Below are 56573 nucleotides of genomic sequence, written 5' to 3'. Positions count from 1 at the left end.
ACGCGGCCGACCGGCAGTACCGCGCGCGGTTCGAGGCGGAGGTCGCGGCGGCCAAGCGGGTGCGCGCGTTCTGCACGGCGCCGGTCCTGGACGCCGACCCCGCGGCGGACCCGCCCTACCTGGTGACCGAGTTCGTCAACGGCCCCAGCCTGGACGACGCCGTCGCGAAGGAGGGGGCGCTGCGCGGCGCCGACCTGGAGGCCGTCGCGGTCGGCATCGCGACCGCGCTGACCGCCATCCACGACGCCGGGGTGGTGCACCGCGACCTCAAGCCCGCCAACGTGCTGCTGTCCACGTTCGGGCCGCGCGTCATCGACTTCGGCATCGCCCGCTCGCTGGACGGGACGCGCCTCACCGCGACCGGCGGCATCATCGGCACGCCCGCGTTCATGGCCCCCGAGCAGCTGGACGGGCGCGGCGCGAGCCCGGCGTCCGACGTGTTCGCCTGGGGCGCGACCGTGGCCTTCGCGGCGCGCGGCGGGCCGTGCTTCGGCGGCAACTCGCTGCCGGCGGTCATCCACCAGATCATCAGCGGCGAACCCGAACTGGGCGGGCTGGACGGCACGCTGCTCAAGGCCGTCCAGGCGGCGCTGGCCAAGGACCCGGCGCGGCGGCCGTCCGCCCAGGCGCTGCTGGACGGCCTCATCTCCAGCGGGGTCCGGCAGCCCGCGCCCTCCACGCAGCACACCCAGCACACCCGGGCGCCCGGCCGGCACCGCGCCGAGACGCCGGCCCCATCGCCCACTCCGGGCGGGGACCGCGCCGAGGCGCCCTCCCGGCCGCCGACCGAGACGCCGGGGACGCAGGCGCCGGGGGTCGCCCCGGCCCTCGCCGCGGGGGAGGCCGCGGCGCTCGTCGAGGGGCAGTACCGGCAGGCCGCGCAGGCCGGCGACCCCACCGCGATGCGCAACCTCGCCGTCCTGCTCAGCGGGCAGGGGCGGACCGCCGAGGCGGAGAGCTGGAGCCGCTACGCCGACGCGATCGACGCCCGGCAGGCCGTCTACCAGCAGCCGACCGGGTACCAGCAGCAGACGGGCTACCAGGGGCAGACCGGCTACCAGGGCCACCCTTCCCAGGCGCCCCACCAGTACACGGCCGCGCGTCATGCGCACGGCAAGCCGCCCATGAACAGCCTCGCGATCTACGCGGTGTCCATGGGCGCGGTGGGTCTCATCACCTGCGGGCTGCCGTCCATCCCCGCGATCGTCGCCGGGCACATGGCCTGGGTGCGGCTGCGGCGCTCCGGCGAGCGCGGGCTCGGGCTCGCGGTGACGGGGATCGCGCTCGGCTGGATCATGGTCGCGTTCTGGGCGCTGGTCGCGTTCGGCGCGGCCCTGCCGGACGAGAACTGAGCCGAAAACCCGTTGCGGCCGCCGCGCCGCCGGTGGCACCGTTGACGACGTCAGCCCGTCCGAGACAGGGACGGTGACGCGAGACGCCCGAGAGGAGGACCGGCCATGGCTCTGGAGCAGTATCGACTCCGACTGCCCTCGGCGTCGCACGCCCGCCCCGGCCGGTATCCCGTCTCCTAGAGGCCCCGGCCGAGCCGCCGCGAGCGACGCCCGTCCAGGCGAGTTCCCCGCGGCTCTACTCCAACCGGCAGAGAGACCACTCTCAGGAAGTGGACGTTCCGGGTTCGAATCCCGGGAGCCGCACGCATGCCTCCGTAGTCCAACGGCAGAGACGGCAGCATGAGGTGCTGTGCGCTGGGGGTTCGAATCCCTCCGGAGGTACGGCGCGGGCCCGCGGCCCGCGCGAGGGGCGGCGCCGACGTTCGGAGAGTCGGGCTTGGCTGTAACCCAAGTGTCGCTGACTGAGTGGGTTCGAATCCCACCCGCCTCACCGGGGACGACGCGCCGGGGCGTTGCGCGCGGTCCGGTTCTGAACTAATGTCTGGACACGTGTCCGGAAAACCCGAACCCCTGACCGAGCCCACCCGGCGCCGCCTCACCGAGCGGCAGGCCGACACGGTGCGGCGGCTGACCACCGCCGCCGTGGTGGAGGTCGCCGAGACCGGCTACGAGGGCCTGACCGTCCGCAACGTGGCCCGCCGCGCCGGCGTGGCGCCCGCGACCGCGTACACCTACTTCGCCTCCAAGAACCACCTGATCACCGAGGTGTTCTGGCGGCGGCTCAGCGCCCTGCCCCCCGTTGAGGCGGACGGCACGCTGCGCGAACGGGTGGTGGGGACGCTCCGCGAGATCGCGCTGCTGGTCTCGGACGAGCCGGACCTCGCGGCGGCGTGCACCACCGCGCTGCTCGGCACCGACCCCGACGTCCGCGAACTGCGGACGCGGATCGGCTACGCGATCCGCGAACGGCTCCGCGCGGCGCTGCGCGAGCACGACGACCCCAAGATCCTCGGCGCGCTGGAACTGGCCTACACCGGCGCGCTCCTGTACGCGGGCATGGGCTACACCTCCTACGCCCGCATGGCCGACCGGCTCGCCGAGATGGCGGAGCTCATCCTGCCCGAACCCCCCGAGTGAGGTGACGGCCGTGGACCCTGCCGCGCAGGTCTCCTACAGCCCCTTCGACTACGCCGTCCACGAGGATCCCTACCCCCTCTACGCGCGCCTCCGCGAGGAGGCGCCCCTCTACCGCAACGACGAGATCGGCTTCTGGGCGCTGTCCCGGCACGCCGACGTGTCCGCGGCCTTCCGCGACCACGCGACCTTCTCCAACTCCCACGGCGTCTCGGTGGAGCCGAGCGCCTGGGGCCCCCACGCGCCCCGGACGATGTCGTTCCTCGCGCTCGACCCGCCGCGCCACACCCGCATGCGCGCCCTGGTGTCCAAGGGGTTCACGCCACGGCGGGTCAAGGAGCTGGGGGACGGAATCCTCGCACTGACCAGGCGCCACCTGGAGCCGGCCCTGGAGAAGGGCGAGTTCGACTTCGTCTCCGACTTCGCCGGCCTCCTTCCCATGGACGTCATCTCGGAGATGATGGGCGTCCCCGAGGCCGACCGGGCCGAGGTGCGCCGGCTCGCCGACACGGTCGTCCACCGGGAGGAGGGGCTGAACGACGTCCCGCCCGCGGGGATGGACGCGGCGCTCACCCTCGCCGGCTACTACCAGGACATGGTCGCCGAGCGGCGCCGCGCGCCGGCCGGCGACCTGACCTCCGCGCTCCTGGACGCCGAGATCGACGGCGACCGGCTGGAGGACGAGGAGGTCATCGCCTTCCTGTTCCTGATGGTGGTCGCCGGGAACGAGACCACCACCAAGCTGCTCGCCAACGCCCTGTACTGGGGGGCGCGCAACCCCGACCAGGGCGCCAAGCCGCTCCGCGACCCGGCCCGCGTGGACGACTGGGTGGAGGAGACGCTCCGCTACGACACCTCCAGCCAGATGCTCGCCCGGAAGGTCGTGCGCGACGTCGAGCTGCACGGGCGGCGCGTCCGCGAGGGCGACCGCGTGCTCCTGCTGGTCGGATCGGCCAACCGCGACCCCCGCGCGTTCGACGACGCCGACGCCTACGACCTCGACCGCGACACCTCGCAGCTCGTCAGCTTCGGCGGCGGACGGCACTTCTGCCTCGGCGCGAACCTGGCGCGGCTGGAGGCGCGCATCGCGCTGACCGAGTTCGTGCGCCACGTCTCCTCCTACGAGGTCGACTACGACGGCGCGGAGCGCGTGCACTCGGTGAACGTCCGCGGTTTCGCCGCCCTGCCCCTGCGCGTGGAGGTGCGCTGATGCCCAGGTTCGACCCCCATCCGCGGCGGCGCCCGGCCGTGGTGACCGGCGCCTCCTCCGGGATCGGCGCGGCGACGGCGACGGCGCTGGCGATGGCCGGGCACCCGGTCGCGCTCGGCGCGCGGCGCGTCGACAAGTGCGAGGAGCTGGCCGCGACGGTCCGGGCCGGCGGGGGAGAGGCGTTCGCGCACCCGCTGGACGTCGCCGACTCCGACTCGGTCAAGGCGTTCGCCGCGGCGGCCGCCGACGCGCTCGGCCCCGTCGAGGTCGTCGTCTCCAGCGCCGGCGACCTGTCCGCCGGGCGCCTGCACGAGCTCGACACCGCCGAGTTCCTCGCGCAGGTGCAGGTCCACCTCGTCGGCGCGCACCGGCTCGTGTCGCAGTTCGTCCCGCAGATGGTGGCGCGGCGGCGCGGCGACATCGTGTTCGTCTCCTCCGACACCGTCCCCGCGCCGCGCTCCTGGACGGGCGCCTACGTCGCGGCCAAGAACGGCGTCGAGGGGATGGCCCGCACCATGCAGATGGAGCTGGAGGGGACGGGCGTGCGGGCGTCCGTCGTCCGGCCGGGGCCGACCGCGACCGGCATGGGCATGAGCTGGGACGCGGAGACCACCGGCGCCGTCCTGGAGGACTGGGCCAGGTGGGGCCACGCCCGCCACCCCTACTTCCTGCGCCCGTCCGACGTCGCCGCCGCCGTCGCCGCGATCGTCGCGACCCCGCGCGGCGCCCATCTCCGGCTCGTCGAGGTCCAGCCCGAAGCACCGTTGGAGGAGTCGTGACCGCACTGGTGGAGCCGCGCGTCGTGTCGGGCGGGCCCGACCACCTGGAGGAGCTGCGCTCGGACCCGATCGGGCTGATGCGGCGGGTCCGGGAGGAGTGCGGCGACGTCGGCGAGTTCCGCCTCGCCGGACGCCGCGTCGTGCTGCTGTCGGGCGCGGAGGCCAACGAGTTCTTCTTCCGCGCCCCCGACGAGGAGCTCGACCAGGCCGAGGCCTACCCCTTCATGACGCCGATCTTCGGCGAGGGCGTGGTGTTCGACGCCACGCCGGAGCAGCGCCGCGAGGCCCTGCACAACCAGGCCCTCAAGGGCTCGTTCATGAAGGGGCACGCCGCGACGATCTCCGCCGAGGTCGACCGGATGGTCGCCGGCTGGGGCGAGGAGGGCGAGATCGACCTGCTCGACTTCTTCGCCGAGCTGACGATCTACACCTCGTCCGCGTGCCTGATCGGGCGCAAGTTCCGCGAGCAGCTCGACCGCCGGTTCGCCGACCTGTACCACGACCTCGAACGCGGCACCGACCCGATCGCCTACGTCGACCCCCACGCCGACATCGAGAGCTTCCGGCGGCGGGACGCGGCGCGCGCGGCGCTGGTGGAGCTCGTCCAGCAGATCATGGACTCGCGGCCGCCGAACCCGCCCAGGCAGGACCGCGACCTGCTCGACGTGCTGATGTCGATCCGGGACGCGGACGGCGCGCTCAAGTTCGACGCCGACCAGGTCACCGGCATGTTCATCTCGATGATGTTCGCCGGGCACCACACCACGTCCGGCACCGCCGCCTGGACGCTCATCGAGCTGCTCCGCCACCCCGGCGTCCTGGACGGCGTGGTCCGCGAGCTGGACGAGCTGTACGCCGACGGCCGCGAGGTCTCCTTCCAGGCGCTGCGCGCCATCCCGAACCTGGAGTCGGCGATCAAGGAGGCGCTGCGGCTGCATCCGCCGCTGATCCTGCTGCTGCGGGTCGCGCAGTCCGACCAGGAGGTGGTCGGGCACCGCATCCCGGCGGGCACCATGGTCGGCTGCGGCCTCGCCGTGTCCAACCGGATCGAGGCCGACTTCCCCGACGCCGACGCCTTCCACCCCGAGCGCTACGCCGCGCCCCGCGAGGAGGACGTGCTCCACCGCTGGACGTGGGTGCCGTTCGGCGCGGGCCGGCACCGCTGCGTCGGCGCGAACTTCGCGATGATGCAGCTCAAGGCCATCTTCTCGGTGCTGCTGCGGGACTGGGAGTTCGAGCCCGCCCAGCCGCCGGAGAGCTACCGCGACGACCACTCGAAGATGGTCGTCCAGCTCGCCCAGCCCTGCGCCGTCCGCTACCGCCGGAGGCGCCGGTGAGGATCGAGGCCGACCTGGACCTGTGCCAGGGACACGCCATGTGCGAGCTGGAGGCCCCCGACGTCTTCGAGGTGCCGCCCAAGGGCAAGGTCCGCGTCCTGGACGCGGAGCCGCCCGAGGGCACGCGCGCCGAGGTGGCCTCCGCCGTCCGCTACTGCCCGACCCAGGCCCTCAGACTGCTGGAGACATGATGCCCGCGTTCCCCCGTGAAGAGCTCGACGCGATGGTCGAGCACTGGCTGGAGGCCAACCGCCGCTGCGAGGAGGCCGGCGACTGGCGCCCGCTCGCCGACCTCTACACCGAGGACGCCACCTACGGCTGGAACATCGGCCCCGACCAGGACTTCATGGCCGTCGGCCGGGACGAGATCCGCGACATCGCGCTCGGCTCGGAGATGGGCGGCCTGGACGGCTGGACGTATCCGTACCAGAGCATCCTGATCGACGAGCGCAAGGGCGAGGTCGTCGGGTTCTGGAAGCAGGTCGCCGACGCGAGCCGCCCCGACGGGACCCCCTACGAGGTGCTCGGCATCGGCGGGTCCTGGTTCCGCTACGCGGGGGACCGGCGGTGGTCGTGGCAGCGCGACTGGTTCGACCTCGGCAACGTCACCTCGGTGTTCGTCGAGATGATGAAGGCCGGGGTGCTGTCGGACGGGATGAAGCGGCGGCTGGAGCGGGCGGCGTCCGGCGAGCCGATCCCCGGCTACTACCCGCGGGGGGAGAGCCCCGTCCCGATCTGGTGACCCGGGGGGCCGCCGGTCAGATCTGGCCCTCGGGCTTCGCCGGGATCGTCGCCTTGATCGCCGGCCCGAGCTCGATCAGCACGTCGCCGGCCGGGTTGTACTTCGGCGGCACCGTCACCTCGACGTAGGCCTGCCGCCCCACGGCGGTGAAGGTCACCGGCCGCTCCGAGGGCTGCCCGAACCAGTCGATCCCGTTGATGGTCACCAGCTCCGAGGTCTGGCGGAGCGTGGCGGGCAGGGGGACTCCGCAGCGCAGCGCGATCGCGGGGGAGCCCCATGCGGCGGTCAGCGGCGAGTCAGGGGAGGTGTCGCGGCGCTTCTGCCCGTGCACCTTCTCGGGCAGCCGCAGCCCCTGGCAGAGCCGCCGGGTCGCCGCGTCCGGGTTCGGAACCGGAACCTGCACGGCCCCGTCTCCGCACGCCGCGGCGAACAGCGCCAGGCAGCCGAGGACGGCGAGGGAGCGGTGCGCTGCCGCGGAACGTTCAGATGTGGACGATCGGGCACGTGAGGGTCCGCGTGATGCCCTCGACGCCCTGGATCTGCGCGACGACGAGCTTGCCCAGCTCGTCCACATTCCGCGCCTCCGCTCGGACGATCACGTCATAGGGTCCGGTGACGTCCTCCGCCCGGGTCACGCCGGTGATGCCGGAGATGTGGTCCGCCACCTCGGCGGCCTTGCCGACTTCGGTCTGGATGAGGATGTAGGCCTGCACCATCACGTCCTCCCCAAGCGGAGAATCAACCGTCGGAAGGTTCACCGTATCGTGTTACGCGCCGCCGCGGGCGGTCGGGGTACGGCGTGCCCGGTACGAACCGGGAGAAAACCGGGAAAGCGGGGGAACAGCGCAAATGGGCACGATCGGGGAGCTGGGCGAGTTCGGCCTGATCGGCCGCCTGACCCGGCGGCTGCCCCAGGGCCCGGCGGTCCGGCTCGGCCCCGGCGACGACGCCGCGGTGATCGCCGCGCCGGACGGCCGCGTCGTCGCCACCACCGATCTGCTCGTGGAGGGGCGGCACTTCCGCCTCGACTGGTCCGGCCCCTACGACATCGGGCGCAAGGCCGCCGCGCAGAACCTCGCCGACGTCGTCGCCATGGGCGCGAACCCCACGGCGCTGCTCGTCGGCTTCGCCGCCCCGCCCGCGACCCGCGCCGACTGGGCCGAGCGGCTCTACGACGGCCTCGCCGACGAGTGCCGCGCGGCGGGGGCGTCCGTCGCGGGCGGCGACGTCGTGGCCGCGCCGCGGGTCACGCTCGCGATCACCGCGCTCGGCGACCTCGGCGGGGCGGCGCCCCTCACCCGGTCCGGGGCGCGCCCGGGCGACGTCGTGGCCGTCCGGGGCAGGCTGGGCTTCGCCGCCGCCGGGCTCGCGCTCCTGGAGGCCGGGCGGGACGGGCCCGAGGAGCTGATCGCGGCGCACCGGCGTCCCGAGCCGCCCTACACCGCCGGGGAGGAGGCGCGGACCCACGGCGCCACCGCGCTTCTCGACGTCAGCGACGGGCTCGTCCAGGACCTCGGGCACATCGCCGCCGCGAGCGGCGTCCGGATCGACCTCGACTCCGCCTCCGTGCCCGTCCCGGAGATCCTCGGGCCGGACGGGCTGCGCCGCGCGCTCACCGGCGGTGAGGACCACGCGTTCGCCGGGACGTACCCGGCGGACGCCGTCCTGCCGCCCTCCTGGAGGCGGATCGGGACCGTCGCCGAAGGGGCCGGGGTGCGCGTGGACGGGCGCCCGCCGCCCCCCGGAGCATGGGATCATTTCCCAGGCTGAACACCCCGGCGGAGTCAGCGCGTACAGCCGTGTGCGTTGACACATCCGGTAGGCATGCTTGGGACGGGTTTGGTATACATCCTGTGATCGAAGAGGGATGGGATGGGACGACACTCCAGGTTTGAGCAACCGGACGACGACCCCGTACCGGGCGCGGAAGCGTCGCGAGGGCCGTACTTCGGGGCTCCGGTCGACCCCTCTTACGACCTCTTCTCCGGTCCGACCGACGACCGCGTGTACGTCTCGCCGCACGAACAGGTCAGGGCGGGCACGCCGCCGGTCACCGAGCGTCAGCACGACCCGCCGCCCGACCCGTACCGCTTCGCCCCGCTCCCCGGGGACTACCCCGGCGACTACCCGGGCGCTCCCGCGGCGGCGTTCCCCGAGCAGCCGCGCGAGCTGCCGCCCGAACCCGGCGGCACGCCCGGCGCCCCGGAGTCCGGCGACTCCGCCGCGGACGGCTCCGGCAGGAGCGGCTGGACGAAGATCGTCTCCGTGCTCCCGCTCCCGCTGCTCCCGATCGTCGCGCTCGTCATCGCCGTGGGGATCGTCTCCTACGCGCTGAGCACCCAGCAGATCTCCCTCAACTTCGCGGGCGGCTCCCCGAAGACCTCCCAGACCGACCCCCGCGACAACCAGATCACCCAGCGCGGCCCCGGCGGGCGCGCCAGCCGCGGCGCGGGACGCCCCGACGGCCTCGTCATCGGGTTCCGCGTCGCCTCCCGCACCCCCGGCGGGTTCAAGGCGACCGCCACCATCGCCAACAAGGGGCAGCGGCCCGTCAGCGCGTGGGCGCTGGCCTTCAAGATCCCGAACGTCTCGGTCACGGCCGTGCAGGGCGCCACCGTCGTGCGGACCGGCCGGGTCCCCTTCGTCCGCGGCCGCACCGCGATCGCGCCCGGCGGCTCCGTGCGGATCGTTTTCGCCGCGCTGGGCGCTCCGTCCAGGCCGTCCGCCTGCGTCCTCAACAAGCTGCCCTGCACGCTGGTCTGAGGCGCACTCCGGGAGACGCCCTCCGCCGGATCGCCGCTTCCCACAGATCACCATAAAGTGGGCTGTATGACGCGCACTGCCTCCGCCCCGCCCCTCGTGCTCACCATCGCGGGCTCGGACTCCGGCGGCGGCGCCGGCATCCAGGCGGACCTGAAGACCATGCTCGCGCTCGGCGTCCACGGGATGAGCGTCGTCGCCGCCGTCACCGCGCAGAACTCCCTCGGCGTCCAGGGCTACTGGGAACTGCCCCCCGAGGCCGTGCGCGCCCAGCTCGACTCGGTCCTGTCCGACATCGGCGTCCACGCGATCAAGACCGGCATGCTCGCGTCCACCGCCCTCGTCGAGGTCGTCGCCGAGGCGCTCGCCACGTCCGGCGCCCCCGCCGTCGTCGACCCGGTCGGCGTCTCCAAGCACGGCGACTCCCTGCTCGCGCCGGAGGCCGTGGACGCCGTCCGCTCGGTGCTGCTGCCGGCCGCGACCGTCGTCACGCCCAACCTGTACGAGGTGGAGCAGCTCACCGGCGTCAAGGTCGTGGACGAGTCCGGGCTGCGCGAGGCCGCCGAGGCGGTCAAGGCGCTCGGCCCCGCCTGGGTGCTGATCAAGGGCGGCCACCTGCCGGGCGAGCCCGCCGACCTGCTGTTCGACGGCGAGCGCGAGCACCGCTTCACCGCCCCCAGGCACGACAACCGGCACACCCACGGGACCGGCTGCACGCTCGCGTCCGCCATCGCCTCGCACCTGGCGCTCGGCGACGACGTCCCGGCGGCGGTGGCCAAGGCCAAGGAGTACGTGACGGGCGCGATCGCGGCGGGTTTCCCGCTCGGCGCCGGCATCGGCCCCGTCGACCACGCCTGGCGGTACCGCGACTGAACGGCGCCGCGACCCCCGGGAACGCGAAAGTCGGCTCACCGGGAATCCCGATGAGCCGACCGAAGCCGTGAAGCGGACCGCCCCGCGGGGGCGGCCCGGCCGGGCTCAGACCGTCGGCTTGACGATCTTGCCGGCCTTGATGCAGGACGTGCAGGCGTTGATCCGCTTGGTGCTGCCGTTCACGACGGCGCGCACGCGCTGGATGTTGGGGTTCCAGCGGCGCGGGGTGCGGCGGTGCGAGTGGGAGACGCGCATGCCGAAACCGGGTCCCTTGCCGCAGACGTCGCAGACGGAAGCCACGGGAAACTCCAAGTGGTGTCGATGCTCTGATCGGAGCGCCACCCGGCTGCCGCCTCGGGCGGGCCGGGCATCATGGACGCTCACTGATGAGCGCCACGAACGTGGCGCGTGGACCAGACTAGCCGACAGCGCGACGGGTTAGCGAATCGGCGGCGCCGCGACCCGGCGGCGCGGAAGGGAGCACGGTGGCCCTCGACCATGCGGCGGCGCGGCGGTGGTGCAGGCTCGCGGCGGAGGCCCTCGGGCGGACGAGAGCCGAGATCGACGCCCTCAACGTGTTCCCCGTCCCGGACGGCGACACCGGCACCAACCTGCACCTGACCGTCGTCGCGGCGGCCGACGCCCTCGACGAGCCGCCGGGCGGCGCGGACCCGTGGCGGACCCTGGCGCAGGGCGCGCTGCTCGGCGCCCGGGGCAACTCCGGTGTGATCCTGAGCCAGGTGTTCCGGGGCCTCGCCGACGTCCTCGGCCCGCTGGAGGCGCCCCCGGACGGCGCGTCGCTCGCGGCCGCCCTCGACCACGCGTCCGTCCTGGCCCGCGGCGCCGTCGAGCACCCCGTCGAGGGCACGATCCTGAGCGTCCTCGCCGAAGCCGCCGCGGCCTGCGCGGCGGCACCCGGAACCGCGCTCCCGGAGGCCGCGCGGGCCGCCGCCGCGGGCGCCCGGCAGGCGCTGCGCCGCACCCCCGGCCAGCTGGAGGTGCTGGCCCGCAGCGGCGTCGTGGACGCCGGCGCGGCCGGGCTCTGCGTGGTGCTCGACGCCCTCGCCGCCGTGATCACCGACGAGTACCCCGAGCGGTACGACGTCCCGCCCCGCACCGCCGGGACGCCCGCGCCCGCGGGCCGGACCCGGGCGCCGCAGGGCTTCGGCTACGAGGTGATGTACCTGCTGGACGCGCCCGACGGCGCCGTCCACACCCTGCGCGAACGCCTCGACGTCCTCGGCGACTCCCTCGTCGTCGTCGGCGGCGACGGGCTGTGGAACGTGCACGTCCACGTCGACGACGCCGGGGCCGCCGTCGAGGCGGGCATGGCGGCGGGACGCCCGCACCGGATCCGCGTCACCTACCTGGACGCCGCCGAAGGCGGACCGCACGCGCCGCACACCGGCCGCGCGGTGGTCGCCGTCACCGCCGCCGACGGGCTGGCCGCGCTGTTCGAGGAGAGCGGGGCCCGGGTCGTGCGGCGCGAGCCCGGAGCCGTCCCGCCCCTCGCGGTGCTCGCCGAGGCCATCCTCGCCGCGGGCGACGAGGTGGCCGTGCTGCCGAACGAGCCGGAGGTCCTCGCCCTCGCCGAGGCCGCCGCGGAGCGCGCGAGGGACGGCGGCGCGCGGATCGCGGTGGTCCCGACGAAGGCGTCCGTCCAGGGCATGGCGGCGCTCGCCGTGCACGACCCGCTGCGCCGCTTCGCCGAGGACGTGATCGAGATGACCCGCGCCGCCGGCGCCACCCGCTTCGGCCACCTGGAGGTCGCCGCGCAGGAGGCGGTGACGAGCGCCGGCCTCTGCCAGCCCGGCGACGTCCTCGGCCTGATCGAGGGCGACGTCGCGACGATCGGCGCGGACCTCGCCGCGGTGGCCCGCGATGTCCTCGACCGGATGCTGTCGGGCGGCGGCGAGCTGGTCACGCTGATCCCCGGCCGGCACGCCCCGCCCGGCCTCGCCGCCGGCCTGGAGGACCACTTGCGCCGGCGGCGCCCCGACGCGGAGGTCGGCGTCTACGCCGGCGACCAGGAACGCTACCCCCTCCTCATCGGCGTCGAGTGATTCCCGTCGTCCCCATCGGCTAGAAAAGACCCGTGGCAACTCTCGACGAGCCGTTGCGCAAGGTCCTCGGCGACAAGACGGCCAACGCGCTGAAGAAGGGCCTCGACCTGCACACGGTCGGCGACCTGCTGCACCACTACCCGCGCCGCTACGCCCACCGCGGCGAGCTGACGCAGCTCAGCGGCCTGCAGGACGGCGAGCACGTGACGGTCATGGCCGAGGTCGTGAAGGTGCAGGGCCGCTCCCTCACCCGCAGCCCCGGGTACGTCCTGGAGATCACCGTCACCGACGGGACCGGCGAGCTCAAGCTCAGCTTCTTCGGCCGCAAGGGCTCCTACCGTCCCGAGAAGGAGCTGTCCCCGGGCACCCGCGGCCTGTTCGCCGGGAAGATCAGCACCTACGTGCCCCGCAGCGGCAGGACCGTCCGGCAGCTGACCCACCCGCAGTACAAGGTCGTCCACGAGAAGGGCGCCGAGGAGGCCGCGCAGGAGTGGGCCGACGAGATCATCCCGATCTACCCGTCCGCCAAGTCGCTGCCCATCGAGGCGATCAGCACGTCCGTCGAGACCGTCCTCGGCCAGCTCGACCTGCCGGACGACCCCATGCCCGCCGCGCTCCTGCGCCGCCGCCACCTGATCGGCCTGCGGGAGGCGTACGAGGGCATCCACCGCCCCCGCACCTGGGACGAGCTCGGCCGCGCCAAGGCCCGCCTCAAGTGGGACGAGGCCTTCGTCGTCCAGGTGGCCCTGGCCCAGCGCCGCGTCGCCGCCGCGGCCCTGCCCGCCAAGCCCCGCCCCCCGTCCTTCGAGGGCGTCCAGTCGGAGTTCGACGCGCGCCTGCCCTTCGAACTCACCGAGGGCCAGCGCCAGGTCGGCGACGAGATAGCCGCCGACCTGGCCGAACACCACCCGATGCACCGCCTCCTCCAAGGCGACGTCGGCGCCGGAAAGACGGTGGTCGCGTTGCGGGCGATGTTGCAGGTGGTGGACGGGGGAGGGCAGGCCGCGCTGCTGGCGCCGACCGAGGTGCTCGCGCAGCAGCACTACCGGTCGATCACCGGGATGCTCGGCGACCTGGCGCAGGCCGGGCAGATCGGCGGCGCCGAGCACGCCACCCGGGTGGCGCTGCTGACCGGGTCGCAGGGGGCGAAGGCGCGCAAGGAGGCGCTGCTGGAGGCGGCGTCCGGCGCGGCCGGGATCGTCGTCGGCACCCACGCGCTGCTGCAGGAGACCGTCCAGTTCGCCGACCTCGGGCTCGTCGTGGTCGACGAGCAGCACAGGTTCGGCGTCGAGCAGCGCGACGCCCTGCGCGAGAAGGTCGACGGCGGCCGTCCCCACGTGCTGGTCATGACGGCGACGCCGATCCCGCGCACCGTGGCCATGACCGTCTTCGGCGACCTGGAGACGTCGGTGCTCGGGCAGCTCCCGGCGGGCCGGTCGCAGATCCAGACGCACGTCGTCCCGCCGGAGAAGCCCGCGTTCCTCGCCCGTACCTGGGAGCGCATCAAGGAGGAGGCGGCGAACGGCCGGCAGATCTACATCGTCTGCCCGCGCATCGGCGAGCAGGAGGGCGACGAGGGCGACGCCGTCGTCGCCGAGGAGGGCGAGCGCCGGTCCCCGCTGGGGATCATGGAGGTGCTGCCGAAGTTGGAGGAGCTCCTCGACGGGCTGCGCATCGGCGTCCTGCACGGCAAGCTGCACCCGGACGAGAAGGACGCGGTGATGCGCCGCTTCACCGCGCGGGAGCTCGACGTCCTGCTCGCCACCACGGTCATCGAGGTCGGCGTGGACGTGCCCAACGCCACCGTCATGGTGATCATGGATGCGGACCGGTTCGGCGTCTCCCAGCTCCACCAGCTGCGCGGGCGCGTCGGCCGCGGCTCCCTGCACGGCCTCTGCCTGCTCGTCACCGACGCCGCGCCGGGCAGCAAGGCCCGCGAGCGGCTGGACGCGGTCGCCTCCACCACCGACGGGTTCAAGCTGTCCCGGCTCGACCTGGAGCAGCGCCGCGAGGGCGACGTGCTCGGCGCCGCGCAGGCCGGCCGCTCGTCCAGCCTGCGGCTGCTCACGCTCCAGCGCGACGAGGACGTCATCCGCGACGCCCGCGAGGAGGCCACCGCGCTCGTCGAGGCCGATCCGGACCTGTCGGAGCATCCCGGCCTGGCCACCGTCCTGGCGTCCCTGCTGGACGAGGAGCGCGCGGACTTCCTGGAGAAGACATAACCGGTATTGCCGACCTATTTGGTTGACAACAGCGCCCGGGCGGGACACGATGAACGCGTGAACCCGAGTCGTGCGCTGATCGCCCGCCTCCACGTCGACCTCCGGCGCCAGGCGAGCGCCCTGTGTTCCCGTCGCTGATCCCGAGCCCCCGGCGGGCCCCTGCCCGCCTCCGGATCCGACGGCCGACCAGGAGGCCACCCCCATGACTCGAAGCATCCGGCTCGACCAGGCGGAGGCGTCCCTCCGCGACCCCGACCCCGCGACCCGCGCCGGCGCCCTCACGGCGCTCGCCCGCGCCGCCCGCGCCGGAGAAGCGCCCCGCGGCACCGGCGACACCTTCGCCTGGGCGCTCGCCGACGAACACGAAGACGTCCGCCGCGTCGCCGCAGACGCCCTGCGCGACCTGCCCGAGCTCTACTTCGGCGACGACGGCGTCGACGCCCTGCTCCTCGCCGCGGCCCGCGGCCGCGACACCGCCGTCCGCGACACCGCCGCCGACCTCATCGGCATCCTCGCCAAAGGCGCCGGCGAACTGTACGCCCAAGGCTTCGAGGACGACGAACCGCAGGTCCGCATCCAGGCCGTCCTCGGCCTCATCGCGCTGCGCGAGACCGCCCGCGTCGCCGAGGCCGCCGACGACCCCTCCCGCGAGGTCCGCGTCGCCGTCGCCGAAGGCCTCGGCCGCCTCGCCCACCCCTCCGGCCTCCCCGCGCTCGAACACCTCCTCACCGACCACGACCCCGTCGTCCGCATCGCCGCCCTCACCGCCGCCGCCGAACTCGGCATCCCCGAACCCCTCGAAGGACGCGTCGTCACCGCGATCGCCCACACCAACTGGCAGGTCCGCTGCCACGCCGTCCGCGCCCTCGCCCAGGCCCGCCCCGACGTCGCCGTCCAACCCCTCATCAAGGCCCTGCACGACCGCACGGTCGACGTCCGCAGAGCCGCCGTCCAGGCCCTCGAACAGTGGGCCACCGACAACCCGGAGGTAGTGACCGCCCTGACCGAAACCCTCGCCGACCCCGACCCAGGCGTCCGAACCCAAGCCCGCTGGAGTCTTGCTTAATTGCCTTTTTCTCCTCCTTCGGGCCTGGCGGCCCTCCATCGTCGATAAAGGCGGGCGATCGCTGGCATCGCTTCGTCTCGCCTGGCGGCTCGCTGCGCGATCAGATTCTTGCTTCGCTTGAATCTGCCTTCGGACGCGATCGCAACGGGGAGGTCGTTGCGGGGTTGCTGCGGTGGCTGAGGCCGTCGTAGTAGTGGGTTTCTGTTGTCTTGCACGGCTCGCCTGGCGGCTCGCTAGGCGGTGAGGATCTCGCGTTCGCTCGTTTGAGTAGGGCGCGAAGGTGACGTGGCCGGTCCTTCGGTCCGGAGTTGGTACCGGCCGCGAGCGGGCCGTCAGCGTGGCACGGCGCTGGCGGCCCGCTGTGCTTATTGCTTACGCCCCGTCTTCGATCTCATCCTTCTGCGCAGACCTCAGCCACCGCCGCAACCACGCAACAGCCTCAATGGTTGCGATCGCGTCCGAAGGCAGGTTCGAGCTTGCGAGAACCTGATCGCGCAGCGAGCCGCAAGGCGAGACGGAGCGATGCCAGCGATCGCCCGCGTTTTTCGACGATGGAGGGCCGCCAGGCCCGAAGGAGGAGAAGAACGCAATACTAAGACCGTGAGTCGGGTTATTGCGGGTAGTGCTGGGGGGCGGCGGTTGGCCGTGCCGGCGGGGCGGGAGACCCGGCCGACCAGCGATCGGGCGCGGGAGGGGCTTTTCTCCACGGTTCTGGCGTTGCTCGGGCCGCTGGACGGGCTGCGTGTCGCCGATCTGTACGCGGGGTCGGGGGCGGTGGGGCTTGAAGCGCTGTCGCGGGGGGCCGGGCATGCGCTGCTGGTCGAGTCGCATCCGCGGGCGATGAAGGTGATCCGGCAGAACGCCGAGACGCTCGGGTTGCCGGGTGCCGTCCCCTGCGCCGACAAGGTGGAGCGGCTCGTCCGCAAGGCGCCGGACGAGCCCTACGACCTGATTTTCGCCGACCCGCCTTACGCGCTGGCGGACGTGTCCGTGACCTCTCTGCTGGAGGAGCTGCGCGACAACGGGTGGGCGTCCCCGGATGCGCTGGTCGTGGTGGAACGCGCCGCGCGGGGCCCGGCGCTGGAGTGGCCCGACGGGTATGAGGCGGAGCGGGAGCGGCGTTACGGCGAGGCGGTGTTCTGGTACGGCCGTGCGGTCGCCCGTTGACATTCCGGTGGTTCGGGTAGGGGAACGCCCATGAAGCCCGGGATCGACCGCGCGGTGGCGCGTACCTGGGTCATCACCCTGCTCTTTTTTCTGGCGCTGATGGTGAACGTCACCTACGTACAGGGCTTCCAGGCGCAGAGCCTGCGGGACGACTCGCTCAACGCCCGGCAGTTCGAGGACCGGTTCAAGATCGACCGGGGGCCGATCGTGGCGGGCGGCGAACGGCTCGCGTGGTCCGAGCAGGTCGGCGACGACCGGTTCCAGCGCCGCTACAAGGACGGCGCCGCGTTCGCGCCGGTCACCGGCTACTTCTCGGTGTTCTCCCAGACCGGTCTGGAGGAGGCCGAGAACCATTTCCTGGACGGGACCGACGCCCGTCTCGCCACCTCCAACCTCGTCGACAAACTGATCGGCAAGCACGTCCCCGGCGGGACGGTGGAGTCCACCATCGATCCGGACGCGCAGCGCGCCGCCTACGAGGCGCTGAAGTCCAGCGGCGCGGGCCGGGGCGCGGCGGTCGTCCTCGACGCGCGCACCGGCGCGATCCGGGTGATGGCCTCCACGCCGTCCTACGACCCGAACGAGGTGTCGACGCTCGACCGGAAACGGGCCACCGAGGCGTTCGACCGGCTCGGCGACCAGCCGCGCAAGCCGCTGCTCAACAAGGCCGCCTACGAGCTGTTCCCGCCCGGCTCCACGTTCAAGACCGTGGTCGCCGCGGCGGCGCTGAGGTCGGGCACGAGCGAGGACACGCGGGTCAGGGCCGGGCGCAGCTACAGGCCTCCGGGCGCCGGGCAGGCGATCAACAACGACGCGGGCGACATCGGCGGCTCCTGCGACCTCTCCCGGATCCCTCTCATCGAGGCGTACGCGCAGTCCTGCAACACCACGTTCGCCTATATGGGCGCCCAGAAACCGGGCAACGACGCCGTGAACGCGCAGGCGGGCAGGTTCGGGTTCGGCGACCGGATCGAGTTCGCGCACGGGCTGAAGAGCGCCTCCAGTTCCTTCCCGGCGACCGACCAGCCGTCGCTCAGCGCGCTCGGTTCCATCGGGCAGGGCAGCACGGTCGCCTCGCCGCTGCAGATGGCCATGGTCGCCGCCGCGGTCCTCGACGACGGGGAGGTCATGCGGCCCCGGCTGGTGGACAGGCTGCGCGCCCCGGACGGGTCGACGGTCGACAAGATCTCGTCCCAGCGGATGTCGCGCGCGCTGACCGCGGACCAGGCGAAGCAGATGCGGGACATGATGGAGGCCGTGGTCGAGCGGGGCACCGGCAAGTCACTGCGGGGGACGTCCATCCTCGGCGGCAAGACCGGGACCGCCGACGTCGAGGGCGCCTCCTACAACGACCGTTGGTTCATCGGGTTCGGCCCGCGCAGCGACCCCCGGTACGCCGTCGCGGTGATGACCGAGGCGTCCGGCTACGGCATCGAGTCGGGCCCCGTCGCGGCCAGGATCATCGACGCGCTGCGCGGCTGAGGACGGCCCCGGCGAGCCCGGTGGAAACCCGGCCGAATGCGATTTGGTACGTTCACGCCGCAGGTCAGAAACCGGGACCGAAGGGGTTCGCGCCGTGCGCCGTGTCGTCTGTCCGGGATCGTTCGACCCCGTCACCAACGGGCATCTCGACATCATCAGCCGCGCCTCCCGCCTCTACGACGAGGTGGTCGTCGCCGTGCTGATCAACAAGAGCAAGAAGAGCCTGTTCACCGTGGACGAGCGTGCCGACATGATCTCCGAGGTCACCCGGGAGTACGGCAACGTGTCGGTCGACACCTTCTACGGGCTCACCGTCGACTACTGCAAGGAGCAGGACATCCCGGTGATCGTCCGGGGGCTCCGTGCCGTCAGCGACTACGAGTACGAGCTGCAGATGGCCCAGATGAACCACCGGATCGCCGGCGTGGAGACGCTGTTCATGGCGACCAACCCCGAGTACGCGTTCCTGTCCTCCAGCCTGATGAAGGAGGTCGTGAGATTCGGCGGGGACGTCTCCGGCCTCGTTCCCGACAGCGTCCACGACCGGCTGGTGCAGCGGCTCCAGAAGGACGGCTGACCGGCCTGCTCCTGGTGGACGGGCCGCGAGTTGGGTCAGCGGCCGGTGTTCGGTACCCTGGGACCTCGGCCATCACAGGCGGCCGCCGTTCCACCATGCCTCACGAAAGCAGGATTCCGCTGACACGCAACGATCCCAATGCCCCGTTCAAGCTCGACACCCGAGCTCTGAGCAGGCAACCCGGGTCGTCGCGGGAGGAGCACCTGACCGTGCCGGCACCGGAGAATTTCGGCGTCGAGATGGTGGGCGTCCCCGAGGGCGCCGCGATCGAGCTGGACCTCCGGCTCGAAGCGGTCCTTGAGGGGGTGCTCGTCACCGGCACGGCGACGGTCCCTCTCAAGGGGGAGTGCTCCCGCTGCCTCGACCCGATCGCCTCGACCTTCGAGGCGGACTTCCAGGAGCTGTACGTCTACGACGACACCCGCTCAGGCGGGAACGCCGACGACGACGAGCTCCGCCTCGAGGGCGACCTGATCGACCTCGAACCGGTCCTGCGGGACGCGGTGGTGCTCGCACTGCCGCTCTCCCCGCTGTGCCGGGACGACTGCCCGGGCCTGTGCCCGGACTGCGGTGCGCGGCTCGCCGACGTCGAGCCGGGCCACCGACATGACGTCGCCGACCCCCGGTGGGCGGCGCTGCGGGACCTTGCCGGCGACAACGCGCCGGCAGCCCCCGACCGGGGGAACGGGAGCTCCGGCACCCGTGATTCATCGGATCGAGAAGGAAAGCAGGAGGGCTGACGTGGCCGTCCCGAAGCGGAAGAAGTCGCGCAGCAACACGCGGCACCGGCGCTCGCAGTGGAAGACCGCCGCGCCGAACCTGGTCGAGTGCCCGACGTGCCGCGACCACAAGCTGCCGCACACTGCGTGCGCGACGTGCGGAACCTACGACCGGCGGCAGGTCATCGCCCCGTCGGCCTGAGTCTTCTCGCATCCTGGGGGGCGGATCCGCGCATGCGGCCCGCCCCTCACGGTGCGGAAGGACACGCACCCCGACCACCCGGCGCGTGACGTCGGCGTGGTGACCGGCGCGGAGACTGCGCCCGGAGCCGTGGTGCACGCCGGGATCAGACCGACCGGCGCGCACCTCGTCTTCGCGGACCCTCCCCGCCGAGCGTCCTCGCCGTCCGGCCCATCGGCCGCGCGCCGCAGAGGCGACCGCGCGCCGCGCGGTGCACGGCCTGCGAGGAGGGCCTGTGAGCGCTAAGAAGAACGACCCCGCGCCGGAGCGCGCGGAACTGACCGGCGCGCTCGGCGTCGACGTGGACGACGAGCTGCTCGAACGCGCCCTGACACACCGTTCCTACGCCTACGAGAACGGCGGCCTGCCCACCAACGAGCGCCTGGAGTTCCTCGGCGACTCGGTGCTGGGCCTCGTCGTCACCGACACCCTGTTCCGCGGCCACCCCGACCTGCCCGAGGGGCAGCTCGCCAAGCTGCGCGCCGCCGTGGTCAACATGCGCGCCCTCGCCGGAGTCGCCCGCGGCCTCGGCGTCGGGGCCCACATCCGGCTCGGCCGCGGCGAGGAGGGCACCGGGGGCCGCGACAAGGCCTCGATCCTCGCCGACACGCTGGAGGCGCTGATCGGCGCCGTCTACCTCGACCGGGGCCTCGGCGAGGCGTCCGCCCTGGTGCACCGGCTCTTCGACGCGCTGATCAAGCGCTCGGCGGGCCTCGGCGCCGGCCTGGACTGGAAGACCTCGCTGCAGGAGCTCACCGCCGTCGAGGAGCTCGGCGTCCCCGAGTACCACGTCGCCGAGAGCGGTCCCGACCACCAGAAGACGTTCCGCGCCTCCGTGCGGGTCGGCGGGCAGACCTACGGGTCCGGCGAGGGCCGCAGCAAGAAGGAGGCCGAGCAGCACGCCGCCGAGGCCGCCTGGAACGCCATCCGCGAGCTCGTCGTCGAGCGCGAGGCGGCGCAGGCCGGCCCGCCGCAGGGCGAGGACCCGGCCAGGGAGGCCGGGCAGGCGGCGCAGGCCGGTGCCTGAGCTTCCCGAGGTCGAGGTCGTCCGGCGGGGCCTGGAGAGCTGGACGACCGGCCGCACCGTCGCGTCCGCCGAGGTCCTGCACCCGCGGTCGGTCCGCCGCCACGCCGAGGGCCCCGCCGACTTCGCCGGGCGTCTCGCCAAGCGCACCATGCTGGCCCCCCGGCGCCGCGGCAAGTACCTGTGGATCCCGCTCCAGGCCGAGGACGACGGCGCCCCCGGCGAGGCGCTGCTCGCGCACCTCGGCATGAGCGGGCAGCTGCTCGTCGGCGAGCCCGGCCGGGAACGCGAGAAGCACCTGCGGGTCCGCGTCGAGTTCGACGACGACGGCCTCGACCTGCGCTTCGTCGACCAGCGCACCTTCGGGCACCTCATGGTCGCCGACCTCGTCCCCGACGCCTTCGCCGCGGGCGCGCTCGTCCCCGAGCCGATCGGGCACATCGCCGCCGACCCGCTGGAGGACGCCTTCGACGCGGAGGCCTTCTACCGCGCCCTGCGCCGCCGCAAGACCGGGATCAAGCGGGCCCTGCTCGACCAGTCCCTCGTCAGCGGGGTCGGCAACATCTACGCCGACGAGGCCCTGTGGCGCGCCAGGCTGCACTGGGCGCGGCCGACCGAGACGATGACCCGGGCGGACGCCGCGCGCGTCCTGGAGGCCGCACGAGAGGTCATGACGGCCGCCCTGGAGGTCGGCGGCACCTCCTTCGACAGCCTCTACGTGAACGTCAACGGCGAGAGCGGCTACTTCGAGCGGTCCCTGGACGCCTACGGGCGGCGGGACGAGCCCTGCCGCCGCTGCGGCTCGCCGATCCGCCGCGACGAGTTCATGAACCGCTCGTCCTACAGCTGCCCGGTGTGCCAGCCCCGCCCCAGGCGGGCACGGTACTAGCGGGACCGAGGGGGGAGCGATGAGCGAGGACGACGAGATCGTGCGGCTCACGGCCTGGGTGCGGGGACGCGTCCAGGGCGTCGGGTTCCGCTGGTGGGTCAGGTCGCGGGCGCTCGAACTGGGCCTCGCCGGCAGCGCGACCAACCTCAGCGACGGCCGCGTCGAGGTCGTGGCCGAGGGCCCGCGCGCCGGCTGCCGCCGCCTCTTGGAGATGCTCGACGGCGACGTTCCGGGCGGCGTTCCCGGACGTCCCGGCGCTGTGACCGGCGTCGTCGACCGCTGGGGCCCGCCCCGCGGGGAGGCCTCCGGGTTCCGGGAACGCTGACCGGGTAGGGAGTACCGGTTTGTACCTGCTAAACTAGTAGAGGAAGGTTGTTACCGGCCTGTGATGTGCGGCTTGACCAGGACACCGGCCGGTGCGACTCTAGACGGTACGCGCACCGCTTTCAGCAGTTTCCCGTGCGCGATCCCTGCTGGTTACTCAGCGTGGAGGACCCTTAGTCATGGCGAAGGCTCTACTCGGCCACGTCGGCGGTCCCGACCCCCGGATGGTCGCGGAGATGCGGCGCCTGCAGCAGCGCGTACGTGACCTGGAGGCCGAACTCGTACGGCTCCAGGCAGAGAACGACGCGCTCGCGACGGCGACGGACGACGAAGTGATGTCGCTCCCGGTGAAGGACCGCGAACCGGTTCTTACTTAATGCGTTTTTCTCCTCCTTCGGGCCTGGCGGCCCTCCATCGTCGATAAACGCGTGCGATCGCTGGCATCGCTCCGTCTCGCCTTGGCGGCTCGCTGCGCGATCAGGTTCTTGCTTCGCTCGAACCTGCCTTCGGACGCGATCGCGGCCCCCCAGGTCGTCGCGGGGTTGCGGCGGTGGTTGAGGCCGTCGCAGTAGTCGGCCGAGGGCTGTGGACACGACTCGCCTTGGCGGCTCGCTACGTCCTCAGGTGCGCGGGTACCACCGGTTACCGGACGCTACCCAGCCGTTGAGGGTTGTCGCAAGTGCCGAGCGTCGAAGCAGCGGCCGACCGACCGACCTCGCGTCCCCAGGGCGACCTCCAGCGTCCGCACCGGCCAACCGGGGTCGAAGGTGGAGATCTCGCATCCCGCCTGAGGTCGCTGCGCGCCCAGGTCCCGCAAGCTCGAACGCGCAATCGAACGCCACCGCGCCCCTGACGCCGCCACGGACCCAGCGCTCGCCTTAGCACCCCTCCTCGCCCGCACCCTGAGGTATCCCCAGTGGCGGCTTGTGGACGATCGTGGCGACCACCCGTCGCGCCCGGTCCCTAGCTACTCCATAGAGTCATCCGGGCTTGGGTCAGCCCTCATCCCCGTCGCGCCCAGTGCATCCGCCCCTCACCCTCGGCACCCACCACTGGGACCCCCCGCACCCCCGGCGACCGAGCGACGACCCTAAGAGTTGCGACCGCGCCCGAAGGGTGCGAGCCCGCAACCCACTCACCGAACGCAAGCCCCAGGGCCGCCAGGCCCGAAGGGCGACCCGGATCACAACGGACGCGCCGACCTCAGCCCCCACCGCAACCACGCAACAACCTCAATGGTTGCGATCGCGTCCGAAGGCAGGTTCGAGCGAAGCAAGAACCTGATCGCGCAGCGAGCCGCCAAGGCGAGCCGGAGCGATGCCAGCGATCGCCCCGCTTTTTTCGACGATGGAGGGCCGCCAGGCCCGAAGGAGGAGAAAGAAGCCAGAAAACCAGTATCGTGCTTCGGATGTTCGGGGTGTGGGTGTCGTAGGAGGGGGGCTCCTGGCGCGTGTATCTGAAGACTTTGACGTTGCGCGGGTTCAAGTCCTTCGCGTCCTCCACCACGCTCAAGTTCGAGCCGGGGATCACGGCTGTGGTGGGGCCCAACGGGTCGGGCAAGTCGAACGTCGTGGACGCGCTGGCCTGGGTGATGGGGGAGCAGGGCGCCAAGTCGCTGCGCGGCGGCAAGATGGAGGACGTCATCTTCGCCGGGACGTCGAACCGGGCGCCGCTGGGGCGTGCCGAGGTCGTGCTGACGATCGACAACTCCGATGGTGCGCTGCCGATCGACTACTCCGAGGTCACCATCAGCCGGTTGATGTTCCGGTCGGGGTCGAGCGAGTACGCGATCAACGGGGACGCGTGCCGGCTGCTGGACATCCAGGAGCTGCTGTCGGACTCCGGCATCGGCCGCGAGATGCACGTGATCATCGGGCAGGGGCAGCTCGACCGGGTCCTGCACTCGGGGCCGGAGGGGCGGCGGGCGGTGATCGAGGAGGCGGCCGGCGTCCTCAAGCACCGCAAGCGCAAGGAGAAGGCGCTCCGCAAGCTGGACGCGATGCAGGGCAATCTGACGCGCGTGCAGGACCTGACGGGTGAGCTGCGGCGGCAGTTGAAGCCCCTCGGCCGGCAGGCGGAGATCGCGCGCCGGGCCGCGGTGATCCAGGCGGATCTGCGGGACGCCCGGCTGCGGCTGCTCGCCGACGACCTGGTCACGCTGCGGACGAGGCTGGAGCAGGAGGCCGCCGACGAGGCCGCCATCCGGGAGCGGCGCACGGAGACCGAGCGGGCGCTGGCGGGGGCGCAGGAGCGCGAGGCGGTCCTGGAGGCCGAGGAGGCGGAGCAGGCGCCGAGGCTCGCGCAGGTGCAGGACACCTGGTTCCGGTTGTCGGCGCTGAAGGAGCGGCTCCGCGGCGTCGCCGACCTCGCGGCCGAGCGGCACCGCAACGCCGCCGAGGCGCGCGAGGAGGAGCGGCGCGGCCGCGATCCCGAGGACATGGAGCGCGAGGCCGCCGAGATCCGCGAGCAGGAGGAGATGCTCCGCGAGGCGCTGGACGAGGCCCGGGACGGGCTCTCCGGCGCCGTGGAGGAGCGGTCGGCCGCGGAGGAGGCCCTGGCCGCGGAGGAGCGGCGGCTCCAGTCCGCCGCCCGCGCCGCCGCGGACCGCCGCGAGGAGCTGGCCCGGCTGCGCGGCCGGGTGGAGGCGCTGCGCAGCAAGGCGCAGGCGGGAAGGTCGGAGATCGGCCGGCTCGCGGACGCGCGGGAGGAGGCCGACCAGCGCGCCGAGACCGCGCAGGCCGAGTTCGAGGCGTTCGAGGCGGAGGTCGTCGAGGACCCGGCGCTCGCCGCCGAGCACGAGGCGGTGCAGGAGGCGCTCGCCGCAGCCAAGGACGCTGCCGAGACCGCCCGCGCCGCCGTGGACGGCCCGCGCCGCGCGCTGAAGGAGGCGCGGTCGGCGGCGGGCGCGGCCCGCACCGCCGACCAGACGGCGCAGAAGAAGGTCGCGGCCCTCCAGGCGCGGATCGAGGCTCTGAACCTGACGCTCGCCAGCGCGGCCGACGGCGGGGAGGCGCTGCTGTCGGCGGGCGCCGACGGGTCGCTCGGCGGGGTGCTGGGCACGGTCGCGTCGCTGCTGAACGTCCGGCCCGGGTACGAGACCGCTGTCGCCGCCGCGCTCGGCGGCGCCGCCGAGGCCGTCGCGGTCGGGTCGCTGGACACCGCGGAGGCCGCTCTCGCGCTGCTGCGCTCCCGCGACGCCGGGCGCGCCGGGCTGGTCATCGGCGGCGGGGCGCCCGTGCTGGGGGAGCGGGTCGCGGGGGCCGACTACGCGATCGACGCGGTCAGCGTTCCTGACTCCGTGCGTCCCGCGTTCGAGCATCTGCTGCGGGACGTGGTCGTGGTCGATGACGTTCCCGCCGCGGCCGCGCTCGTGCGCGGGGAGGCGTCGCTGCGGGCCGTCACGCGGGACGGGGAGCTCGTCGGGGCGCACTGGGCGCAGGGCGGCGGCGCGGGCGGGGGGCAGGGCCTCCTGCAGATGCGCGCGACGCTCGACCAGGCCACCGAGGATCTCGCCGCGGCCGAGACCGCCGCTGCCGCCGCCGCCGACGGGCTCGCCGAGGCGGTGGAGGGCGAGCACGCCGCGCAGGCCGCCGTCGAGGCGGCCGAGGCCGCGGCCGGTGACGCCCGGGCGGGGGTCGACCGCGCGCAGTCCGAGCTCGACCGCGTCCGCGCGCGGCTGCGGGAGCACGACGCGCAGGCGGCGCTGGAGGCCAAGCGCGCCGCCCGCCTGGAGGCCGACGTCCGGGCCGCGCGGGGCGAGGCCGAGCGGCTGACCAAGGCCCTCGACGCGGCCGGGGAGTCCCTCGAACGCGACACCGAGGCGGCCGAGGAGCTGGCGGTGCGGCTCGCCGAGGCCGAGGAGGCCGCCGAGGTCGCCGAGGAGGCCGGGCACGACACCGAGGCGCGCGACGAGCTGAACGCCCGCTGCCAGGAGCTGCGCACCGCGGAGATGGAGGCGCGGCTCGCGGTCCGCACCGCCGAGGAGCGCGTCCAGGCCATCGCCGGACGCGCCGACGCCCTGGAACGCGGCGCCCAGCGCGAGCGCGAGGAGCGGTCCCGCGCCGCCCAGCGCCGCGCCCGCCGGGAGGAGCAGGCCCGGGTCGCCAAGGCCGTCCTGCGGGGCGCCCGCGCGGCCCTGGAGCGCATCGAGCACTCGCTCGCCGCGGCGGTGCGCCGCCGCGAGGCCGCGGAGCAGGCCAAGGCGGCGCGCGAGGCGGAGCTGAAGGTGGTCCGCGGGCAGGTGCGCGAGCTGTCCTCGGCGCTCGAACGCCTCGTCAACGTCGTGCACGGCAACGAGGTCGCCCGCGCGGAGCAGCGGCTGCGGCTGGAGCAGTTCGAGCAGCGGGCCCTGGAGGAGTTCGGCCTGGAGGTCGAGGCGCTGGTGTCGGAGTACGGGCCCGACCAGCCCGTCCCGGCCGACCCGGACAAGGGCGAGGACGCGCGTCCCGTCCCGTACGAGCGGGCCGTCCAGGAGAAGCGCGCCAAGGCCGCCGAGCGGCAGCTCAACCAGCTCGGCAAGGTCAACCCGCTCGCGCTGGAGGAGTTCGCCGCCCTGGAGGAGCGGCACGCGTTCCTCACCTCCCAGCTGGAGGACCTGAAGAAGACCCAGCGCGAGCTGCTCGGCCTCGTCAAGGAGGTCGACGACCGCGTCCAGCAGGTGTTCGGCACCGCCTACGAGGACACCGCCCGCGAGTTCGAGCGGATCTTCGCCCGGCTGTTCCCCGGCGGCGAGGGCAGCCTGTCGCTGACCGAGCCGGGCGACATGCTCGCCACGGGCGTCGAGGTCGCGGCGCGCCCGCCCGGCAAGAAGGTGAAGCGGCTGTCGCTGCTGTCGGGCGGCGAGCGGTCCCTGGTGGCCATCGCGTTCCTCGTCGCCGTGTTCAAGGCGCGCCCGTCCCCGTTCTACGTGCTGGACGAGGTCGAGGCCGCGCTCGACGACACCAACACCCAGCGGCTCATCACGGTCTTCGAGGAGCTGCGCGAGTCGTCACAGCTGATCGTGATCACGCACCAGAAGCGCACCATGGAGGGCGCCGACGCCCTCTACGGCGTCAGCATGCGCGGCGACGGCGTCACCCAGGTCGTCAGCCAGCGCCTGCGCGACCTCGACTGACCGGCCCCGGTCACGGTTCGGAGGCGGGCGTGAAGAGGTAGCCGCGCACTCCGGTGTTGCCGCACGAGGCGAGGATCGTCTCCAGCCCCCCGCTGATCCGGATGTCGACGCCCATGCACATGCGGTGGTCCCGGGTCGCCTCCGGCACGATGTCGAACAGCTGCCCGCCCTTCACCGGCTTGCCCGCCGGCGTCAGCCCGAACCGCTGCAGCGGATCGTCGTCTCCGCACTCCTTCATGTGCAGCGTGGCACGCTCGGTCTTCTCGTCGAGCGTCGCGCACCACAGCTTGCCCTTCGGCGTCCACGCCTTCAGCTGGAACGTCCCGGCGCTGCCGGGGACGGAGGCGAGCCGTATCCGCTGGAGCCTGTCGTCCGCCACGCACTTGTCCTGCGCCAGCTGCGGGAGGAGTTCTTCGTCCGGGAGGATCGACAGGCAGTCGCCGGTCCGCTCGCCGGTGATGGGCATGATCGTGTACCACCCGGCCGGGGGCGCCGCCGACTTGGCGGACGCGCCCGGCGAAGCCTGCGGCCGGTGGGGTTTGCCTCCGCCTCCACCGCCGAACACCCCCGCCAGCGTCGTGACCACCACGCCGAGCGTGATGATCGCGGGCGCCGCCACCATGAGCGACACCGGCCGGCGGTCGGCCTGCCCGCGCGAGGACTTCTTGCGGTGCCGCGGGCCCGGCGGCGTCGCCGCGTGCCGCCCGGAGGTGCCGCTCCCGGAGGATCGGCTGCCGGATGAGCCGCTCCCGGAAGGCGGGGCGGAGGCCATGACGGGAGCCGGGGCGGGAGCCGGGGCGGGGCGGGGAGCCGGGGTCGGCGGCGGAGGCGCCGCGGGGCCGAGGTTCAGCGCCGGCCGTCCCGCGACGCGCCGGTCGCCTTCCGCGCCGCGCCGGTCGCCTTCCATGACGGCGGGGCCGCACAGGCGGTCGTAGACCCGCAGCCACCGCTTGCGCTCGTCCGGCACGAGGCCGCATGTGGCCACGAAGGAGGTCACCAGCCCCCGGCTCGGCAGCGTGTGCCCGCTGAGGAGCGCGTCAAGCCCGGAGGGGACGACCACGCCGTCGGCGTTCATTCGCTCCTCAAGCTCGGAAAGGGGCAGACCGGACCATTGCTGCAGGTGGCGCATGAGGTCGAGCAGATCAGCCGGATCATGCGCCTCCTCCGGCTGCGGGACCGCTCTCGGAGCCGTCACCGGTGTCCTCCCGCGAACGGGAACGCCTGTTCTCGTAGGCATCGTAGCGATCTCCTCGTCCGGAATGACTAATGTTCGCTATGCGGTCTTTGACAAGATCAATGGCGTCATGACTCGGCGCTCGTCAACTGGAGGGGCCCTCGCGATGCCGCGCTCCGGTGCATCCGTTCCGTCTGCCTTGCGACGTTCTGTTGAGACCAGGGTCGGGACCACGTTCGTCCTGCTGATGCAGCTGCGCGTGCTGGTCATCGGGGTGACCGTGGTGGTGGACGGGCAGGTGCGCGGCGACCCCTGGGCGCTCGGCGTGCTCGTCCTCGCGGCCGTGGTCTCCGGCGTGGTGCTGGCGGGCTGGGAGAAGGTCGTGCTGCGGCTGTTCGAGCAGCCCGCGCTCCTGGCCTTCGACGTCCTCATCGGCTACGCGGTGCTGCAGGTGGGCGGGATCTTCGGCCCCTACTTCCTCGTGACGGTGGTGACCGCCGGTCTCGCCGGGCTGCTGTACCGGTGGCCGGTCACCGCGCTGCTGTGCGCGCAGCAGGCCGTCCTGTACTACGCGGCGCTCTACCGCAACGCGCCCTCCGACGACGGCGGCGACATCGCCATGCCGCTGCTCGTCATGCTGCCCGTCTTCTACGGGGTCGCGGCGCTCGTCGGCACGGTGCTGCGCCGCCTGTTCGACGAGCACGCCTCCGCCGAGGAGACGCGCTGGCGGATGGAGGCGGAGGCGATGGCCGCCGAGGAGCGCACCCGGCTGGCCCGCGAGATGCACGACTCGCTGACCGCGACGCTGTCGGGCATCGCCCTGTCGGCGAACGGCCTGCCCGGCTGGGTCCGCAAGTCCCCCGACCGCGCCGAGCGGGAGGCGCGGCGCATCGCCACGGCGGCCCAGGTCGCCACCCGCGAGGCGCGCTCGCTCATCGCCGAGCTGCGCGACGACTCCGCCGGCGTCCCGCTGGGCGACGCCGTGCGGGTGCTGGCGGGGGAGTGGGAGGGCCGCACCGGCGTCCCGGTGCGGGTGGACGCCGAGGCGGGCGCGGACCTCCCGGCGCCGGCGCGGCGCGAGATGATCACGATCGTGCGGGAGGCGCTGGAGAACGTGGGACGGCACGCGGAGGCGTCCCGCGTCGACATCGTCACGGCCGTCAACGACGGCGACCTGGAGGTGCGCGTGCGGGACGACGGTAAGGGCATGTCCAGACGGCCGGACGACCCCGGCTGGCTGGACGAGCTCGCCCGCGGCGGCCATTACGGCCTCGTGGGCATGCACGAGCGGGCCAGAAGGGCGGGCGGCCGGCTGGCCGTGCGCTCCGTCCCGGGAGGCGGCACCGAGGTCACCGCGTCGATGCCGGCGGGCCCGGAGTCCGAGCCCGCGCGGGCCGCGCTAGGGAGCCGGTGATGGACGAGCCCGTGCGGTACCGCGTCATGGTCGTGGACGACAACGCCTTCATCCGCGCCGGCCTCACCTCCGCGCTGGAGGCCACCGACGACATCGAGGTGGTGGGCGAGGCGGGCGACGGGCGCGAGGCCGAGGAGATGGCCTGGCGGCTGGTGCCCGACGTGGTGCTGCTCGACGTCCGGATGCCGCGCGTCGACGGGGTGAGCGCCGCCGCCGCGCTGAGCCGGACCAGCCGCGTGATCATGCTCACCCAGGTGGAGGAGCCGGAGGTGATCCTGTCGGCCGTCCGCAACGGCGCCGTCGGCTACCTCGTGCACAACACCTTCACGGTGGACGAGCTCGCCGCGGCGATCCGGGACACCGTCCGGCACCGGGCCCACCCCCTCTCGCACGCGGCCAGCGCCGCGCTCATCGACGCCGCGCGGACGGGCCGGCCGGCGGCGCCCGCGGCCGATCCGGCCGAGCAGCGCGCGCGTTTCGGCCTTTCCGCCCGCGAGGTCCAGGTCATGGATCTGATCGTGCGCGGTCATGCGAATCACGACATCGCGGCCAAGCTATTTCTCACCGAGAAAACCGTCAAGAACTACATCAATCGCATTTATGCGAAACTCGGCGCGCCGAACCGGGCCACGGCCATCGTGACCTGGCTCGGCATGCCTCCGGGCGGCTGAGCAGGGCCTCCGCGATTGGGGCCCGCGACCCCCGCCGCTAGGGCCCTAGGGCCCTAGGGGCGCCCGCCGGCCCCGCATAGCGTTCCGGTGAACGAAGCGCATGAAGGACGGCGCCTTTATGGCCGGGCCTTCGCCTATTTCGCCGCCCGGAGGAACGCCATGCTTTTGCCGACCCGAAACAGAATGGCCATGATCACCGGCGGGGTCCTGGCCGCCGGCTGCTCGCTCGCGCTCGCCGGCGCCTCGGGGACGGGCCCGGACCCGGCTCCCGCCCGCGCCGTCGGAGCCCTGGAGAGGTCCGCGCCCGCCATCGCCTACGGGAAGCCGGGCCCGCGGGCTCACGAGGACACCTGGGACTCCGAGCACGCGAAGAAGAAGCGGCCCACCGCGACCGCGGCGCGGCGCTACGGGTGGGGACGCCCGATCGCCTTCGACGGCTTCCGCACTTTCGACCGGCGCGCCTGGGAGGTCTACACCGGACCGGGCAACGGCGGCCGCGGCCGCCGCGTCGCCAAGGCGGTGACCGTCCGGAACGGCGTCCTGCGCATCACCGGCAAGCGCAACGGCGACACCGGGGGCGTCGCCTGGATGAAGGGCGCCCAGAAGGAGGGCCGCTGGGAGGCCCGCGTCAAGGTGAGCCGCGGTTGCGCCTGCTACAACGCCAACCTGCTGCTGTGGCCGGTCGGCGGCGGTGGCGGCACCGACCCGCAGAACGGCGGCGGGGAGATCGACTGGATGGAGACCTACGGCGACGAGGGGCTGCGCAACGGGACCAACTTCTTCCTGCACTACGGACCCGAGAAGGAGTCCCAGCGCCTGAACTCCCACCTGCGCATCGACCTGACCAAGTGGCACGCCTTCGCGGTGGAGTGGAACTCCAGGGGCATCACGGGCTACGTGGACGGGCGCAGGTGGTTCCACACCTCGAAGCGGGAGGCCCTGCCGCCCGGGAAGATGGGGCAGGCCATCCAGCTCGACTGGTTCCCGCAGATGACCAAGCTGACGACCAAGGGGGTCAGCCGGAAGGCCGACGTGACCCTCTCGGTCGACTGGATCAACATGTACCGGCCCTGAGCGGCGGGGCGTCCGGTGTCACTTCACGATCTGCCAGATCTCCCCGTTGTGGCGCAGGGTGAACTCGTCCTGGAGGGTGCGCTCGGTCATGGACCCGCTCTGCGAGTGCAGGGCGGAGAACGGGATGACCGCCTCCTCGTCCACCAGCCGGCCGCCCTTCACGGACACGGTCCGGAGAGCCTGCCGCTCCTGCGGTCGGAGGAGGTGCGGCGTGTTGCGGACACCGGCCGGGCAGTCGCCGCGGAGCGCGGGGCCCCGGAGGAAGTCGCCGTCCTTCGCGACGTAGCGGCACACCCCCTGGTCCCCGGCGGCCTGGCCGCGCAGGAACGCCTGGAGCGCGGCCCGCGCGCCCTCGATCCCCTCCCGAGTGCCGGGGTCGGTGTCCTCCTGTGCGGTAGCCGAGGGCGACTGGGACGGAGCTCGGAACACGTCATCACCGCCGTCTTTGTCGTCACCGCCGCACCCCGACGTGAGAATTGTCGTCGCGAGCGCCGTGACGGCGAGGGCGCCGACGGCGCGGGAGGTGAACCGAAGAGCCATGGTGTGCCTTCCTCGGGGCGGGGATGTCGGCCCATTGTCCGAACGCCGCCTTTCCGGATGATCAGGCGGCAGCCGAAGATTAACGCCTTCACCGGGGGAACGGCCAGCGGTCGCAAGATCGCCAGGTCAGGGGTGGTGCGCGCCCGCCGGGACGGCTCACGCCGCCGCGGCTCCTTTTCTCTTATGGGCTGCCCGAGACGCCCGGACAGGAAATGCGGGGCCGGCCCACTCGGATCGCACCGAACGGGTGCGGAGGGTTAGGGCGCGATTATCCCATGAGAAGAAGCAGGAAAGGTCGGCCGGCGGGACGTTGCCGGCGTTATGGGCGGCGCTCCGTTGTGCGCCGGGTCGAGTGCCCTCTCGTCTTGACGGACGAACTCGGCGGCCACCGTTTCGGGGGCGACCGGGGAGGTCGGCGGCCTCGCCGCCATCGGTGAGGTCCGGCGAGGTCGGGGAGCGGCCGGAGCGGGTCGCAGGAGTCCGCTCGCGGAGGACGGCTGGGTGCCGCGGTCACAGGGGCCCGCGGCACCCAGTGCCTCCGATCGGGCGGGAGGGCGCTGCTTCCGCGGGCGCGTGACGCGCGTCACATTTCTCTTGGAACGTGACACCGCCCAGCGCTCACCATTTCGGGCGGGACGGCGGGTGCGGTCTCCGCCGTCTTCCCCCCGCCTATAACCGTTTGGAGACTTCACGTCCGCGCCGGTGACGCGTATTCGGAGGGGATCGGCGTGCACCGACCGTGATGACCCGGCGACGCTGGCGGGCTTGTGTGACCTGGGGTCATCCACTACCCATATGGCCCTGCGGTTCTCCGGCTCCTTCACCGGACTCCCCCCGTCCGGTACGGAGAACCGCCGGAGAGGTGCGACGCATGGATCCCCAGAAACTCAAAGACAATTTCGGCCTGGTGGCCGCGAACGGCCTGGACGTCGCCGAATATTTCTACGCCGACCTTTTCGCGCGGGACCCGCAGCTCAGACGGATGTTCCCCGCGTCGATGGCCAAGCAGCACGAGGTGCTGCTCGCGGCGCTGTCCCAGATCGTCTCGACCGTGGACGACCCCGACGCGCTCGTCCCCTTCCTCAGCGACCTCGGCCGCCGCCACAACGACTTCGGCGTCGTCGCCGAGCACTACGCGCCCGTCGGCGCCAGCCTGCTCGCCACCCTCGCCTACTTCAGCGGTCCGGACTGGAACGCCGACCTCGAACGCGACTGGACGGCCGCCTACGGCGTCGTCGCGAAGGTCATGTCGGAGGCCGCGGCGGAGCCCGTCGCCTGATCCGTGGACTCCCAGCGACTCAAGACCAGCTTCGCGCAGGTCGCCGAGAAGGGCGACGCCGTGGCGCTGTTCTTCTACTCCGACCTCTTCGTCCGCAATCCCCACCTGCGCGACATGTTCCCCATCGGGATGAGCGGGCAGCGCGACAAGCTGCTGCGCGCCCTCGGCCACATCGTGTCCCAGGTGGACGACCTGGCCGTCCTCGTCCCGTTCCTGCAGCAGCTCGGTCGTGACCACCGCAGGTTCGGCATCGTGGCCGAGCACTACCCGCACGTCGGGGCCAGCCTCCTGGCGACCCTGCGGCACTTCTCCGGGACGGCCTGGACCGACGACCTCGAACGCGACTGGAGCGCCGCCTACGGCCTCGTCGCCAAGGTCATGCTGGAGGCGGCCGACGAGAACGCCCTCAACAGCCCCGCCTGGTGGAACGGCCAGGTCATCGCGGTCGAGCGCCGCCGGTTCGACATCAGCGTCCTCCGGATCCAGCCCGACCGGCCCCTGCCGTACACGCCGGGCCAGTCCGTGGCGCTGGAAGTGCCGTCCCGGCTGCGGCACTGGCGGTACTACTCGATGGCGAACGCGCCGCGACCCGACCACTCCGTCGACTTCCACGTCCGGCTGGTGGACGGCGGCCCCGTGAGCCCGGTGCTGGTCCGCGGGACCCAGATCGGCGACCGCGTCCGCATGGGCGCCCCCATCGGCACGCTCACGCTGGACGAGAGCTCCCCGCGGGACGTCCTGCTCGTCGCGGGCAGCACCGGCCTGGCCCCGCTCAAGGCGATCCTGGAGCAGATATCCCGCCGTGCCGTCCCGCCGCGCGTGCACCTGTTCTTCGGCGCCCGCAGCCGCGACGGCCTCTACGACCTGGAGGACCTGACCAAACTGGCGGACGGGTTCCCCTGGCTCACCGTCGTCCCGGCCGTGTCGGACGAGCCGGGCGGGCACGGGTTCTCCTCGCTGCTCTATTCGGGCGACGACGGCGTCGAGCACGGCAACCTGTCCGACGTGGTCGCCAGGCGCGGCCCCTGGGACGGTCACGACGCCTACGTGTGCGGGCCGTCCGTCATGGTCGGGCACACCGTCGAGCAGCTGGCGCGGCTCGGCGTCGCCCGTGACCGGATCCGCCTCGAAACCTTCGCCGACGCACAGAGGTGAGCGCCTTGAACTCCCCGAACCTTCCGGTCGTCTCTGAGGGGTCGCGGTTGACCCCGGGCGAACTCCAGTCTGTGGTGTTCGCCCGGGCCGCCCTCGGGCGCCGCGGATACGACGAGGAGCAGGTCCGCAACTTCCTGCAGTACGTGGAGCGGGAACTCGTCAAGATCTTCACCGACAAGGCCGCCCTGGCCGACGAGGTGAACCGGCTGCGCGCCCAGGCGTCCTCGGGCTCCCGCGGCGTGATGGCGCCCGAGGACGCCCACTTCCAGGCCGTCCGCATCCTGTCGCAGGCCCAGCAGACCGCCGACCTGTACGTGGCGGACGCCGAGCGCTACACCAGGGAACTGGCGCACGAGGCGAGGCTGCACCGCGAGGCGATCCTGTCGGACGCCAAGGGCCGCGCGGAGCAGATGCTGGAGGACGCCCACCGCAAGGCGGCCGCCGTCGCCGAGGCGGCCGTCCGCACGGCCCCGCCGCAGCCCGCGCCCTCGCCGAGCCCCGGGACCCTCCCGGACGGAGAGCGCCTCGCCCTGGAGCGCGAGATCGCCTACCTGCGGACCTACAGCGACGTCTACCGGACCCATCTGCGCTCCTACCTGGAGGCACTGCTCCGCAACGTCGACGAGTGGGAGTCCTCCGAACGGGCATCCCTCCCTGGGGGTAATGCCTGATCTACCGTCCCGGCGCGGGCGCCGGAACGTTCGGGAGTCCCGCGCGGTTGCGCGCCCGGCCGGGCTCGCCGCATGATCGGCGGGCCCGGCGCAGCGTGTTCGCGCGGGAGTGCTCGTCTGGAAAACTGGGGGCGTTATGGAATATGTGATCGTCATCGCCGTGCTGGCCGTGATCGCGCTGATCATCGGCGGCGTCACGCTGCTGCGGCCGCGCCGGCCCCGCCCGCCGGTCGAGCGCCCGTCCGAACGCACCGGCGGCGCCACCGCCGCCGACGTGGCGGAGGCCGAGGCCCCCACGATCGAGAAGGCGCCGCCGACGGAGGCCGCGCCGCCGCGGCCCGCCGTCGAGATCGAGCGGCCGCCGCCCGGCGCGGGGCGGCTCGTGCGGCTGCGGGCCCGCCTCGCCCGCTCCCAGAACGCCTTCGGCAAGACCCTCCTGGTGCTGCTGTCGCGCGACACGCTCGACGAGGACGCCTGGGAGGAGATCGAGGACACCCTGATCGCCGCCGACATGGGCACGGCGGTGGCCCGGCAGGTCACCGACGACCTGCGGACGCGCGTCCAGGTCCTCGGAACGCGCAGCCCGGAGGAGGTCCGGGCGATGCTCAAGGACGAGCTGATCAAGCAGATCGGCCCGGACATCGACCGCTCGCTGCACACCGAGGCGCACGGCGACCGTCCCGCCGTCCTCATGGTCGTCGGCGTGAACGGCACCGGCAAGACCACCACGTGCGGCAAGCTCGGCCGCGTCCTCGTCGGCGACGGCAACACCGTGCTGCTCGGCGCCGCCGACACCTTCCGCGCCGCCGCCGCCGACCAGCTGGAGACGTGGGGCACGCGGGTGGGCGCGCAGGTCGTCCGCAAGGACGAGGGCGCCGACCCCGCCAGCGTGGCGTTCGACGCCGTCAAGCAGGGCATCGACACCAAGGTCGACGTGGTGATCGTCGACACGGCGGGCCGGCTGCACACCAAGACCGGGCTGATGGACGAGCTCGGCAAGGTCAAGCGGGTGGTGGAGAAGCAGGCCACGGTCGACGAGGTCCTGCTCGTCCTGGACGCGACGACCGGCCAGAACGGCATGCAGCAGGCCCGGGTCTTCGCCGAGGTGGTCAACATCACCGGTGTGGTGCTCACCAAGCTGGACGGCACCGCCAAGGGCGGCATCGTCGTCCAGGTGCAGCGCGAGCTCGGCGTCCCGGTGAAGCTGGTGGGCCTGGGCGAGGGGCCGGACGACCTCGCGCCCTTCGAGCCCGAGGCGTTCGTGGACGCGATCCTCGGCGACTGAACCGGCCCTCGAATCGGCCCGGATGCCGCGTAAATACGGCATGTGAGGACTTGGAAACAGCGGCGAAACACGCTGAAGTCGGGTTTCACATGGCGGAAACGTAGCGGCATACCGGGCGAAACGGCCGCGCCAGAGTCTCTGAGCAGTTCGAAGTTCCTGGCGAGGAGGGACGCGCTCAGAGATGAAGATCGATAGCGGTAGTACCGCCTGGATGCTGACGAGCACCGCGCTCGTCCTGCTGATGACACCGGGCCTGGCCTTCTTCTACGGAGGCATGAGCCGGGCCAAGAGCGTGCTCAACATGATGATGATGAGCTTCGTCAGCATCGCCGTGGTGGGCATGGCGTGGGTCGTCTACGGCTACTCCCTCACCTTCGGCGACGGCGGCGGGCTCAGCTCGTTCATCGGCGGTTTCGGAGACTGGGGGCTCGTCGGCCTGGAGAACGCGGCCACGGCCGACGACGGGACGGGCATCCCGCAGCTGGTCTTCGTGGCGTTCCAGGCGACGTTCGCCATCATCACCGTCGCGCTGATCAGCGGCGCGGTCGCGGACCGTGCCAAGTTCGGGGCCTGGGTGGTGTTCACCCTGGTGTGGGCGACGCTGGTGTACTTCCCGATCGCCCACTGGGTGTGGTGGTCCGACGGCCAGGACGGCGGCAAGTCCGGCTGGCTGTTCCACCTCGGCGCGCTCGACTTCGCGGGCGGGACCGTCGTCCACATCAACGCCGGCGTCGCCGCGCTCGCCCTGGTGCTGGTGCTCGGCAAGCGCAAGGGCTGGCCGAAGGAGCCGATGCGGCCGCACAACCTGCCGTTCGTCCTGCTCGGCGCCGGGCTGCTGTGGTTCGGCTGGTTCGGGTTCAACGCCGGGTCCGCGCTGTCGGCCGGCTCCACCGCGGCCGTCGCGTTCATCAACACGCTCGTCGCCACCTGCGCCGCCGCGTTCGCCTGGATCGTCGTGGAGAAGCTGCGCGACGGCGCGTCCACCACCCTCGGCATCGCCTCGGGCGTGGTGGCCGGACTGGTCGCGATCACCCCGGCCTGCGCGTTCATCACCCCGCTCGGCGCGATCGTCCTCGGCCTGGTCGCCGGCGCGGTGTGCGCGTTCGCGGTCGGCCTGAAGTACAAGCTCGGCTACGACGACTCGCTCGACGTCGTCGGCGTCCACATGGTCGGCGGCATCGTCGGCGCCCTGCTGATCGGGTTCCTGGCGACCACCGCCGTCAACGACGCCGGCGCCGACGGGCTGTTCGCCGGCGGCGGGTTCGCGCTGCTCGGCAAGCAGGCCGTCGCCGTCCTGGCGACGCTCGCCTACTCCTTCGTCGTCACCTACGTGATCGCCAAGGTGATCGACCTGGTGATGGGCTTCCGGATCAGCGAGGACGACGAGGCCGCCGGCATCGACAGCACGGCGCACGCGGAGACCGCCTACGACTTCGGCACGATCCGTGCGGGCATCGGTTCCGGGGCGGGCATCGGTTCCGGGGCGACCGCGGCGGCGCCCGCCCCGGCGGCCCCGGCGAAGAAGGTGGAGGCGAAGGGATGAAGCTCATCACGGCGGTCATCAAGCCGTTCAAGCTGGACGAGGTGAAGAAGGCCCTGGAGGCCTTCGGGGTCAAGGGGATGACCGTCAGCGAGGCCAGCGGCTACGGGCGGCAGAAGGGCCACACCGAGGTCTACCGGGGCGCCGAGTACCAGGTCGACCTGGTGCCCAAGCTCCGCGTCGAGGTCCTGGTCGACGCCGAGGACGCCGACGACATCATCGACGTGATCGTCAAGGCGGCCCGCACGGACAAGATCGGTGACGGGAAGGTGTGGGCCGTGCCGGTCGACACCGTCGTCCGCGTCCGCACCGGCGAGACCGGACCGGAAGCGCTCTAGGGAGCACGGTGACCCTCGCCCACCCGCCGGCCGGAGACCGGGCCCCCGCGCCCGCTCCGGCCGGCGGCGCCGCTCCGGACCCGGCCCGCGCCGCCCTGGCCGCCGCCCGCGCCTCCCGCGCCGACGCCCTCGACAGCTGGCTGGCCTCCCTCCTGGCCTCCGCGCCGCCCGCGGAGGGGGTGGCGCTCGTCGCGGTCGGGAGCCACGCCCGCCGCGAACTGACGCCCGGCGGCGACCTCGACCTCGTCCTGCTGCACCGCGGCCTGGCCGGCGTCGCGGAGATCGCCGACCGCGTCTGGTACCCGATCTGGGACTCCGGGCAGCGGCTCGACCACTCCGTCCGCACCGTCGCCGAAGCCCAGACCGTGGCGCGAGGCGACATGAAGGCCGCCCTCGGCCTGCTGTCGGCGCGCCGCATCGCCGGAGACAGCGCCCTCGTCGACGAGTTGCGCGCCGCCGTCCTCACCGACTGGCGCGCGGACGCGCCCACCCGGCTGGCCGAGCTGTCGGCGATGTGCCGCGAGCGCTGGGAGACCCACGGCGAACTGGCGTTCCTGCTCGAACCCGACCTGAAAGAGGCCCACGGCGGGCTGCGGGACGTCCACGTCATGCACGCCGTCGCCGCGTCCTGGGTGGCCTCCGCCCCGGACGCCCGGGTCCGCGCCGCCCACGATCTCCTCCTCGACGTCCGGCACGCGCTCCACCAGGTCACCGGCCGCTCCACCGACCGCCTCGTCCTCCAGGAGCAGGAGGCCGTGGCCCGCACCCTCGGTCTCCCGGACGCCGACGTCCTGCAGCGCTCGATCGTCGAGGCCGCCCGCACCGTCACCTATGGGGCGTCCCACCTGTGGCGCCGCGTCGACAACTTCACCAGGGCCAAGCACCGGCAGCCTCCCGGTGTCCCGCAGACCGCCGGCCGGCGCGGTGTGGAGCGCAGGCCGGTCGGGGACGGCGCCGTCGAGCACGAGGGGGAGGTCGTCCTCGCGCGGAACGCCGATCTGAACGACCCAGCCCTCATCCTGCGCGTCGCCGCTGCCGCCGCCCAGACGGGCCTGCCCCTCGCCCCCGCCACGGTCGCCCGCCTCGCCGAGCACGCCGCCCTCCCGCCCGTTCCCTGGCCCGCCGAGGCCCGCGACGCGCTCGTCTCCCTGCTCGGCGCCGGTCCCCCCGCCATCGCCGTCTGGGAGGCCCTCGACCAGGCCGGGCTGATCGTCCGGCTGCTGCCCGACTGGGAGCGCGTCCGCAACCGCCCGCAACGCAACCCCGTCCACCGCTTCACCGTCGACCGCCACCTCGTCGAGACCGCCGCCGGCGCCGCCGCCCTGACCCGCGAGGTGGCCCGCCCCGACCTGCTCCTGATCGGCGCCCTCCTGCACGACATCGGCAAGGGCGGGCCGGGCGACCACTCCACCTCCGGCGCCGTCATCGCCCGCGACATCGCCGCCCGCCTCGGCCTCCCGGAGGACGACGTCCGCGTCCTCGAAACGCTCGTCCGCCACCACCTGCTGCTCCCCGAGACCGCGACCCGCCGCGACATCGACGACCCGGTGACCGTCCAGACCGTCACCGCCGCCGTGTCCGGGGCGCCCGGTCGCGAGCGCGAGGTCGTCGACCTCCTCGCCGCCCTCGCCGTCGCCGACGGCGGCGCCACCGGCCCCGCCGCCTGGGGCGCCTGGAAGGCCGGCCTCGTCGCCGAACTCGCCCGCCGCGCCGCCGCCGTGCTCTCCGGCGGCACGCCCCCGCCCGCTCCCGCGCTCACCGCCGACCACCTCGCCCTGGCCCGCCACGACGGCGCCGCCGTCCGCGTGACGGGCTCCCGGATCACCATCGCCGCCCCCGACCGTCCGGGACTGCTCTGGCGCGCCGCCGGCGTCCTCGCCCTGCACCGCCTGGCCGTCAAGACCGCGCGCGTGATCTCCTCCCCGGCGGCCTCGCCGGCCCAGACGGCGGTGCTGGACTTCACGGCCGTCCCCGAGTACGGGACCCCGCCGGACCCGGCCGGCCTGGAGGCGGACCTGCGCAGGATGCTCGCCGGGCGCCTCGACGTGGCCGAGCGCCTCGAACGGCGGGCGCGGTCGGTCCGGATCCGGCCCGGCGTCACGGTGCCGCCCCCGCGCGTCATGATCGTGGACGACGCGTCGCGGACCGCCACCGTCGTCGAGGTCCGGGCGCACGACCGCCCCGGACTGCTGTGGCGCGTCGGGCAGGCGCTCGGATCCTGCGGCCTGCAGGTCCGCGCGGCCCAGGTGGACACCCTCGGCGCCGAGGCCGTGGACGTCTTCTACGTGGTCGACGACCAGGGCCGCCCGCTCGACGATCCCGACGCTCTGGCCGCCGTCCGGGCCCGGGTTATGAGAACCCTCCACTGAACGGGTTTCCGGAGGGGGCAGGGCTCGCCCGGTGACCCGATACGCTGATAGGCGATCCCAGAAGCTTTCCAAGGACGGTCCAGACACGTGTTCGAGACGCTCTCCGACCGGTTGACGACGGTCTTCTCGTCGCTGCGCAGCAAGGGCCGGCTCTCCGAGGCCGACATCAACGCGACGGCCCGCGAGATCCGGATCGCGCTCCTCGAGGCCGACGTCGCGCTCCCCGTGGTCAAGGACTTCATCGCGCAGATCAAGGAGCGGGCGCAGGGCTCGGAGGTCTCGCAGGCGCTGAACCCGGCGCAGCAGGTCGTCAAGATCGTCAACGAGGAGCTCATCACCATCCTCGGTGGCGAGACCCGGCGGATCCGGCTGGCCAAGACCCCGCCGACCGTGATCATGCTCGCGGGCCTGCAGGGCGCCGGCAAGACCACCCTCGCCGGCAAGCTGGCCCGCTGGCTGAAGCAGGAGGGCCACACGCCGATGCTGGTGGCGGCCGACCTCCAGCGTCCCAACGCCGTCCAGCAGCTCCAGGTCGTCGGCGAGCGGGCCGGGGTCCCGGTGTTCGCGCCCGAGCCGGGCAGCGGCGTCGGCGACCCCGTCGACGTGGCGCGCCGCTCGATCGACCAGGCCCGGCACGCCCAGCACGACGTCGTCGTCATCGACACCGCCGGCCGCCTCGGCATCGACGCCGAGATGATGCAGCAGGCCATCGACATCCGCGACGCCGTCCAGCCCGACGACATCCTGTTCGTCGTCGACGCCATGGTCGGCCAGGACGCGGTCAACACCGCCCAGGCCTTCATGGACGGCGTCGGCTTCGACGGCGTCGTCCTCACCAAGCTCGACGGCGACGCGCGCGGCGGCGCGGCCCTGTCCGTCCGGCACATCACCGGACGCCCCATCATGTTCGCCTCCACGGGCGAGAAGCTCGAGGACTTCAGCGTCTTCCACCCGGACCGCATGGCGGGCCGGATCCTCGACATGGGCGACATCCTCACCCTGATCGAGCAGGCCGAGCAGGCGTTCGACGCCGAGCAGGCCGAGAAGATGTCCAGCAAGTTCGCCTCGGGCGAGGACTTCACGCTCGAGGACTTCCTCGAGCAGATGATGATGATCCGCAAGCTCGGCCCGATCGGGAACCTGCTCGGGATGATGCCGGGCATGGGCCAGGTCCGCGACCAGATCAGCCAGATCGACGACCGGGACCTGGACCGCATCGCCGCGATCATCCGCTCGATGACCCCGCAGGAGCGCGCCCAGCCGAAGATCATCAACGGCTCGCGGCGGGCCCGCATCGCCAAGGGCTCCGGCGTCGGCGTCGGCGAGGTCAGCAGCCTGGTCACCCGGTTCTTCGACGCGCAGAAGATGATGCGCCAGATGGCCGGCGGCATGGGCCTGCCCGGCATGCCCGGCGGCCGCCGCAAGGCGGCCAAGGCGGCGAAGGCGGCCAAGAACAAGAAGGGCAAGCAGCGCAGCGGCGACCCCCGCAAGCGCGCCGCGGGCAAGCCCTCCCAGGAGCAGGCCCCCGCGGCCGAGGGCATGCCGAAGGGCCTCCCGCCCGGCCTCGGCGGCGGCCAGCTCCCGCCCGGCCTGGGCGGCGGCCAGCTCCCGCCCGGCTTCCAGATGCCCGACCTCAACAAGCTCCAGAGCCGCAAAAAGAAGTAGCCCGTCCCCGAAGGCCCCGCCGCAGACCCCAACCCCCCGCGGCGGGGCCCTCAAGCCTCCGCCGCCACGCCAAGCCAAGCCAAAGAGGCTGACGCCCAAGCCGCACCCCCGGCCCGCCCCAACCAGACCCGCCCCACACCCCACGGACACCCCCCGGCTGATACGCCGCACTAAGAACCGTGACGCGTGGAAATTCCCAGCGTGGTCGCCCACAAGCTGAAACAAAGATCTACCAACGAACGCACCCCGGAACTCCCGGAACCTAGCCAGGGACGCTCGTCCCAATGCCCGTCTCTCCCACAGAAGCCTTCCTGAAGCCTGGCCAGGGGTGTTCGTCCCGCTGCGCGCCTCTCGCGCAGCGGCCGTTCCTGAGCGCCTGACCAGAGACATTCTTCTGGGGGGCTTGGCCTGGGACGCTCCTTCCGGGGGGGCCTGGCCCGGGGGACTTGTCGGGAGCGAGGCTCCCGCGCAGCGGTCTTTCTGGCGGCCTGGCCAGCGGCGCTCTTCTAGGGTCTGGCCTGGGGTGGCTTGTCTTGGTGCGCGGCTCTCGCGCTAGGGCCTTTTCTGAGGGCCTGACCGGAGACGTTCTTTGGGGCCTTGCCTGGGACGCTCCTTATGGGGGGCCTGGTGGCCTGGCCCGGCCGGGGGACTTGTCGGGAGCGCGGCTCCCGCTCAGCGGCCCTCCTTGGGGGCCTGACCCTGAGCGCTTGTCCTAGTGCGCGACTTTCGCGCGGCGGCCTTGGTGGGGGTCTGGCCAGGGGCGCTCTTCTGAGGGCTCGGCCTGGGGTGCTTGTCGGGTACGCGGCTCTCGCGCGGCGGTCTTTCTGGCGGCCTGGCCAGCGGCGCTCTTCTGAGGGTCTGGCCTGGGGTGGCTTGTTCTGATGCGCGACTCTCGCACGGTCGCCCTTGTGGGGGTCTGGCCAGGGGCGTTCTCTCTGGGGTCTGGCCTAGGGTACTTGTCGGCAGCGCGGCTCTCGCTCAGCGGGCCCTCCTTGGGAGCTTGGCCTGGGACGCTCCTTCTGGGGGGCTGGGCGGGGTACTTGTTGGGAGCGTGGCTCTCGCTCAGTGGTCCTCCTTGGGGGGCCTGACCAGGGGCGCTTTCCTGGTGCGCGGGCTCGCAACTGGCCTTACCTGCTTGGCGGCGGTGGACGCGTTGATGTGCGGCGTCCGGAGTCGGTCACCTGGTGGGGCGCGCGGGGGCGTTGAGGAGGGGTGTGGCTTGCGGGTGGTCTGGGCCTCGAGGCGAAGGGGCGACACCCGGGCGGCGCGATTGCGCTTTCGCGGCGAACGTCTGGCAGAATGACAGGCTGGAAACCCGGAATCGCGAGGCGCCCTCTCTCGTCCTGCGCGGCCGGAGTCCATCGGGCGGCCGTGAGCCGGTGTTCCCCACCTGGCGCGGGCCCGCCCATCCAGTGATGAAGTTGGAGTACACCACACCCGTGGCAGTCAAGATCAAGCTCAAGCGTCTGGGGAAGATCCGGAACCCGCAGTACCGGATCGTCGTCGCCGACGCCCGCACCAAGCGGGACGGGCGGGCCATCGAGGAGATCGGGCTCTACCAGCCCAAGCAGGAGCCCTCGCTCATCAAGATCGACTCTGAGCGTGCGCAGTACTGGCTGGGTGTCGGCGCGCAGCCGACCGAGCCCGTGCTCAACCTGCTGAAGATCACCGGCGACTGGCAGAAGTTCAAGGGCGAGCCGGGCGCCGAGGGCACCCTCAAGGTCGCCGAGCCGAAGGCCGACAAGAAGGCCGCGTTCGAGGCCGCCGTCAAGGAGTCGCTGGGCGACGACGAGGCCGCCGGCACCGCGACCCGCGGCAAGAAGAAGGCCGAGCCGAAGAAGACCGAGGCGAAGGCCACCGAGACCGACGAAGCCAAGAGCGAGGGCTGACGTGCTCGAAGAAGCGCTCGAGCACCTGGTCCGCGGGATCGTCGAGAACCCGGACGACGTCCGGGTTCGCGCCCGCAGGATCAGGGGCGGCCGGGTCCTGGAGGTGCGCGTGCACCCCGAGGACCTCGGGAAGGTCATCGGCCGAAGCGGTCGCACCGCCAAGGCCCTTCGCACGGTGATCAGCGCCCTCTCCGGAGGCCGTTACGTGCGTGTCGACCTGCTCGACGTCAACGAGGTCCGCTGAGTGGTGTCCCGATGAGCGAACCGCTCGTGGTGGGACGGATCGGACGGCCGCACGGGATTCGCGGTGAGGTCGCCGTCGACGTCCGCACGGACGAGCCGGAGTCCCGGTTCGCCCCGGGCACGGCGATCGCCACCGACCCCGTCACCGTCGGTCCGCTCACCATCGAGCGGAAACGCTGGCATTCGGGACGCCTGCTCGTGCGCTTCGCCGGGGTCGGCGACCGCGACGCCGCGGAGGAACTGCGCGGCACGTGGCTCGTCGTCGACCCCGGTGACATCACCACGTCCGCCGACCCGGACGACTTCCACGACCAGGAACTGCTCGGACTCGCCGTGGTCACCACGGACGGGACCGAGGTCGGCCAGGTCGCGGACGTCCTGCACCACGGCCAGGATCTCCTGGTCGTACGCGGGGCCGGGGGCGAGAAGCTGGTCCCGTTCGTGGCCGCGCTCGTCCCCGAGGTGGACGTTCCCGGGGGGCGGCTCGTCATCGATCCGCCCCCCGGACTGCTCGACGAATCATGAGACTCGACATAGTCACGATCTTCCCCGAGTACTTCGCCCCCCTGGACATCTCCCTCCTGGGCAAGGCCCGGCGCGCCGGTCTGCTGGACGTCCGAGTCCACGACCTGCGCGAATGGACTCACGACCGGCACCGCACCGTCGACGACACCCCCTACGGCGGCGGTCCCGGCATGGTCATGAAGCCCGACCCCTGGGGCGAGGCCCTCGACGCCCTGGTGCCCCGCGTTTCGGGCACCTTGCCCGGGACGACCGCGCCCAGGCCGGGCGGCGGTGGCCCTTCCACTCCACCCATGTTGGGCGAGACGCCCCCGGGTGGGCCAGGAAACGCCTCCAGCGCGACATCTTCCAGCGGTGCGACCGACGCCGGTTCCCACGGCGGGGGAGACCCGTCCACAAGAGGCCGACTCGCTCCAGGCCAGCCGGGAGCGTCCGAACCGGCTTCCCCGGACGCATTGGAGCCGCAGCCCGGCGCGTACAGGGCTGAAACCGCTCGCGCTTCCGCGACGGACCCGTCAGCGAAGCCGGAGGCGGGCTCACTCGGCGCGTCCAGAACGGGTTCGCCAGGCATCGCCGGAACGGGCGCGCCTCCCGCGCCCGGTCTGGAATCGGCCGGTGGGCCGGAAGCCGAGACGTCCGCCGCCGCCGGGGCGGTGCCGCGGCTGATCATTCCGACGCCGAGCGGGCGGCCGTTCACGCAGGCGGACGCGGTGCGGTACGCGGCGGAGCCGTGGCTGATCTTCGCCTGCGGCCGCTACGAGGGCATCGACTCCCGCGTTGCCGAGGAGGCGCGCACCCGCATGCCGGTGGACGAGGTCAGCCTCGGCGACTTCGTCCTCGCCGGCGGGGAGGTCGCCGTCCTCGTCATGGTGGAGGCGATCGGCCGCCTTCTGCCCGGCGTCCTCGGCAACGCCGACTCCGTCGCCGACGACTCCTTCGCCCCAGGAGCGATGGAGTCGCTCCTCGAAGGGCCCGTCTACACCAAGCCCCCCGTCTGGCGAGAGCGGCCTGTTCCGGACATTCTTCTCTCGGGACACCATGGTGCGATCGCCCGCTGGCGGCGCGACGAGGCGCTGCGCCGGACGGCTCGCCACCGCCCCGAACTGCTCTCCCGCCTCGCGCCGGAGGCTCTCGACAAGCACGACCGCGCCGTGCTGCGCGAGGCCGGTTTTCCGGTTGACGGCGAAGATATGGCAGACTAAGGCGTCCGTGCGTCCATGCCGCACGGCACCCCAAGACCACTTTCCGCGGCGCGACGCCCCCACGAAAGACCCACCGGGGCCTCTCGACGCCCGCGTTCGACCACGAGGAACCGCTGCGATGCACACCCTGATCCAGGAGATCGAGAAGGCCGCGATGCGCGCCGACGTCCCGGACTTCCGTCCGGGCGACACGCTGAAGGTGCACGTGCGCGTCACGGAGGGCAACCGGAGCCGAATCCAGGTCTTCCAGGGCGTGGTGATCCGGCGGCAGGGCGGCGGCGCCCGCGAGACCTTCACCGTCCGGAAGGTCAGCTACAGCGTCGGCGTCGAGCGGACGTTCCCGCTGAACAGCCCCTCGATCGACAAGATCGAGGTCGTCACCCGCGGCGACGTGCGCCGCGCCAAGCTCTACTACCTGCGCAACCTGCGCGGCAAGGCCGCGCGCATCAAGGAGAAGCGCGAGCACTGAGCCGATGGACCACGATGCCCCGGGAACCGGCGACGGTGCCCGGGGCGTTGCCCGTTCTGGACGGAGATGATCGGCTTGGCCGTCGGCGACACGCCCACGCGCGGCGTCCCATGGGCATCGCGCCGCTAGGCTTTCGCTCTGATGACTGACGAGGACGATCGGAGAGACGTGCGATCCGAAGCCGAGGGCGCGGTGCCCGAAGAGAAGGAGCCCGTGGACTCGGCCGATGAAACGGCCGACGACTCCGAAGAAGACGGCAAGCGAAAGAAGAAGCAGGGCTCCTTCTGGAAAGAGCTTCCCGTCCTCATCGTGGTCGCCGTCGTGCTGGCCCTCGTCATCAAGGCGTTCGCGGTCCAGGCGTTCTACATCCCGTCCGGTTCCATGGAGAACACCCTCCAGGTCGGCGACCGCGTCCTGGTCAACAAGATCGTCTACCACACCCGGGACATCGCCCGCGGTGACGTCATCGTCTTCAACGGCCTCGACTCCTGGGACCCCGAGGTCCAGGTCAACGAGCCCAGCAATCCTGTCTCCAAGGCCCTGCGCGCCGTCGGCACCGCCTTCGGCGTCGCGCCCAACGAGAAGGACTACATCAAGCGCGTCATCGGCATCCCCGGCGACCACGTCAAGTGCTGCGACGCGCAAGGCCGCGTCACCGTCAACGGGGTCCCCCTGGACGAGAAGTCCTACATCTTCACCGACCCGATCACCCATGAGCAGAACAAGCCCTCCAACGACCCCTTCGACGTCACTGTGAAGCCGGGTCAGCTCTGGGTGATGGGCGACCACCGCGAACTGTCCTACGACTCGCGCTCCCACCGCGGCGACCCGGGCGGCGGCACCATCCCGATCGACCGCGTCATCGGCCGCGCCTTCGTCATCGTCTGGCCTCTGGACCGCCTGGGCACCCTGCCGATCCCGGCCACCTTCAAGCAACCCGCCCTGGAAAAGGCCGGCGCAGCCGCTCTCCCTGCTGCCCCCTACGCCCTGGGCATCCTCTGCTCCCTGCCTCTCGCCTACCTCAGACGCCGCCACCACTACAAACCCTGACAAAACCCCGGCATCAATCGCCCCCTGACCGCTCAAGCCGGTCGGGGCCGCTGATGGCGATGCTGCGGTGGCTGGGCCAGCAAACCCCTTCAGGCTGCCGGGCCCTTTGCCGCCCATGTCCCTCGGCCTGACCGGGTGGGGATGATGCGCTATTGGGGCGGAGAGAACGCGGGGCCTGCTTTCTGACTTGAGCGGTTTCCGGTGTGGTGCGGCATACGGCAGTAAGCGTGGCGTTCGGGGAGCGGCCGGGGCTCGGTGGGACGTACGCTGCGGAGCATGAACGGTCGTCCACTCCGCTTCACGCCGCGCCGGGACGCAGGACTGTTCGCGTACGAGCGGGCTCTCGCCCACGCGGGCTTCAGCCCTGTCGCCGGCGTCGACGAGGCGGGTCGGGGGGCCTGCGCGGGGCCGATGGTCGTCGGCGCGGTGATCCTCCAGGGCGGACGAGGGAAGATCGACGGCCTCACGGATTCCAAGCTGCTCACACCGGCGCGCCGGGAGCGGCTGTACGCGGAGATCACCGAGCGCGCGTACGCGTGGAGCGCGATCGTCATCCCATGCCATGACATCGACCGGTTGGGCCTGCACCGGTGCAACATCACCGGGATGCGGCGGGCGCTGGCCGCCCTCGACAAGCGGCCCGCCTACGTGATCAGCGACGGATTCGCGGTGCCGGGGCTGGACGTGCCCGGCCTCCCCATGATCAAAGGCGACCAGGTCGCGGCCTGCGTCGCGGCTGCCTCCATCATCGCGAAGGTCACCAGGGACCGGATCATGGTGGAGCTCCATGAGCGTTATCCCGAGTACGGCTTCGATGTTCACAAGGGCTACGTGACCCGTGCGCACGGCAGGGCGCTGGAAGTGCACGGTCCGTGTCCTGAGCATCGTTTCTCCTACGTCAATGTCGGGCGTGCCTTGCGCAACAATGGAGAGGTGGTCCTGGAGGAGGAGACCGAGGGGGAGCTCCCCGATGAGGACCGCACGGAAGGGGCACGAGCGTGAGCGCGGAGGATCTCGAGAAGTACGAGACCGAGATGGAGTTGCAGCTCTATCGCGAGTACCGCGACGTCCTCGGGCTGTTCAGCTACGTCGTCGAGACCGAGCGGCGGTTCTACCTCACGAACTCGGTCGACCTCCAGGTGCGCAGCGTCGACAACGGCGAGGTCTTTTTCGAGGTCACCATGCAGGACGCGTGGGTCTGGGACATGTACCGCCCGGCCCGCTTCGTCAAGAACGTTCGAGTCGTGACGTTCAAGGACGTCAACGTCGAGGAGTTGGCGAAGAGCGAGTTCGAACTCCCCGCCGAGCAGTAGCCACCCCCTAGCACGACCGCTTCCGCTGAGTTGGTGATCGCTGGAGCAAGAGGACGCCCTCGTCCACCCAGGTCGACGCCTCACCGTGCGATCGCCGACCCCTCTCGGAAACATCGCCGCGAGTGGGAACGGCCGACCCCCGGCGGGTCTTGACCCACGAAAAGCCGTCGCCTGGCCGCCCTGGCATAACAAGCCGCGCAAGCACCCCTTCCACTTCCCGAGACCGCCCCAGACGCGGTGGCCGACCGCTACCGCCGCCACCGCCGCCACCGCCGAGGCCGCCGAGGCCGCCGAGGCCGCCGAGGCCGCCGGCATCGCCGAAGTCGCCGATACCACCGAGGTCGCCGATACTGCCGAGGTCGCCGAGGCTGTCGATACTGGCGAGGCCGTCGACAGCGCCGACGCGGCCGAGGCTGTCGATACTGGCGAGGCCGTCGATACCGTCGCCACCGGCGAGGCCGCCAGGGTCCTCGATACCGCCGCCGCCGGCGAGGCCGCCAGGGTCGGCGACAGCGCTGACACCGCAGGCACCCCGAGCACCGCAGCGGCCGGTTGGTGAGGAGCCGGAGTTGCAGTCCACCTGTTGCCCGACTCGGCGTCGCCGGTGACCGTCGGGAGCACGCTGGCGGGGGACTGCACCACCACGCCCTTGTCGCCGTGCAGGCGCTTTGTGCCTTTCGCTGAGGCGCGGCGCGGGACGCGCTTCAGGGGATTTGGTCTTCGCTGAAGGGTGGAGGCAACGCGGCCGGAGGTCAGAGTCATCGGGGCTCCAGTGGATGGTCGTTTCCGATGCGGGGGAGGTCGGGAGGGTCGACCGCCTGTGTAGGTGGGGGGCTGTTCGACCTGCCGGACTTCGTCAGGCGCCAGCCGGCGGACGTGCGCTCTATGAATCCGCCTGCGGCGAGCAGGCCGAGCTTGGCGTTGACGGTGTTCAGGTCAACACCCGCCTTGACGGCGAGCTGGGCGGGTCCGGCCGCGCCGCGGGCTGGGAACGCCTCCAGGACGGAGCGGGTGACCCGTTCCAGACGGTCGCGAGGCAGGACGGGAGTGGCCGGCGGCGGGGCCAGGTCGGTGCCGATGCGGCCGACGGCCTCCACGATCTCCTCGGGGCGGGTCACGAGGGTGGCGCCCTCCTCACGCAGAAGACGGTGGCAGCCGATCGAGGAGCGAGAGGTGATCGGGCCCGGCACCGCCATGACCACACGGCCGAGTTTGGCCGCCCAGCCGGCCGTGTTGAGGGCACCGCTGCGCGCCTCCGCCTCGACGACGACCGTGCCCCTGGAGAGGGCCGCGATCACCCGGTTGCGGACGAGGAAGCGGAGGCGGTGCGGGTGGGTGCCCGGCGGTGACTCGCTCACGAGGAGAGAGCGCCGCGCCATCTCGGCGAAGAGCCCCTCGTTGGACGCCGGGTAGGGGACGTCCACGCCGTTCGCCAGGACCGCGACGGTCGGGCCGTCGGCGGCCAGGGAGCCGCGGTGGGCCGCCGCGTCGATGCCGAGGGCGCCGCCGGAGATCACCGACCAGCCCTGGTCGGCGAGTTCGGAGGCGAAGTCGGCGGCGGCGCGAAGCCCGTAGGGGGACGCGGCGCGGGAACCGACGATGGCGACCGAACGCAGGCAGCTGTACCGCAGGTCGCCGGGGCCGTGCAGCCACAGGGCGTACGGGCGGCCGGCGCCGAGATCGTCGAGGGTCGTCGGCCATTCGGGGTCTCCCGGGCAGATGAGGCGGCCGCGGAACCGTGCGCAGACGGCCATGTCCTGATCGGGCTCCGCTGCGATGAGCCGGATCCGCCAGTTGTCCAGACGCCGGACCTCCTGAGGGGTGGCTGACATGCCCTGGGGGAGCCGGGTGGTCCGGATGGCCTCCAGCGCGCCCTCGGGGCCGCAGTGGTCGATCATCCGGTTGAGGAAGTCGTCGCCGGGTTCCGCGACCGCGGTCAGGGTGGCGCGGGCGGTTCGCTCGTCGCTCATTGGCGCCCCGCGGACCAGAGGGTGAGCGCGCCGCCGACGTCGTCCGGCCCGGGCTCGTCGTGGCCTGCCAGGTCGGCGATGGTCCAGGCCACCCGGAGGATCCGGTCGAGGCCGCGCGCGCTGAGCGTGCCGCGTTGGAGGGCTTCGTCGGCGCCGTGCATCGCCTCCTGAGGTGGCGTGAACCGGCGGCGCAGTTCCGGGCCGGGGACCTCGGAGTTGGACCGCCATGGCGTGCCGGCCAGGCGTCTCATCGTCCGTTCGCGGGCCAGCATGACCCGTTCGGCCACCACCTTGCTCGACTCGGCGAACTCCAGGTCGTAGCGGAGTTCGGCGCGGCTGGCCGGGGTCAGCTCCAGTTTGAGGTCGATGCGGTCGAGCAGCGGGCCGGACACCCGGCTGGCGTACTTGCGGCGGACCCCTGGGGCACAGGAGCAGTCGATCTGTTTCGCTGCGGCGCACGGGCACGGATTCGCCGCGAGGACCAGGGTGAACCGGGCGGGGAAGTGTGCGATGCCCTCGATGCGGCTGATTCGCACCTCGCCTTCTTCGAGCGGTTGCCGCAGGGCGTCGAGTGTCCCGGCGATGAACTCCGGCGCCTCGTCCAGAAAGAGGATTCCCCGGTGGGCCAGGGAGACCGCGCCCGGTTGGAGCACGCGGCCCGAGCCTCCGCCGACCATCGAGGCGCGGGAGGCCGTGTGGTGCGGTGCGTAGAACGGGGGTTGCGTGATCAAGGGCTGGCCTGGCCGGAGGGTCCCGGCGACAGAGTGGATCGCGGTGACCTCCAGGGCGACCTCCGGTTCGAGGGGCGGCATCAGCGTCGGGAGCCGCTCCGCGAGCATCGTCTTCCCGCAGCCCGGCGGGCCGGCGAAGAACAGGTGGTGCCCTCCCGCGGCGCTGATCTCCAGGGCGCGGCGGGCCTCGGCCTGACCCCGGACATCGGCCAGATCCAGATCGGGCGGGATGTCCTGTTGCCGAAGGCCGAAGCCTTTGGGAGGTGAGGGGGAGTCCTCCTCTTCCTCCTCGAAAGGCGGTGGCTCGTCGCGCAGTAAGCACAGCAGCCCGCGGAGCGTGCTCGCGGGCACCACCTTCGTGTCAGGGACGAGTTCGGCCTCCTCGGCGTTGGCGCGCGGGACGACGACCGTGCGGTACCCGCCGTTCACGGCGGCCAGCACCGCGGGCAGCACGCCTTGGGCGGGGCGTACGCGCCCGTCCAGGCCCAGCTCGCCGATCAGCACCATCTCCGCGCAGCTGCGCGGAGGGACCACCTCCGCCGCCCCGAGTAGCGCTATCGCGATGGCCAAATCGAAGGTCGCTCCCTTTTTTGGCATGCTCGCCGGGAACAGCGAGACGGTGACATGGCGGTTGGGCCAGTCCTCGCCGGAGTTGAAGATCGCCGCCCTGACGCGGTCGCGGGCCTCGCTGAGGGCCGTGTCCGGAAGGCCGACGAGGTGCAGGCCCGGGACGCCGCTGGTGATGGCCGCCTCGACGTCCACGACGAACCCGTCCACGCCGACGAGGGAGACCGAGCGCGTTCTGGCCAGCGTCATCTAGCACACCTCCTTCAGATGATCGATCGCGAAGTCGTCGCCGTCGCCGATCAGGCCGAGCGCGTCCACCCGCATGGGGGCGCCGCTGACGCCGTGCGCTGCGGCCCACCGCCAGGCCAGCCGCCGTAACCGGGCGGCCTTGTCGACGGTGATCGCGTCGAAGGGATCACCGAAGCGGGCCGACCGGCGGGTCTTCACCTCGCACACGACGTGCCGTCGCCCGTCATGGGCGATGATGTCCAGTTCCCCTTCGGGGCACCGCCAGTTGCGGTCGAGGATCGTCCAGCCGAGTCCGGTCAGGTACCGGACGGCGGCGTCCTCGCCGCGGCGGCCGAGGTTGATGTGGGCAGTCATGGGCCTCACCTCCGGACTTCGACAGTGCCGGAGTCTCGCGGAACGTAGTCAGAGAATGACGTTCTGTGGATAACGCGGGGGAGCTTCCGGGTGATTCGCTCGAAACCGAGGTTCGGTACTTGCTTCGGACGGGGCCTTGCCGCAGCGTGACGCCTGTGACCAACGCGCTGGAGGACGCCGTCGCCGAGTTCGGCCGTCACCTGCGCTCCGAGCGGGACGTCTCGCCCCATACCCTGCGGGCTTATCTCGGGGATCTCGCGGACTTCTGCGCTTACGCCGCCCTTGCCGGCCTGACGGAGCCGACCGAACTTGATGTCTCGGTGCTGCGGGCATGGCTCGCCCGTCAGCATGCGCTTGGCCGATCCCGGGCGACCCTGGCCCGACGAACGGCGGCAGTCCGCGCGTTCACCCGCCATCTGCACCGGCGGCGGCTTCTTGAAAGCGACCCCGGTTTGCTGCTGGGCACGCCTAAACGACGGCGTGATCTCCCTACCGTCCTCACCCAGGACGATGCGGCGCATCTTCTGGACACAGTGGATGCCGAAGGGCCCATGGGGCTTCGTGACCTGGCCGTCCTAGAGGTTCTCTATGGCACGGGAGTCCGTGTGAGCGAACTGTGCGGGCTCGATGTCGACGACCTGGACACCGGGCGCAGGACCGTTCGAGTGCTGGGTAAAGGCGGACGTGAGCGCACGGTTCCTCTAGGAGAGCCCGCCGTCCGCGCCGTTCAGGATTGGCTACGCGCCGGACGACCGGAGCTCGTGACCCAGAACAGCGGCCCCGCCCTCTTCCTTGGGGCACGCGGAGGCCGCTTGCATCCCACGAGCGCCCGGCGAATCGTCCACACGCGGATCTCGGAGGTAGGGCAGATTCCCGACCTCGCTCCGCACGGCCTACGGCACTCGGCCGCCACCCACCTTCTCGAAGGCGGCGCCGATCTGCGCAGCGTGCAAGAGATCCTCGGTCACGCGTCCTTGCAGACGACCCAGATCTACACGCACGTATCAGCCGAACGCCTGAAGCAAGTCCACCGCCAAGCCCACCCCCGCGGCTCCCGCTCCGACTAGCAACAAGAGCAGGCGGCGCACTACGTCCTACGAGCTGCCCGAGCCCGGACCGGCTCCCACCGGAGCAGGGCCATTTACCTGCGGGCCGCCTAGCGCGCCGCCGCCCGGAACGGGCCGACGATAGCGCCACCGGCCAGTTCCGGGCGAGCCCGGGAGCTGGACGGGGCGAGCAGGCCCTGCCCGGCGGCGCTCGCCGCCTGGCTGCGCCGGCGTGCCCATGCAGCGCACGCCGCCTCGCGCTGCGCGGCCCTTCCACCAACGCGGCACGGCTTGCGTCCCCCTTTGGAGAGTCGGCGGCCGGGGAAGCGCTGGTGCAGTACCTCCGGAAAAGCGTGCGCTGCGCCGATCCTGTGACTCTTCGCCCGTCTTACGTAGGGGAGCCTGACCATCCGGAACGCGTGGAGCCGGAAGGCGGGGGGACTGGTGGGGCATCTCCGACGGAGCGTGGAGCGCGTTATTGCTGTGAGTTGTCGATCGTCCTGGGCTGGGCAGCTGGCCGCCCGGCTCGGGGTGGAGCCGGGCGGCGGGACGTGATCGGTCAAGGAGCGCGGCGTAGGTGGCGTTCCTGGGAAAGGTTGATGACGCCCGGCGGCTGACGGCGGCGCCGGTGCAGTCGGAAGCGGAGGCGGGTCCGACGCCAGACGAAGGCCAGGGCGAGAGACAGGAGCATGCCCGATAGTGCTCCGCCCGTGGCTGTGGCAGCGTCGCGCAGGGCCATTCTGGGCTGCGGAGACGGCGAAGCAAGGGGAGGGGGCGCCGCCGTCGGTGTGGGCGGTCGCCAGAGAGGCAGGAGTCGTACCTGGCGCTGGACGAGGTTGAGCGGATTCAGGTACAGGGCACCACGGCGCAGACCCCAGTGCAGGCACGTCACGGGGCAGTGGAGCATCCCCCGTTCCAGGACGCCGATCCGCGTGCCGGACGTGACGCGGCGGCCAGTGCGGACGCTGGGCCGGACGGGCAGGTACGTGGTCCGCAGGACGCCGTGGTCGATCGTCACGACGCCTCGGCCCGCCAGATCGTCGGCGTACGCGACGCGACCGGGCCCGGCGGCGTAGACGGCCTGCCCCGGACGCGCCGCGAGATCGACACCGCGGTGGCCCGCGCCCCATGGGACGGCCGGGGGCGAGAAGCCGCGCACCACTCGTGGGGCCGGCGGGCCTAAAGGCCACCGCCAAGTGTCCAGGCCGGGCGACCCGATGGCGATCATGCACGTGAGGAGCAGCGAGAACACGGTCATGGACCGAACCCTGCCTGGCGACGCCACGGCTCGTCGACGGGGTTCGCCAACTGTGGATAACCGCGGGAATCGATGAGGCCCGGCCACCTTCGCGCCCTGATAATCTGTAGGTGTGTCCGAGAGGGCACCGGTCAGGGCCAGGCCGTCGTCGTTCCGCTCCAGGGCGGGCGGCGAGAAGCCGCTCCCAGAGCGGAACGGACCCAGACCCGGCAACGGGTCACAGCCGCCTGGAGGTATCCCGGCGGCTGATTTCACGCGTCCGCATGCCACCGCGAACTGGTGGGGCGCAGTCCCTCGGTCCGTCGCCTCGGCGACGGTGGGGCAGCACCCGGGCGCAGGCAGACAACCAAATGTGGCCCGACAGGGTCAGAGAAGGAGAACACGGGCAATGGCACCCGTCGTCACCATGCGGCAGCTCCTCGAGAGCGGCGTCCACTTCGGCCACCAGACCCGCCGGTGGAACCCGAAGATGAAGCGCTTCATCCTCACCGAGCGCAACGGCATCTACATCATCGACCTGCAGCAGTCGCTGTCCTACATCGACCGCGCGTTCGAGTTCGTCAAGGCCACGGTCGCCCACGGCGGGACGATCCTGTTCGTCGGCACCAAGAAGCAGGCCCAGGAGTCCATCGCCGAGCAGGCGACCCGGGTCGGCATGCCCTACGTCAACCAGCGCTGGCTGGGCGGCATGCTCACGAACTTCTCCACCGTCCACAAGCGGCTCACCCGGCTCAAGGAGCTGGAGGAGATCAACTACGACGACGTGGCCGGTTCCGGCATGACCAAGAAGGAGCTCCTCGGCCTGCGCCGCGAGAAGGACAAGCTGGAGCGCACCCTCGGCGGTATCCGCGACATGGCGAAGGTTCCCAGCGCCATCTGGATCGTGGACACCAAGAAGGAGCACATCGCGGTCAACGAGGCCAAGAAGCTCGGCATCCCGGTCGTGGCCATCCTCGACACCAATTGCGACCCCGACGAGGTCGACTACCCGGTCCCGGGCAACGACGACGCCATCCGCAGCGTCAGCCTGCTGACCCGCGTCGTGGCCGACTCCGTCGCGGACGGCCTCATCGCCCGTGCGGGCGCCGCGCCCGGTGGCGACGAGAAGCCCGCGGAGGGTGCGGCGGCCGCCGGCAGCGAGCCCCTGGCCGAGTGGGAGCGCAACCTGCTGAAGCCCGGCGAGGCCGACGGCACCGCGGAGGCCCCGGCCGAGACCGAGGCTCCCGCCGAGGCCGCCGCCGAAGCTCCGTCCGAGGCCCCCGCCGAGGCGCCGTCCGAGGCTCCGGCCGAAGCTCCGGCGGAGGCCGCCGCGGACACCGAGGCCGCTCCGGCCGAGGAGGCCCCGAAGGCCGCCGAGGCCGAGCAGGCTTGATCCCGCGGCTGAAGTACTGCTCCGGGTGCGACAGGTTCATCTCGTCCAGCACGACGAAGAACGGACGGTCCGCGTGCGCGGGGCTTCCT

The 56573-nt window shown here is 72.4% G+C and carries 54 protein-coding genes, 3 tRNA genes and 2 pseudogenes (1 of these 59 running past the window's edge); 50 read left to right on the top strand and 9 right to left on the bottom strand.

The features are described from left to right. The 10 genes from AB0C87_RS18970 to AB0C87_RS18925 form a co-directional block, all read left to right on the top strand. On the top strand, positions 1 to 1352 hold the 3' portion of the coding sequence (locus tag AB0C87_RS18970; RefSeq protein WP_360578673.1) for a protein kinase. The gene continues 139 nt to the left of window position 1, outside the view; only the last 1352 of its 1491 coding nucleotides appear in the window; its start codon lies beyond the left edge, outside the window; it ends in the stop codon at positions 1350 to 1352. 229 nt (positions 1353 to 1581) lie between these two features. Next, positions 1582 to 1655, top strand: a tRNA-Leu gene (locus tag AB0C87_RS18965). Positions 1656 to 1660: 5 nt separating this feature from the next. Further along, a tRNA-Leu gene (locus AB0C87_RS18960) sits at positions 1661 to 1733 on the top strand. A gap of 25 nt (positions 1734 to 1758) precedes the next feature. Further along, positions 1759 to 1842, top strand: a tRNA-Tyr gene (locus tag AB0C87_RS18955). 59 nt (positions 1843 to 1901) lie between these two features. Then, positions 1902 to 2489: a helix-turn-helix domain-containing protein gene (locus AB0C87_RS18950; protein ID WP_360578671.1), complete on the top strand. Its 588-nt coding sequence runs from the start codon at positions 1902 to 1904 to the stop codon at positions 2487 to 2489. A gap of 10 nt (positions 2490 to 2499) precedes the next feature. After that, entirely contained in the window at positions 2500 to 3696 is a 1197-nt protein-coding gene (locus AB0C87_RS18945; RefSeq protein ID WP_360578669.1) for a cytochrome P450, read from the top strand. Next, positions 3696 to 4475 (top strand): SDR family oxidoreductase, encoded by a 780-nt coding sequence (locus AB0C87_RS18940; RefSeq protein WP_360578667.1) that lies wholly within the window; start codon positions 3696 to 3698, stop codon positions 4473 to 4475. Before AB0C87_RS18945 ends, AB0C87_RS18940 begins: the two co-directional genes overlap by 1 nt. Then, on the top strand, positions 4472 to 5812 hold the full coding sequence (locus AB0C87_RS18935; protein ID WP_360578665.1) for a cytochrome P450: 1341 nt from the start codon (positions 4472 to 4474) through the stop codon (positions 5810 to 5812). The genes AB0C87_RS18940 and AB0C87_RS18935 overlap by 4 nt, the downstream gene beginning before the upstream one ends. Further along, positions 5809 to 6003 (top strand): ferredoxin, encoded by a 195-nt coding sequence (locus AB0C87_RS18930; RefSeq protein WP_360578664.1) that lies wholly within the window; start codon positions 5809 to 5811, stop codon positions 6001 to 6003. The genes AB0C87_RS18935 and AB0C87_RS18930 overlap by 4 nt, the downstream gene beginning before the upstream one ends. Then, the gene (locus tag AB0C87_RS18925; RefSeq protein WP_345174927.1) at positions 6000 to 6554 is read left to right on the top strand and encodes a nuclear transport factor 2 family protein; all 555 of its coding nucleotides are present in this window, start codon (positions 6000 to 6002) and stop codon (positions 6552 to 6554) included. The genes AB0C87_RS18930 and AB0C87_RS18925 overlap by 4 nt, the downstream gene beginning before the upstream one ends. Positions 6555 to 6570: 16 nt before the next feature. On the opposite strand, the gene AB0C87_RS18920 is transcribed toward AB0C87_RS18925, so the two are convergent. Both AB0C87_RS18920 and AB0C87_RS18915 read right to left on the bottom strand, forming a co-directional pair. After that, the gene (locus tag AB0C87_RS18920; RefSeq protein ID WP_360578662.1) at positions 6571 to 7128 is read right to left on the bottom strand and encodes a DUF3515 domain-containing protein; all 558 of its coding nucleotides are present in this window, start codon (positions 7126 to 7128) and stop codon (positions 6571 to 6573) included. Continuing rightward, on the bottom strand, positions 7037 to 7270 hold the full coding sequence (locus AB0C87_RS18915) for an Lrp/AsnC ligand binding domain-containing protein (RefSeq protein WP_345174931.1): 234 nt from the start codon (positions 7268 to 7270) through the stop codon (positions 7037 to 7039). The genes AB0C87_RS18920 and AB0C87_RS18915 overlap by 92 nt, the downstream gene beginning before the upstream one ends. Positions 7271 to 7403: 133 nt before the next feature. On the opposite strand from AB0C87_RS18915, the gene AB0C87_RS18910 reads away from it, so the two are divergent. The 3 genes from AB0C87_RS18910 (at position 7404) to thiD (ending at position 10187) form a co-directional block, all read left to right on the top strand. Then, positions 7404 to 8324, top strand: a complete 921-nt coding sequence (locus AB0C87_RS18910; RefSeq protein WP_360578660.1) for a thiamine-phosphate kinase — start codon at positions 7404 to 7406, stop codon at positions 8322 to 8324. Positions 8325 to 8426: 102 nt separating this feature from the next. Continuing rightward, a complete protein-coding gene (locus AB0C87_RS18905) occupies positions 8427 to 9317 on the top strand; it encodes a cellulose binding domain-containing protein (protein ID WP_345174935.1) in 891 nt (296 codons plus the stop codon). A gap of 66 nt (positions 9318 to 9383) precedes the next feature. Next, positions 9384 to 10187: a bifunctional hydroxymethylpyrimidine kinase/phosphomethylpyrimidine kinase gene (thiD, locus tag AB0C87_RS18900; protein ID WP_360578658.1), complete on the top strand. Its 804-nt coding sequence runs from the start codon at positions 9384 to 9386 to the stop codon at positions 10185 to 10187. 105 nt (positions 10188 to 10292) lie between these two features. On the opposite strand, the gene rpmB is transcribed toward thiD, so the two are convergent. Further along, positions 10293 to 10487, bottom strand: a complete 195-nt coding sequence (gene rpmB / locus AB0C87_RS18895; RefSeq protein WP_067632165.1) for a 50S ribosomal protein L28 — start codon at positions 10485 to 10487, stop codon at positions 10293 to 10295. A 185-nt stretch (positions 10488 to 10672) separates the two neighbouring features. Between rpmB and AB0C87_RS18890 the strand changes: the two genes are divergently transcribed. From AB0C87_RS18890 to smc, 14 genes are all read left to right on the top strand, one after another. Continuing rightward, positions 10673 to 12250 carry a DAK2 domain-containing protein gene (locus AB0C87_RS18890; protein ID WP_360578656.1) on the top strand — a complete coding sequence of 526 codons (1578 nt, stop codon included), beginning with the start codon at positions 10673 to 10675 and terminating at the stop codon, positions 12248 to 12250. A 32-nt stretch (positions 12251 to 12282) separates the two neighbouring features. Beyond that, complete coding sequence (recG, locus tag AB0C87_RS18885) at positions 12283 to 14472, top strand: ATP-dependent DNA helicase RecG (protein ID WP_360578655.1); 2190 nt, start codon at positions 12283 to 12285, stop codon at positions 14470 to 14472. Between the two features lie 57 nt (positions 14473 to 14529). Next, complete coding sequence (locus AB0C87_RS18880) at positions 14530 to 14610, top strand: putative leader peptide (protein WP_143227168.1); 81 nt, start codon at positions 14530 to 14532, stop codon at positions 14608 to 14610. Positions 14611 to 14674: 64 nt separating this feature from the next. Next, positions 14675 to 15538, top strand: coding sequence for a HEAT repeat domain-containing protein (locus tag AB0C87_RS18875; protein ID WP_360578653.1), 864 nt, complete (start codon positions 14675 to 14677; stop codon positions 15536 to 15538). A 600-nt stretch (positions 15539 to 16138) separates the two neighbouring features. Beyond that, positions 16139 to 16705: a 16S rRNA (guanine(966)-N(2))-methyltransferase RsmD gene (gene rsmD / locus AB0C87_RS18870; protein ID WP_345174947.1), complete on the top strand. Its 567-nt coding sequence runs from the start codon at positions 16139 to 16141 to the stop codon at positions 16703 to 16705. Positions 16706 to 16735: 30 nt separating this feature from the next. Continuing rightward, entirely contained in the window at positions 16736 to 18187 is a 1452-nt protein-coding gene (locus tag AB0C87_RS18865; protein WP_360578651.1) for a penicillin-binding transpeptidase domain-containing protein, read from the top strand. Positions 18188 to 18281: 94 nt separating this feature from the next. Further along, a complete protein-coding gene (gene coaD, locus AB0C87_RS18860; RefSeq protein ID WP_179843344.1) occupies positions 18282 to 18764 on the top strand; it encodes a pantetheine-phosphate adenylyltransferase in 483 nt (160 codons plus the stop codon). A 95-nt stretch (positions 18765 to 18859) separates the two neighbouring features. Continuing rightward, positions 18860 to 19504, top strand: a complete 645-nt coding sequence (locus AB0C87_RS18855) for a YceD family protein (RefSeq protein WP_345174952.1) — start codon at positions 18860 to 18862, stop codon at positions 19502 to 19504. 1 nt (position 19505) lies between these two features. Further along, positions 19506 to 19685 (top strand): 50S ribosomal protein L32, encoded by a 180-nt coding sequence (rpmF, locus tag AB0C87_RS18850; protein WP_067632153.1) that lies wholly within the window; start codon positions 19506 to 19508, stop codon positions 19683 to 19685. Between the two features lie 274 nt (positions 19686 to 19959). Then, positions 19960 to 20751 carry a ribonuclease III gene (rnc, locus tag AB0C87_RS18845; protein WP_345174956.1) on the top strand — a complete coding sequence of 264 codons (792 nt, stop codon included), beginning with the start codon at positions 19960 to 19962 and terminating at the stop codon, positions 20749 to 20751. Next, positions 20744 to 21637: a bifunctional DNA-formamidopyrimidine glycosylase/DNA-(apurinic or apyrimidinic site) lyase gene (mutM, locus tag AB0C87_RS18840; protein ID WP_345174958.1), complete on the top strand. Its 894-nt coding sequence runs from the start codon at positions 20744 to 20746 to the stop codon at positions 21635 to 21637. Before rnc ends, mutM begins: the two co-directional genes overlap by 8 nt. 19 nt (positions 21638 to 21656) lie before the next feature. After that, entirely contained in the window at positions 21657 to 21962 is a 306-nt protein-coding gene (locus AB0C87_RS18835; protein ID WP_345174960.1) for an acylphosphatase, read from the top strand. A gap of 178 nt (positions 21963 to 22140) precedes the next feature. Continuing rightward, a complete protein-coding gene (locus AB0C87_RS18830; RefSeq protein ID WP_173398374.1) occupies positions 22141 to 22338 on the top strand; it encodes a hypothetical protein in 198 nt (65 codons plus the stop codon). Positions 22339 to 23411: 1073 nt separating this feature from the next. Then, on the top strand, positions 23412 to 27074 hold the full coding sequence (gene smc, locus AB0C87_RS18825) for a chromosome segregation protein SMC (protein WP_360578648.1): 3663 nt from the start codon (positions 23412 to 23414) through the stop codon (positions 27072 to 27074). A gap of 10 nt (positions 27075 to 27084) precedes the next feature. Here the strand turns inward: smc and AB0C87_RS18820 are convergent, their stop codons facing one another. Further along, a complete protein-coding gene (locus tag AB0C87_RS18820; RefSeq protein ID WP_360578646.1) occupies positions 27085 to 28269 on the bottom strand; it encodes a hypothetical protein in 1185 nt (394 codons plus the stop codon). Between the two features lie 178 nt (positions 28270 to 28447). Here AB0C87_RS18820 and AB0C87_RS18815 point away from each other — a divergent pair, with 178 nt between their 5' ends. The 3 genes from AB0C87_RS18815 (at position 28448) to AB0C87_RS18805 (ending at position 31407) form a co-directional block, all read left to right on the top strand. Continuing rightward, the gene (locus AB0C87_RS18815; protein ID WP_345174970.1) at positions 28448 to 29662 is read left to right on the top strand and encodes a histidine kinase; all 1215 of its coding nucleotides are present in this window, start codon (positions 28448 to 28450) and stop codon (positions 29660 to 29662) included. After that, positions 29662 to 30333, top strand: coding sequence for a response regulator (locus tag AB0C87_RS18810; RefSeq protein ID WP_353834110.1), 672 nt, complete (start codon positions 29662 to 29664; stop codon positions 30331 to 30333). Before AB0C87_RS18815 ends, AB0C87_RS18810 begins: the two co-directional genes overlap by 1 nt. Before the next feature lie 183 nt (positions 30334 to 30516). After that, positions 30517 to 31407 (top strand): glycoside hydrolase family 16 protein, encoded by an 891-nt coding sequence (locus tag AB0C87_RS18805; RefSeq protein ID WP_360578644.1) that lies wholly within the window; start codon positions 30517 to 30519, stop codon positions 31405 to 31407. Between the two features lie 18 nt (positions 31408 to 31425). Here AB0C87_RS18805 and AB0C87_RS18800 read toward each other — a convergent pair whose 3' ends face one another. Continuing rightward, positions 31426 to 31947 carry a hypothetical protein gene (locus AB0C87_RS18800; protein ID WP_345174974.1) on the bottom strand — a complete coding sequence of 174 codons (522 nt, stop codon included), beginning with the start codon at positions 31945 to 31947 and terminating at the stop codon, positions 31426 to 31428. 871 nt (positions 31948 to 32818) lie between these two features. Between AB0C87_RS18800 and AB0C87_RS18795 the strand changes: the two genes are divergently transcribed. The 18 genes and pseudogenes from AB0C87_RS18795 to AB0C87_RS18710 all read left to right on the top strand — a co-directional run bounded on the left by AB0C87_RS18795 (position 32819) and on the right by AB0C87_RS18710 (position 49496). Further along, a complete protein-coding gene (locus AB0C87_RS18795; protein ID WP_345174975.1) occupies positions 32819 to 33226 on the top strand; it encodes a globin domain-containing protein in 408 nt (135 codons plus the stop codon). Positions 33227 to 33229: 3 nt separating this feature from the next. Then, a complete protein-coding gene (locus tag AB0C87_RS18790) occupies positions 33230 to 34381 on the top strand; it encodes a globin domain-containing protein (RefSeq protein WP_353834111.1) in 1152 nt (383 codons plus the stop codon). 5 nt (positions 34382 to 34386) lie between these two features. Beyond that, a complete protein-coding gene (locus AB0C87_RS18785) occupies positions 34387 to 35052 on the top strand; it encodes a DivIVA domain-containing protein (RefSeq protein ID WP_345174979.1) in 666 nt (221 codons plus the stop codon). Between the two features lie 136 nt (positions 35053 to 35188). After that, positions 35189 to 36337 (top strand): signal recognition particle-docking protein FtsY, encoded by a 1149-nt coding sequence (ftsY, locus tag AB0C87_RS18780; protein ID WP_345174982.1) that lies wholly within the window; start codon positions 35189 to 35191, stop codon positions 36335 to 36337. A 181-nt stretch (positions 36338 to 36518) separates the two neighbouring features. Beyond that, positions 36519 to 37880, top strand: coding sequence for an ammonium transporter (locus AB0C87_RS18775; RefSeq protein ID WP_345174984.1), 1362 nt, complete (start codon positions 36519 to 36521; stop codon positions 37878 to 37880). Further along, positions 37877 to 38215, top strand: coding sequence for a P-II family nitrogen regulator (locus tag AB0C87_RS18770; RefSeq protein WP_141577570.1), 339 nt, complete (start codon positions 37877 to 37879; stop codon positions 38213 to 38215). The genes AB0C87_RS18775 and AB0C87_RS18770 overlap by 4 nt, the downstream gene beginning before the upstream one ends. An 8-nt stretch (positions 38216 to 38223) precedes the next feature. Next, entirely contained in the window at positions 38224 to 40584 is a 2361-nt protein-coding gene (locus AB0C87_RS18765; RefSeq protein WP_360578641.1) for a [protein-PII] uridylyltransferase, read from the top strand. 87 nt (positions 40585 to 40671) lie between these two features. Then, a complete protein-coding gene (gene ffh, locus AB0C87_RS18760; RefSeq protein WP_345174992.1) occupies positions 40672 to 42249 on the top strand; it encodes a signal recognition particle protein in 1578 nt (525 codons plus the stop codon). Positions 42250 to 43688: 1439 nt separating this feature from the next. After that, on the top strand, positions 43689 to 44138 hold the full coding sequence (gene rpsP, locus AB0C87_RS18755; RefSeq protein WP_345174994.1) for a 30S ribosomal protein S16: 450 nt from the start codon (positions 43689 to 43691) through the stop codon (positions 44136 to 44138). Between the two features lies 1 nt (position 44139). After that, positions 44140 to 44382, top strand: coding sequence for an RNA-binding protein (locus AB0C87_RS18750; RefSeq protein ID WP_021598307.1), 243 nt, complete (start codon positions 44140 to 44142; stop codon positions 44380 to 44382). Positions 44383 to 44393: 11 nt separating this feature from the next. Continuing rightward, positions 44394 to 44906: a ribosome maturation factor RimM gene (rimM, locus tag AB0C87_RS18745; protein WP_345174995.1), complete on the top strand. Its 513-nt coding sequence runs from the start codon at positions 44394 to 44396 to the stop codon at positions 44904 to 44906. Continuing rightward, positions 44903 to 45115 (top strand): annotated as a pseudogene (locus AB0C87_RS18740) (tRNA (guanosine(37)-N1)-methyltransferase TrmD); the annotation flags it as partial. The gene rimM and the pseudogene AB0C87_RS18740, both read left to right, overlap by 4 nt. Positions 45116 to 45559: 444 nt before the next feature. Continuing rightward, positions 45560 to 46105 (top strand): annotated as a pseudogene (locus tag AB0C87_RS18735) (tRNA (guanosine(37)-N1)-methyltransferase TrmD); the annotation flags it as partial. 118 nt (positions 46106 to 46223) lie between these two features. Then, complete coding sequence (gene rplS, locus AB0C87_RS18730; RefSeq protein ID WP_149257798.1) at positions 46224 to 46574, top strand: 50S ribosomal protein L19; 351 nt, start codon at positions 46224 to 46226, stop codon at positions 46572 to 46574. Positions 46575 to 46742: 168 nt separating this feature from the next. Further along, positions 46743 to 47624, top strand: a complete 882-nt coding sequence (gene lepB / locus AB0C87_RS18725) for a signal peptidase I (protein ID WP_360578639.1) — start codon at positions 46743 to 46745, stop codon at positions 47622 to 47624. 255 nt (positions 47625 to 47879) lie between these two features. Then, entirely contained in the window at positions 47880 to 48626 is a 747-nt protein-coding gene (locus tag AB0C87_RS18720; RefSeq protein ID WP_360578637.1) for a ribonuclease HII, read from the top strand. After that, positions 48623 to 48937, top strand: coding sequence for a DUF2469 domain-containing protein (locus tag AB0C87_RS18715; protein WP_185023091.1), 315 nt, complete (start codon positions 48623 to 48625; stop codon positions 48935 to 48937). The genes AB0C87_RS18720 and AB0C87_RS18715 overlap by 4 nt, the downstream gene beginning before the upstream one ends. Positions 48938 to 49022: 85 nt before the next feature. Then, the gene (locus AB0C87_RS18710) at positions 49023 to 49496 is read left to right on the top strand and encodes a hypothetical protein (RefSeq protein ID WP_360578636.1); all 474 of its coding nucleotides are present in this window, start codon (positions 49023 to 49025) and stop codon (positions 49494 to 49496) included. A gap of 199 nt (positions 49497 to 49695) precedes the next feature. On the opposite strand, the gene dprA is transcribed toward AB0C87_RS18710, so the two are convergent. Genes dprA through AB0C87_RS18695 form a run of 3 tightly spaced genes read right to left on the bottom strand, consistent with a single transcriptional unit; the run spans position 49696 to position 52808 of the window. Then, positions 49696 to 50907 carry a DNA-processing protein DprA gene (gene dprA, locus AB0C87_RS18705; protein ID WP_353835068.1) on the bottom strand — a complete coding sequence of 404 codons (1212 nt, stop codon included), beginning with the start codon at positions 50905 to 50907 and terminating at the stop codon, positions 49696 to 49698. Then, the gene (locus tag AB0C87_RS18700; RefSeq protein WP_345175009.1) at positions 50904 to 52454 is read right to left on the bottom strand and encodes a YifB family Mg chelatase-like AAA ATPase; all 1551 of its coding nucleotides are present in this window, start codon (positions 52452 to 52454) and stop codon (positions 50904 to 50906) included. Before AB0C87_RS18700 ends, dprA begins: the two co-directional genes overlap by 4 nt. Further along, complete coding sequence (locus tag AB0C87_RS18695; protein ID WP_345175011.1) at positions 52455 to 52808, bottom strand: YraN family protein; 354 nt, start codon at positions 52806 to 52808, stop codon at positions 52455 to 52457. A 155-nt stretch (positions 52809 to 52963) separates the two neighbouring features. Here AB0C87_RS18695 and AB0C87_RS18690 point away from each other — a divergent pair, with 155 nt between their 5' ends. Next, positions 52964 to 53875: a tyrosine recombinase XerC gene (locus tag AB0C87_RS18690; RefSeq protein ID WP_360578634.1), complete on the top strand. Its 912-nt coding sequence runs from the start codon at positions 52964 to 52966 to the stop codon at positions 53873 to 53875. Between the two features lie 538 nt (positions 53876 to 54413). On the opposite strand, the gene AB0C87_RS18685 is transcribed toward AB0C87_RS18690, so the two are convergent. After that, positions 54414 to 55082, bottom strand: a complete 669-nt coding sequence (locus AB0C87_RS18685; RefSeq protein ID WP_360578762.1) for a M23 family metallopeptidase — start codon at positions 55080 to 55082, stop codon at positions 54414 to 54416. A gap of 418 nt (positions 55083 to 55500) precedes the next feature. Between AB0C87_RS18685 and rpsB the strand changes: the two genes are divergently transcribed. Continuing rightward, positions 55501 to 56484: a 30S ribosomal protein S2 gene (gene rpsB / locus AB0C87_RS18680; RefSeq protein ID WP_360578632.1), complete on the top strand. Its 984-nt coding sequence runs from the start codon at positions 55501 to 55503 to the stop codon at positions 56482 to 56484. The last annotated feature ends 89 nt before the right edge of the window (positions 56485 to 56573 follow it).

It is taken from the genome of Actinomadura sp. NPDC048021 (assembly GCF_040653135.1).
GTDB classification, from domain to species: Bacteria; Actinomycetota; Actinomycetes; order Streptosporangiales; family Streptosporangiaceae; genus Spirillospora; species Spirillospora verrucosospora.
Note: the sequence above shows the minus strand (reverse complement) of the source record. Positions and strands in the feature narration are given on the sequence as shown.

What these genes read in the sequence shown, in the direction of transcription:
- AB0C87_RS18940 (WP_360578667.1), top strand. Translation starts at nt 3,696, where the DNA reads ATGCCCAGGTTCGACCCCCATCCGCGGCGGCGCCCGGCCGTGGTGACC.
- AB0C87_RS18925 (WP_345174927.1), top strand. Translation starts at nt 6,000, where the DNA reads ATGATGCCCGCGTTCCCCCGTGAAGAGCTCGACGCGATGGTCGAGCAC.
- AB0C87_RS18920 (WP_360578662.1), bottom strand. Translation starts at nt 7,128, where the DNA reads ATGTGGACGAGCTGGGCAAGCTCGTCGTCGCGCAGATCCAGGGCGTCG.
- AB0C87_RS18915 (WP_345174931.1), bottom strand. Translation starts at nt 7,270, where the DNA reads ATGGTGCAGGCCTACATCCTCATCCAGACCGAAGTCGGCAAGGCCGCC.
- AB0C87_RS18910 (WP_360578660.1), top strand. Translation starts at nt 7,404, where the DNA reads ATGGGCACGATCGGGGAGCTGGGCGAGTTCGGCCTGATCGGCCGCCTG.
- AB0C87_RS18905 (WP_345174935.1), top strand. Translation starts at nt 8,427, where the DNA reads ATGGGACGACACTCCAGGTTTGAGCAACCGGACGACGACCCCGTACCG.
- thiD (WP_360578658.1), top strand. Translation starts at nt 9,384, where the DNA reads ATGACGCGCACTGCCTCCGCCCCGCCCCTCGTGCTCACCATCGCGGGC.
- AB0C87_RS18875 (WP_360578653.1), top strand. Translation starts at nt 14,675, where the DNA reads ATGACTCGAAGCATCCGGCTCGACCAGGCGGAGGCGTCCCTCCGCGAC.
- AB0C87_RS18865 (WP_360578651.1), top strand. Translation starts at nt 16,736, where the DNA reads ATGAAGCCCGGGATCGACCGCGCGGTGGCGCGTACCTGGGTCATCACC.
- AB0C87_RS18855 (WP_345174952.1), top strand. Translation starts at nt 18,860, where the DNA reads ATGCCTCACGAAAGCAGGATTCCGCTGACACGCAACGATCCCAATGCC.
- AB0C87_RS18835 (WP_345174960.1), top strand. Translation starts at nt 21,657, where the DNA reads ATGAGCGAGGACGACGAGATCGTGCGGCTCACGGCCTGGGTGCGGGGA.
- AB0C87_RS18830 (WP_173398374.1), top strand. Translation starts at nt 22,141, where the DNA reads ATGGCGAAGGCTCTACTCGGCCACGTCGGCGGTCCCGACCCCCGGATG.
- AB0C87_RS18810 (WP_353834110.1), top strand. Translation starts at nt 29,662, where the DNA reads ATGGACGAGCCCGTGCGGTACCGCGTCATGGTCGTGGACGACAACGCC.
- AB0C87_RS18805 (WP_360578644.1), top strand. Translation starts at nt 30,517, where the DNA reads ATGGCCATGATCACCGGCGGGGTCCTGGCCGCCGGCTGCTCGCTCGCG.
- AB0C87_RS18800 (WP_345174974.1), bottom strand. Translation starts at nt 31,947, where the DNA reads ATGGCTCTTCGGTTCACCTCCCGCGCCGTCGGCGCCCTCGCCGTCACG.
- AB0C87_RS18795 (WP_345174975.1), top strand. Translation starts at nt 32,819, where the DNA reads ATGGATCCCCAGAAACTCAAAGACAATTTCGGCCTGGTGGCCGCGAAC.
- ftsY (WP_345174982.1), top strand. Translation starts at nt 35,189, where the DNA reads ATGGAATATGTGATCGTCATCGCCGTGCTGGCCGTGATCGCGCTGATC.
- AB0C87_RS18775 (WP_345174984.1), top strand. Translation starts at nt 36,519, where the DNA reads ATGAAGATCGATAGCGGTAGTACCGCCTGGATGCTGACGAGCACCGCG.
- AB0C87_RS18770 (WP_141577570.1), top strand. Translation starts at nt 37,877, where the DNA reads ATGAAGCTCATCACGGCGGTCATCAAGCCGTTCAAGCTGGACGAGGTG.
- rimM (WP_345174995.1), top strand. Translation starts at nt 44,394, where the DNA reads ATGAGCGAACCGCTCGTGGTGGGACGGATCGGACGGCCGCACGGGATT.
- rplS (WP_149257798.1), top strand. Translation starts at nt 46,224, where the DNA reads ATGCACACCCTGATCCAGGAGATCGAGAAGGCCGCGATGCGCGCCGAC.
- dprA (WP_353835068.1), bottom strand. Translation starts at nt 50,907, where the DNA reads ATGAGCGACGAGCGAACCGCCCGCGCCACCCTGACCGCGGTCGCGGAA.
- AB0C87_RS18700 (WP_345175009.1), bottom strand. Translation starts at nt 52,454, where the DNA reads ATGACGCTGGCCAGAACGCGCTCGGTCTCCCTCGTCGGCGTGGACGGG.
- AB0C87_RS18695 (WP_345175011.1), bottom strand. Translation starts at nt 52,808, where the DNA reads ATGACTGCCCACATCAACCTCGGCCGCCGCGGCGAGGACGCCGCCGTC.
- AB0C87_RS18685 (WP_360578762.1), bottom strand. Translation starts at nt 55,082, where the DNA reads ATGATCGCCATCGGGTCGCCCGGCCTGGACACTTGGCGGTGGCCTTTA.
- rpsB (WP_360578632.1), top strand. Translation starts at nt 55,501, where the DNA reads ATGGCACCCGTCGTCACCATGCGGCAGCTCCTCGAGAGCGGCGTCCAC.